Source organism: Paenibacillus sp. FSL W8-0919 (assembly GCF_038003785.1).
In the GTDB taxonomy this organism is placed as follows: Bacteria; Bacillota; Bacilli; order Paenibacillales; family Paenibacillaceae; genus Paenibacillus_AQ; species Paenibacillus_AQ lactis.
Genome location: NZ_JBBOPV010000001.1, coordinates 5,505,544 through 5,561,422, shown reverse-complemented (window position 1 = coordinate 5,561,422; position 55,879 = coordinate 5,505,544). Strand labels below are relative to the sequence as shown.

Genomic DNA, 55,879 nt, shown 5'->3' with positions numbered 1-55,879 from the left:
GCAAATTCCAAGGCGGCGGAGCTACCAACATCGTGTGCGATTACGTGGAGATCGACGCCGAAGCGAGAAGCATCGTGCAGGAGAAGGTGGATAAGCAAGTTGGCGATATGCGCGAAGCGCTTGAAACCACGGTTCGGGAGTACAATGCAAATTGCGAGTTTATTAGCGAAATTGTGTATCCCGCATATAGCTTTAATGAGCATGATGCAGTCGTGCAGCTTGCGCAGCGGGCGATCCGCGGGCTTGGCATGCAGGCGGATACCTTTACGTCCGGAGGAGGCAGTGATGCCAACATCTTCAACGGACTCGGCATTCCGACCGTAAATCTGGCGATCGGGTATCGCGACATTCATACAACCAAGGAACGGATTAAGGCCGAGGACTTGGAAAAAGCCGCACAGATTGTTGTGGCCATCGTGCAAGAAACAGTAAAATCCTAATACCAATAAAGTCCGCAGCGGGCATCACCCGCTGCGGACTTTTTATAATGCTCTCATCGACTCGACTCAAGGAGCGTGGAGCGTTTTTATATTTCAGAGCTTCTTTCGAGCGAAGGAAGTCTTTACATGAGCGCTAATTGACCAGCGAGCGTTCAGTCTCAAAGGGGTCGTTCCGTTGCTGTGCCGGGGACCAGGACGTGTGCCACCCCGTGCTCTCGACCACGTGCAGGGCCGCATTAATTTTGCCCAGATATGCCTCGATTTCTGTTCTGGCTTCAGCCGAAGCATACACTCTTTCCAGCCTTCCGGAGAGCGAGATCAGGGTGGACTGCAAATAACAGGCCGCTTCGCCGAATCTTGCCGCAGTATATGAGGGCCGATGGCTGCGAAGCTGCGCGAATAATTTCGCGGACTCTTCATAGGAGCCTTGGTCGTACAGACGCTCTGCCGCTACGAAAATCAGATCGGTGCTGTACAGGCCCGGGTCCTGCAGGGGCAGTTCTTCGAGCGCATGGATTTTTGCCGCTGCAAGCGACTTATATCCTTCCTGATATAACAGGCAAATCAGTGCATAATAAGCATGGTCGCCATATTCAGCCAGCAATTCCTCGGCCGCATCGATCATGCCGAGCGATACCGCGATGTCAGCCCATTCGATTCGCTCGGTCAAGCTGAGACTGGCTTCCAGCTGCGTATGCTTCAGCTTCCGTTCACAGAGAAGCTGAATGATCCGATGCTTGCTCTTCCGGTCCGTAAGCTCATTCAGCCCTTCCCCGTGACCCGCCTGGTTGCCTTGGTTCATAAGCTGCAGCGCTTCGGGGATCCGGTCGCTCCGGATCAGGCTGCATATGTACATATGCCATTGTTCATGGGTTAAACGGTCAAGGCGCGAGAGACATTCTGCGGCAATCGAATAGGAGCCGATATAATATAGCGCCTTGCCCAGCATTGCTTCCGAATTCGTGCAGCCTCCTGCTTCCCGCGCAAGGGAAGCGTAAATATCGGAATCTGCCGATCCCTGCGCATGGAGGAGGGCAGCCCACTGGTTCAAGGCCTCCTGTGCATATGCTCCCTTCTTCGAGAGAACGGTCCGAAATGCATTCTCCGCATCTTGGAAAGAACGAAGACGCATGCTTAATAGACCATACTCAAGCCAGATCAGATCCGAATCTTTCCATTCGGTCTGGGCCCCTTGGTCTCTATTCAATGGAGAGGATAGCGCCGCTTCCCTGAAGCTCACAAGCGCTTCCTCAAGATATCCGCGTCTTTCGTACCACTTCCCGCGTTCATAGATCGTTGAAGGCGGGCTTGTAATTGGTTCGGTTTCAATAAATGGTATATGTCGCATGTCGAAGCCTCCCAATGTAATAACACAGGTTCCGGTGTGAAAGTCATGGTCGAATTTCGAAAAAAAGAGAAAAAAGTCGAAAAAAGAGTCTAAAGTCCTAGTAATGCCGGGAGCTTGCGTGTTTATTCAATCTCTTGGCGGTAATAATATCCATGATGGTTGCCTCTGGCCCCCATTGATTCTGCCATTGCTTGAGCATAATGCGGATCTGCCAGGCTCGTCCCACCATATGAATCGAATGCTCCCCTTGATAGCTCTTCATCACGCGTTCCTTCTTTCTCGGAAATTTTGATATAATACACCTTATGCAATAGCATGGGCAGTCATGCCGTTTTTAAACTTAAGGAGGCTAAATCTATGAACGTGACCGGCAGCAGCAACCGCGAAGCTTCAAATAAAATGCTGGAAGAAACGACAATATCGACGCAGCCTGTATTCGACGGGAAGATCATTTCCCTTCAGGTGGATACCGTCCGCCTTCCGGACGGGCAGACAGCAACGCGGGAAGTCGTAAGGCATCCTGGTGCCGTAGCGGTCCTTGCGTTAAAAGGGGATAAAATGCTGGTCGTCGACCAGTTCAGGCAGCCGCTGGGGCGCTGCGAGGTGGAGATTCCCGCCGGCAAGCTGGAGCGCGGCGAGGATCCGATGGAAGCTGCAAAGCGGGAGCTGCAGGAGGAGACGGGCTATGCATGCGGTTCGATTCGCAAGCTGCACTCCTTTTACACGTCCCCGGGCTTTGCCGACGAAATCATTCATCTCTATCTGGCCGAAGATCTTGTGAGTGGAGCCATGAACCCGGATGAGGATGAATTTCTCCAATTGATGGAAGTCACGCTGGAGGAAGCCTATGATCTTATAAGAGAAGAAAGAATCAGCGATGCCAAAACGATTCTGGCGGTGTATGCATGGAAAATGTATACGATGACGGGAACGATCTGACATGAGTTCGGGTAAGAAGCTTGACTTCCAGCAGGTCCTGCACAGCTACTATTGCGATATGCATATTCATATCGGCCGAACGGACAGCGGACAAGCTGTCAAAATTAGCGCAAGCAACAACCTGACGTTCGAGAACATTGCGGCGGAAGCCTCCGAACGGAAAGGCATCCGGATGATCGGCATTATCGACTGCCACTCTCCTTCCGTGCAGGACGATATCACCCGCTGCCTGGACAGCGGAGTCATGGAAGAAATCGAGGGCGGGGGCATCGCCTACCGGGATACGGTCATTCTTCTCGGCAGCGAGATCGAAATACGCGAGCCGGGCCTGGGAGCGGCGCATGTGCTTGCGTATTTTCCGGATTTGGGCACCATGCGCGAGTTCACGGACTGGATGTCCCGCTATATGAAAAATGTCCAGCTGAGCTCGCAGCGAATCTATGTGTCTCCGCGGGAGCTGCAGCGGGAAATCATCGGCCGCGGCGGCCTGCTCATTCCCGCGCATGTATTTACGCCTCATAAAGGGCTGTACGGCAGCATGGCGGATCGGATGAGCGATGTGTTTGATCTTGAAGGGATTGCAGGCATCGAGCTTGGTCTCAGCGCCGATTCCTCGATGGCGGGATTGATCAGCGAGCTCGACCGCTACACCTTTCTGACCAATTCGGACGCGCATTCGCTGGGGAAGATCGGAAGGGAATACAACCGGATTGATATGGCCGGCCCATCGTTCGAGGAATTCAAAATGGCGCTTCAGATGAAGGAAGGGCGGAGGGTGTCGGCGAACTACGGCCTGAACCCGAAGCTGGGGAAATACCATCGGACCTATTGCGGCGGATGCGAGAGCATCCTCGATCAGGAGCACTTAGCTGCCGAATCCGGGCCGCCAAGATGCCCGTACTGCGGCAGCACCAAGCTCATCCAGGGCGTCCTTGACCGGATCCTTGATATTGCAGACCGGGAGGATCCGCGCATACCGCCGACCCGGCCGCCATACCATTATCAGGTTCCGCTTGAGTTCATCCCCGGCCTCGGCAAATCGGCTATGGGGAAGCTGCTGGCCGCCTTCGGGACCGAAATGGCGATTCTTCATCAAGCCACCGAAACGGAGCTTGCGGAGGTCGCCGGGGAGAAACTTGCAGCCAGCATTGTCAAGGCAAGAAACGGAACGCTGGCCCTGTCCTCGGGCGGTGGAGGCACCTATGGCAAGGTGATGAAGTAAGGACACGCCGGGGTCCGTCCCCGGAACCTTTCTTCCAGTCATAGAATTCGAGAGGGGATCATAGAGTAGAGTAGAGACAGGAAAGGAGACTCTATTCTATGCAATCATTCCGCCAGACGTTAAAGGATCAGACACCGCTCTATGTATTTGTTGCTGTCTTGTTTCTGGTCGGCGTGCTCTTCGGGGCGCTGATGGTCAATGCGCTGTCGTTGGAGCAGCAGCAGGACATGGCCAGGCACTTGAACCATTTTTTCATTAACGTGCAGGACAGCAGCGAAACCATGATGCAGTCCTCCTACTGGAGCATAGCGGGTCTTCATCTGAAATGGATCGGACTAATATGGATTTTAGGCTTGTCGGTGATCGGCCTGCCGGGCATTCTCATTTTGGATTTTTTGAAGGGAGTTCTGATCGGCTTTACCGTCGGATACTTGGTTGGGCAATACTCGTGGACCGGTCTGCTATTCGCACTGGTATCCATCGCGCCGCAAAACCTGGTCATTATCCCGATGCTGATGATGTGCAGCGTTGCAGCCATCTCGTTCTCCCTATATATCATCAGAAATCGATTTTTGATGCATCGCGGAGGCAGCATGGTACGGCCGCTGACATCCTATGCACTGATAACGCTCTGCATGGTGGTTCTGGCGCTGTGCATTTCGTCCTTTGAGACGTGGGTAACGCCGGCGATGATGCAGTGGGTAACCCCGATGCTGCTGTAATGCCGCGTGTTTTAGCGGAGAGTAAAAGCGTTTGACTTTGTTTGTCAAATCCCCCTATAATGAAGGAAGTGACAATGACGTGCAGTGATTTCCAAGGGGGAGGGAAACGATGGAAGCGCGGATCGACAAAATTAAGCAGCAGCTGCAATCCCAAGGTTACAAATTAACGCCCCAGCGGGAAGCCACGGTTAGCGTGTTGTTGGAGAATGAAGACGACCACCTTAGCGCAGAAGATGTATTTATGCTCGTGAAAGAGAAAGCTCCGGAGATCGGTCTGGCAACCGTATACCGTACCCTGGAGCTGCTGAGTGAGCTTCATGTCGTAGAGAAGATCAATTTCGGCGATGGTGTCGCAAGATACGACCTTCGAACAGATACTTCGAAACATCATCACCATCATCTAATATGCACTCAATGTGGAAGCATGGATGAAATACGCGAGGATTGGCTCGGTCCCTTAGAGGAACGACTGGAGCGCGAATTCAATTTCACCGTGCACGACCATCGGCTTGATTTCCACGGCATATGCTACCGTTGCAAGGAGAAGGGCAAGAACGACCCTGATAAATCTTAACTTATAACCAACATCATATGGCGTGGTGATTCATCACGGCAAAGCCCTCTTTAACGCATACAGCCGGGAGGGCTTTTCATTTGGGTAGGAAATGGACATGAGTACATACTCGATTCAGGCGGGAATCGTGCCGAATTGCGCTTTGCCCCTTATCGGATGCCGGTATATATGCCGGCCCGGTATCATAGTCTTAATGTGACGAGCTTTCGGGCTCAAGCGTACAAAGAACACAAGGGGGACGCATGATCATGATTATATCGATCCGCAAAATCGCCGCATGGATCCGCTTCATTTCCATGTTCGCCCTGTTAACGATGTTTTTCTATTATATCCTTGGATGGGTGGGAGACTGGTTAACCCCATCCGACCCTTACCGTACGCCGACCGGTCATGCCGTAAAGGCATTTCAGCCGGAGAGCACGTTAGATGCTAGATATTCGCCGATGGAACGTCTCCGTTTATATTACTGGTATGGCGAGTAGATGTTCCAAAGGGCATGCAGGGTCAGGTGGAAACGATGCTTCAATATGTAGATGAATACTTAGAATATTTGGAAGAGTCAAAACGATTGTCGCCGCGAACGATTGAGTCGTACCGGACGGACATCACCAGCTTTATCGCGTTTGCGGCCGAGAGGGACGTCACGGAACCAGGGGATGTTAATCGTGCGCTGCTCGGAATATACCTTGGCCGAATGCGCCAGCAGGGGAGGGCGGCTTCGACCCAGCTGCGCTGCATCGCGTCGCTCCGGTCTTTTTTTCAGTATTTGGTCCGCCGGGCCGTCATCATCCAGGATCCCACCTTGCTGCTGGAATCGCCCAAGCCGGAGCGCAGGCCTCCTAAGGCTCTTGAGGAGCAGCAGGTAGACAAGCTGCTGGCGGCTCCGGATTGCGATTCTCCGCAAGGGGCAAGGGACAAGGCGATGCTCGAGCTTCTATATGCCTCCGGAATTAAGGTTTCGGAGCTAGTGTCGCTGAGCCTGGCCGACGTGGATCTACGGATGCGATTTTTGCGCTGCGCGGCAGGTGAGGGTAAGGAACGGATCCTGCCGATCACAAGAACCGCTGCCCGGCATGTGGAGTTTTATGTCCATGAAATGAGGGACAAGCTGCTCAAGGATGATGGGGAAGACGGACTGTTCCTGAATACGCAGGGCAAACGGCTGTCGAGGCAGGGCTTTTGGAAAATTATCAAGAAATACGGCAAGTCGGCCGGTATCGAGGAAGAGATCACGCCTCACACGCTCCGGCATTCCTTTGCGGTCCATTTGCTGCAGAACGGAGCTGACCTGCGCTCGGTACAGGAAATGCTCGGGCATTCGGCACTTTCCACGACGGGCATGTACCAATCGGCCAAGAAGAGCATGAAGGAAGTGTACGACCACTTTCATCCCAGGGCTTGAATATAGACAGCTTTGCATATGAACTGCAAATCATAATCGATAACCACACAGTTAGGAGAGAACGAGATGAGTTCAGTAAATCAAGCAAGCATTAAAGAAGCGGCGGAATATATCCGCCGGCAGCATGACGTCAAGCCCGAGGTAGGTCTCATTCTGGGTTCGGGTCTTGGCGTCCTGGCGGATCTGATGGAGAATGCGGTATCGATCAACTATCAAGACATCCCGCATTTTCCGGTATCGACGGTTGAAGGTCATGAAGGCGAGCTGCTGCTGGGAACGATTCACGGCCGGAGCGTCGTGCTGATGAAGGGCCGGTTTCACATGTATGAGGGCTACGGCCCCGAGCTGACTGCCTTTCCTGTCCGGGTCATGAAGGAACTTGGGGTGCAGAGCCTGCTTGTCACCAATGCGGCCGGCGGCATCAACACGTCCTTCGAGCCGGGAGATCTCATGCTGATCTCGGATCATCTGAATATGACGGGAAAAAATCCGCTGATCGGACCTAATGATCCGGCGCTGGGCGTCCGGTTCCCGGATATGTCCGAGGCATACAGCCGCAGACTGCGGCAGCTGGCGAAGGAAATTGCCGTGAGCCAGAGCGTTGTCCTCAGAGAAGGGGTTTACGCCGGCTTGCTGGGTCCAACCTATGAAACGCCGGCCGAAATCCGGATGCTGCGTACCCTTGGCGCCGACGCGGTTGGCATGTCAACCGTTTCCGAAGTGATCGTAGCAAGACATGCCGGACTAGAGGTGCTTGGCATTTCCTGTATCAGTAACATGGCAGCGGGAATTTTGGATCAGCCGCTTTCCCATGACGAGGTAATGGAGACCGCGGAGAAGGTGCGGGAGAAGTTTCTCGGTTTGGTTATGGCGATTATCCCGAAAATGTAATCCATCTTACGGAAGAACAGAAGACCTGTACTTGCGAGAGCGAATAACGCTGTCGTCTAGTACGGGTCTTTTTTTGCATCCAGCCTAAATACTGGAATAATTTGTTTCCAACCTGACGACAATGGTTAGAGAGACCCGTATACGTACGGGATGCCATTACGAGTGTCAGGAGGGGACGGAATTGAAAAAAGCGTTAATCGCTGGACTGTTTGCTTTCGTTGTTGGATGGTCCAGTGCGGCAGTTCCAAGCTATGCCGAGGAAAACAGTAATACCGGCGGATCATCCCAAGGGGAGCTGGCGCCTAGTGCCCGTTCCGCCATCTTGCTTGATGCGGATACCGGAACCATCATTTACGAAAAAAACAGCCATGATAAGCTGCCTCCGGCCAGCATCACAAAAATTATGACGATGCTGCTGACGATGGAGGCGATCGACGAAGGACGTTTGAAGTTAACCGATAAGGTTCGCACCAGCGAGTATGCCGCTTCGATGGGGGGATCCCAAATCTTCCTCGAGCCCGGGGAAGAAATGACCGTCGAAGAAATGCTCAAGGGGATCGCTATGGCATCCGGCAACGACGCTTCCGTTGCGATGGCAGAGAAGATTGCAGGCACGGAGGAAGCCTTTGTCAAGCTGATGAACGAGAAAGCGGCGGAGCTCGGGATGAAGGATACGCATTTCGTCAATTGCAACGGATTGCCGGCAGACAATCATTATACTTCGGCGCATGACATCGCCCTGATGAGCCGCGAGCTGCTGAAATACGAGGGAATCACGAAGTATACCGGCGCTTATCAGGATTATTTGCGAAAGGATACGCCAAAGCCGTTCTGGCTGGTCAATACGAACAAGCTGGTCCGTTTTTACACGGGGGCGGACGGTTTGAAAACCGGCTATACCTCGGAGGCCAAATTTTGCTTGTCGGCAACGGCCAAGCGGGACGGATTGCGCACGATCGCGGTGGTGATGGGAGCTCCGGATACGAAGACGCGCAACAATGAAGTGTCCCGGTTATTCGATTATGCCTTCTCCCAATATGCGATGCATTCCATTTATAAGCCGGGTGAAGTGCTCGGGGTCCTGAAGGTACAGAAGGGCAGCGTGCCGGAGATTACCATTCAGGCCGACAAAGAGTACAACGTGCTGGTCAAAAAGAATGCGAAAACCGAGGATATCCGGCATGAGCTTCAATGGACCGAAGGTCTACGGGCTCCGGTTGCCGCCGGGCAAGTGATCGGAAAGCTGTCGGTTTACCAAGGGGACGCGCTGGTGAAGGAATTTGAACTGACGTCACCGGTCGAGGTGAAGAAAGCCGGATTCTGGAAGCTTTTTAAACGGACGACAGGCAAGTTGTTTCATGTAGATTGATAGGAGTTTTCTTCTAGTTTTGTCGGGGAGCAGGAAAGTCTTTTTCCATTGTAGAAATCTTTGTTCATGTCAGGGAGGAGAGTGAGCAAACATGAATCTGCATGTTGATATGGAGCATCACAGGCATGTGCTGATCGTTCGTTTGTCCGGGGAACTCGACCATCATACGGCCGATTCGGTTCGTCTTCAGCTGGATGAAGCCATCCAGCGGCGGCAAACGGAGCACTTGGTGCTGAGCTTGAAGGATCTGGAGTTTATGGACAGCTCGGGTCTTGGCGTCATTCTGGGACGCTATAAATTCATCAAGCAAAAAGGCGGCAAGATGGCGGTCTGCGACGTCAAACCGCAGGTTTATCGTCTGCTTGAAATGTCGGGCTTGTTCAAGATCATGCCGATCTATGAGAACGAGGGTACGGCGCTCTCGGGTTTGGAGGTAGTGTCATGAGTGAAGGTAAGTCGCAGCATAATTTTATGACTCTGCAGTTTGCCGCCAAGTCGGAAAACGAATCCTTTGCCCGTGTTGCCGTGGCAGCGTTCATATCCCAGCTGGATCCGACGATGGATGAGCTGAGCGACCTGAAGACGGTCGTATCCGAAGCGGTGACCAACTGCATCATTCACGGATATGACAGCAATCCGGAGGGGATCGTGAAGATCGAAGCTTCGATTGACGGAGATATCATCACCCTCTGTATTGAAGATGACGGCAGAGGCATCGAGGATCTGGAAATGGCCAAGCAGCCGCTGTACACGTCCAAGCCTGAGCTGGAGCGATCCGGGATGGGGTTCACGATTATGGAGAACTTCATGGATGAATTTGAAGTGGTCAGCCAGCCGGGCAGCGGCACCTCGATCAAAATGAAAAAGAGGATCGAATCTAAGAAAGCTTTATATAATTAGGGGTTGGACAAATGGATGCCGATGTGAAAAAAACTTCGCAGACTTATTTGGACGACGCGGAGGTCAAACGACTCATTGCACTCAGCCAAAACGGGGATCATGTTGCCCGGGATACGCTTGTCAATTGTAATATTCGGCTTGTCTGGTCTGTCGTTCAGCGGTTTATGAACCGGGGGTATGAGCCGGATGATCTTTTTCAAATCGGCTGTATCGGTCTCCTGAAGTCCGTGGACAAGTTCGATCTCAGTTATGACGTAAAGTTCTCTACCTATGCCGTGCCGATGATTATCGGGGAGATTCAGCGCTTCCTGCGGGATGACGGGACCTTGAAGGTCAGCCGCTCCCTCAAGGAAATGGCCAATAAAGTCAGGAAGAAGCGGGACGAGCTGTCCAAGCAGCTCGACCGTCTGCCGACGGTGAAGGAGGTTGCCGAGGAGCTGGGGGTAACGCCGGAGGACGTGGTGTTTGCCCAGGAAGCCAACAAGCCGCCGACCTCCATTCATGAAACGGTATTCGAGAATGACGGGGATCCGATTACGCTGATGGATCAGATAGCCGATGATTCGCAGGAGCGCTGGTTCGACAAGCTGGCTTTGAATGAAGCGATCGGAAGCTTGACCGAACGGGAACGCCTTATCGTTTATTTGCGGTATTACCGGGATCAGACGCAATCGGAAGTGGCCAGCCGGCTCGGGATTTCCCAGGTACAGGTGTCGAGGCTGGAGAAAAAAATACTGCAGAGCATTCGGAATGAAATCGCGCAGTAGCGCAATTGCCGATTCCGGTATGCTGTGTGCTCGATACGAGCGCCTCTTTCGAAATGGAGAGGCGCTTTTTCGTGCTCGCGAAGAGGTATAGGCTATGCTCCTTTCTTTGTGAATGCAGCATTATTGGATCATTTGAGGGCGCAGTCTTTTTGGAGAAATGGAGTAGAATCCACAGCGATTTCCCATACTAACGGTAATTTAGCAGTAAAGGAGTGTTTTTGGATGAAGGTCAATCCCACTCCGACGGTGTTTCTGCAGCTGCGAAGCCGCATACGTATTCCGAAAGACCAAACCGTCAAGCTTGGCGATGTCGCTTTCATCGTCTGCGATCCGGAATGGGAAGAACGGCTTGCCGCCCTTCCCCTCGTGCAGCCGAAGGACATGGACGGCAATCGGATGGTGATGGACTTGATCCAGATCATACCGAGGATCCGGCAGCTCATTCCGGACGTGCATATCGAGCCGATGGGCAACCACCATACGCTACTCGAGCTCACCGGACCGGAGAGCAGAAGCTCCAGGCTGTGGTTCCCGCTCGTTTGGCTGCTGCTGTTTTTTGGGTCGGCGCTTACGATTATGAATTTCCATGCGGACGTCAATATGCTCGAGGTGCAGATCCGAATAGTCGAGATGGTAACGGGAGAAAGGGATGAGCATCCTTACCTGTTCCAAATTGCCTATTCCCTTGGTCTTGGGTTCGGCATGACGGTATTCTTCAATCATTTGTTCAAGAAAAAGTGGAACGAGGAGCCGACACCGCTGGAAGTCGAAATGTATCTGTATCAGGAAAACCTGGACCAGTATGTCGTGGCCGAAGAGTATCGGAAAATGAATAAGGCGGCAGAAGGGCGCGGGAATGAATCATGATGACCTCGATGCTCCAGGGAATATTTACGTGCGTGCTTGGCGTGGCAGGGGGGATCGCGGTCGGAGGCGGAGTCATTGCCCTGATCATCGTGCTCGATATCATCCCGCGGCTGTCCCAGTTAACCTCGACCTATCACCGGGTCCATTGGTATGAGGGAGCGCTGATTTCCGGCTCCTTTATCGGCACGCTTGCGGACTTCTGGCATTGGTCGGTTCCGCTCGGGCCGGTTGTGAGCACGATCATCGGGCTGATGTGCGGCATCTTCATCGGCATGCTGGCAGCAGCACTGACGGAAGTATTGAATGTTCTGCCAATTTTGGCGAAGCGGCTTCGTTTAACCGGTTATTTATTCGGGCTGCTGATGGCGATGGTTGCCGGAAAGGTCGCCGGCTCGCTGTTCGATTGGCTTATATACAATCAATGATAGTTACTCGATCAGGAGGTATAGAATGGACGAGAATACAACCTATAACGAAGGCATAGAACCGGACATCCCGGTAATCCCGCCATCCGAAATCAAGGAGCTGGAGGAGGAGGCGCTTAAGGAAAAGAGAAATGCGGAAACCTCGGACAGCACGGAGGAATCGGTCATATACTGGCAAGGCGAGGATCGGGTGCCGGAGAAGATCAGCGTCCTGAAAGAGACGCTGAAGGAAGTGATGGGCTACGGCGTTTCCTTTGACGTCATCATCCGCGAGATGACCTTTGCGGGAAGGCCGGCAGCGCTCTTGTTCCTAAACGGCTTCACGAATGATGTCATCGTTTCCGAAATATTAACCCGTCTTACCTACCTGACGCCCGAGGATGTCAGGGACGGCCACGCGCTGAACGATATGATGAAGGCGTATATTCCTCATGTCCAGGTTGAACAGGTGTCGAAGCTGAGCAAGGTGATCAATGACGTGTTATGCGGAATTTGCGCGTTGTTCATCGAGGGCGCTAGCACCGCCATCCTGCTGGATACCCGGAAATATCCCGTGCGCGGGCTTGAAGAGCCGGCGGTTGAACGCGTCGTTCGTGGAGCTAGGGACGGGTTCACGGAGACGATCGTAACCAATATCAATCTCGTGCGGCGGCGGGTCCGCGACCCGGGGCTTCATGTGGAGACGATGAAGGTAGGAAGACGGACCAAGACGGATGTGAGCCTGCTCTTTATCGACGATATTGCCGATCGCGTGCAGGTAGAAGCGATTCGCCGGAAAATAAAGCAGCTTGATCTCGAAGGGCTGCCGCTCGGCGACAAGCAGCTGGAGGAAGCAATCGTGAATAAGGGCTGGCATCCGTACCCGCTCGTCCGATACTCGGAGCGGCCGGACGTGGTAGCCTCACACCTTCTGGAGGGACGGATCGTCGTCATGGTCGATACATCGCCCAGCGTAATGATTATGCCGACGACCTTCTTCGATTTATGCCAGCATGCCGAAGAGAACCGGCAAACCGCGTTTATGGGCACCTATTTAAGATGGATCCGCTTTGGCGGCATCTTCGCCTCGATGTTCCTGCTTCCGCTCTGGATGCTGCTTGTCGTCCATCCGGAGCTGAAGCCGCCGGCGCTGGATATCCTTGGGCCGCAGGAGAATGCCAAGATTCCGATTATCGGGCAATTTCTGATCGTCGAATTCGGCGTCGATCTGCTGCGTTTGGCGGCCGTTCATACGCCGACGCCGCTCGCCTCGGCCATGGGCTTGATCGCTGCGATTCTGATCGGCGATATTGCCGTCAAGACCGGGCTGTTCGTCAATGAGGTGGTGCTTTATATGGCCGTTGCAGCTATCGGCATGTTCGCCACGCCGAGCTACGAGCTCGGGCTCGCCAACCGGATGGTCCGGCTCGTCCTGCTCGTAGCGACGGCGCTGTTTGGTGTGAAAGGGTTCGTGATCGGCAGCACGCTGCTGATTCTATCCTTGACGACGCATCGCTCCTATAACTCGTCGTACTTATGGCCGTTTATACCATTTAGTGCAAAGGCCATGGGCGAGATTTTATTCCGTAAACCGCTGCTGACGTCAACGAGACGCCCGGCGCTCAACAAGACGAGGGATCACACCAAAATGGGGACTGAAATGAATTCCAAAGGAAGGCATTGATAATAACACAAATGATGTGTTGAAAAATCCATTTTGCTTACGTTTCGTTGTCTGCTATACTGTGAACAATTATTCGATTATCCTATTTTTGATAAAGCGATCGGAGGAATTGTAAGCATGTTTCTACACGGTACCAGCAAGATTAACGAACAGGGACGTTTGGAGATCGGCGGATGCGACACATCCGAATTGAAAGCCCAGTACGGTACGCCTCTATATATTGTGGACGAGCAAGCGGTCCGGAATCGCTGCCGGGAATATATTGAAGCCTTTAAGGCTTCCGGTTTGAAGTTTCAAGTCGCGTACGCCAGCAAAGCGTTCTGCGTGATGGCCATGTGCCAGCTCGCTGAGGAGGAAGGGATGTCGCTGGACGTCGTTTCCGACGGGGAGCTGTACACGGCGCTGCAAGCCGGCTTTCCGGTACAGCGGATCCATTTTCACGGCAACAACAAGACGCCTGAAGAAATCGAAATGGCCATTGATGCCGAAATCGGCTGCTTCGTCGTGGACAATGTAGTCGAGCTGCATATGCTGCAGGCGATCGCGGCCGAGAAGAACCGGAAGGTGAACATTCTCCTTCGTTTAACGCCGGGCGTTGAGGCGCATACCCATGAATATATCTCGACCGGCCAAACCGATTCCAAATTCGGATTCGATATCGGAAACGGCTCGGCGTTTGAAGCGGTGAAGCTGGCAGCGGCACAGAATAACATTCAATTGATCGGCATCCATTCCCATATCGGCTCGCAAATTTTCGAAGTCGAAGGATTCCAGATGGCCGTTGGGCGCGTTGCCGAATTTGCGGCGAAGGTCAAAGCAGATCTGGGCATTACCTTCAAGGTAGTCAATCTTGGCGGCGGATTCGGAATTCGCTATGTCGACGGAGATACCCCGCTGCATGTTTCCGACTACGTTAAAGCGATTACGGATGCGGTGAAGACCCATTTTGCCGGCATTGGCAGCGAGCTGCCTGAGATTTGGGTAGAGCCTGGCCGCAGTATCGTGGGTGAAGCAGGCACCACGCTGTATACGGTAGGGACCAGCAAGGACATTCCGGGCGTGCGGAAATACGTGGCCGTAGACGGCGGAATGACTGACAACCCGAGACCGGCCCTGTACGAATCGAAATATGAGGCCATTCTGGCCAACCGTGCAAACGAGAAGCCAGAGGAGACGGTTTCGATTGCCGGCAAGTGCTGCGAGAGCGGTGACATGCTGATCTGGGACCTGGATCTGCCTAAGGTTAACACGGGAGACCTGCTGGCCGTATCCTGCACAGGCGCTTATAACTATTCCATGGCAAGCAACTACAACCGCATCCGCAGACCTGCCGTCGTTTTTGTTAAGGATGGCCAGAGCCGGCTTGTCGTTCGCCGCGAGTCGCTCCAGGATATTATCAGCAATGACGTCGTTTCTGCCCGGATTGCCAAAGAAACCGTTACAAGCTAAGTTGTTTCGATCGGCAGAACCAACACCTTACAGGGTGTGAGCCAGGATTCGACGATTCCTTTAAAAGCCCGCCAGACCGCTTGATCGGTTTGGTTGGGCTTTTTTACAGACCACGGAGCCTTCGCGGACGATGGACGCTGAAAGCATCTAAGCGTGAAGCCCCCCTCAAGATGAGATTTCCCAGTATGTAAGACTAAAGATGCGGGTTCATTTTGCGTCCCAAGTTATTTCATAGTAAACTAGAACTTGCATGTTTTATGAAATGCGTATCTTAGGGAATGTACATCGAAAGGAGATATTCGATATGGCAAAAAAAGCGAGAATCACACTGGAAAACGGCAAAGAGGTACTGCTCGATCTGTTTGAGAAGGATGCGCCGAACACGGTTGCTAATTTTGAAAAGCTTGCGAATTCCGGCTTCTATAACGGTCTAGTATTCCACCGCGTCATTCCGGGCTTCGTCGCTCAAGGCGGCTGCCCGAACGGAACAGGTACAGGCGGACCGGGCTACACGATCGATTGCGAGATCAACCCGAACAAGCATGAGCGTGGAAGCCTGGCTATGGCGCATGCCGGACGCAACACGGGCGGAAGCCAGTTCTATGTATGCTATGAGCCGCAGCCTCACTTGGACGGACAGCATACCGTATTCGGCAAGGTCGTTGAAGGCATGGAGCATATCGATGCTTTTAAAGGCCGCGACAAGATGGAAAAAGTCGAAGTATTCGAAGCGTAACATGTAAGTGTTGGATGGACAGGCCACTCTTGTGGGGGCCTGTTTTTTTATGCGTGGGGTTCGGCCATGTATGGAACTTCCTGGCGGACAGCATGTGCGCGGCTGTCCAATACCTAGCCGTCGGTGATAGACTGCTCATGAGAGGTGCAAAGCCGGTGTACTAGGGTTACTGCAACACGGAGACACCCTTAAAAGGCAGAAATCAACGGAGCAGGCGGAATTCCTCAGAAGAAGCGAAGCGTGCCCCTATATTCCCGGATTTCGGCATTGGGAAGTCAATTCAACGAAATCCGGGAATAACAGGGATCGTAGGAGGGATCCGCATGCGGAATTTTGAGTTACCCAGAGGCCTTGAAGGGTTATCCGCAAGCATAGCCGCTAATTAGTTTACTCCAGATCAAGACGAAGCCGGTAGAAACAACGCCCGCAGTTCTTCCGGAACCGGTCGGCTCTTGCGGGTGCGGATATCGATCGTCACGATCGTTACAGCGGCATCGGCGCAAAGCTCCCCGTCCGTGTTATGGATCTGCTGAAGCAGCACAAAGCTGCTTAGTCCAAGCTTGTGAGACTCGGTTGAAATGTTCAGGCGCTCTCCCTGCCTGCATTCCTTCCTGTAATTAATATTAATGTTGACCGTGACAGTCTGCACACCCAATCCTTTCAGTACATCGTAGTGCAGATTCCCCGCCTCGTACCATTCTTCTCTTCCCCATTCCAGGTACTCCAGATATTTGGCGTTATTCACATGACCATTCACATCGATTTCCGTCGGTCTTACGATGATGTTAAGCGAGGTTTTCATTTACATGATCTCCTTTAACCTATACAATTCACGGTTTATCCTCCGCATTACTTGGTTCTCGTTGAGCGCACCGATTTCCTCCCGAACCTGCAACGGATATGAATTTATACAACCAAAAAGTTACTGACTAAATAAAAGTGAGTTAATTATCTTGCTTTTTTGCCTATGGAGTGTTAAGATTCATCGTAAGCAACAGCTAATTTCATATTGAATCCTTCGGGGCAGGGTGAAATTCCCTACCGGCGGTGATGATTGCAGCTCCGGCTGCGACTTAGTCCGTGACCCGGATACGTTATCGTATGCGGTGGACCTGGTGAAATTCCGGGACCGACAGTATAGTCTGGATGGGAGAAGGAACGAAAGTGGACTTGAGAGCATGTACAATAGCTATCTCTTGTCTTAGCTTTCTGATGTCATGCGTTATGTGAGGCTTTTCACATATGACGATTCTAGAGCGGGTGTGCTTTTTAAAGCGCCGCTTCTTTGGACGTTATATGAGAACCTCGGAACTAACGGTTATTTATGATGTCGTAAAGTGAACTGGTTTATTACGCCCTGTTTTGGATGAATCGCTTATCCTGAAACAGGGCTTTTTTATTCTGGAAAGGGGCTTGGGTAGCATGGAAGTCGTCAACGATGAATTTTATATGTCGCTTGCGCTGGATATGGCGGAACGCGCGCAAGGCCAGACCGGCATTAACCCCGTCGTCGGCTGTGTCGTCGTGAAGGACGGTGCTCTTGCGGGCGTCGGCGCCCATCTGGAGCGGGGAACGCCGCATGCTGAGGTCCATGCACTGAATATGGCCGGGAGCAAGGCGGCCGGAAGCACCGTGTATGTAACCCTTGAGCCCTGCAGCCATTACGGAGCGACTCCTCCATGCAGCGAGAGGCTCATAGCGGAAGGTGTTAAACGGGTCGTTGTCGCCTGCCAGGACCCCAATCCGCTGGTTGCCGGCCGTGGTCTGCAGATGCTGCGGGCAGCGGGCATTGAAGTGACGACAGGCGTCCTCGAAGAGCGGGCCGTCCGGTTGAACGAAGCCTTCAACAAATTTATTACGACCGGACTGCCGTTCGTCACCTTGAAGACAGCCAGTACGCTGGACGGGAAAATCGCCTCAAAGACCGGCGACAGCAAGTGGATATCCAATGAGGTGTCCCGGGAGCTGGTGCACACTCTCCGGCATCGACACCAGGGAATCATGGCAGGGGTTGCCACCGTTATTGCGGACGATCCGTCGCTGACGACGAGACTCCGCGTTGAAGGTCTTCAGCCCGTACGAATCATCGTGGATTCGCAGCTTCGCATCCCTTTGAATTGTCGTGTAGTCAGTGATGGCGCTGCCAAAACAGTCGTGCTGGCCACGGAGCTGGCCGACAAGGCGAAGCGGACCGCGCTGGAAGAACGGGGGGTGCAGATTCTGGTCTGCGGTCCCGGCCCGAGAGTCGACCTGCAGGCTGCGCTTATGGAGCTTGGTCGCATGGGCATCGCCTCCATCCTGGTTGAAGGAGGAGGAACCTTAAGCGGAAGCTTGCTGGAGAACAAACTGGTGGATCGCATCATCCAATTCATTGCCCCGAAGATTATTGGAGGGTTCGATGCACCGGGAAACTATATGTTCAGCGGGTATGAGCTGATGAGCGAAGCGATTGAGCTGACAGGACTCGAGACCCAAAGACTTGGCGACAATATTTATGTGACCGGCCAGCCGGTATGGAAGTCGTAAACGATTGAATGAAAGGAGGGATAGGATATGTTTACAGGGCTGATTGAAGAGATCGGCGAGATGAGACGAATCGGCCGCCAAGGCGAAGCGATGGTGCTCAGCATTTCGGCAAGCAAGGTCCTGGATGATCTAAAGCTAGGCGATAGTGTTGCTGTCAACGGGGTTTGCTTGACCGCGACAACGATCGATAAAGACAGCTTTACCGTCGATGTCATGCCGGAAACGTATCGAAACACCAATCTGAAGCAGCTACAACCGGGAAGCAAAGTCAATCTGGAACGGGCCATGGCAGCCGGAGGACGATTCGGCGGTCATATCGTACAGGGACATGTGGATGGGGTCGGCGTGATTCGAAGCGTGAGATCCGATCAGAATGCGGTCGTCTATGAAATTGCCCCGTCGAACGACGATGTGTTCAAATATATCCTTCCGAAAGGGTCCGTAACGCTGGACGGAATCAGTCTGACCGTCGTTCGAACGACGGATCATTCCTTCACCGTCTCCATCATTCCCCACACGCTTGCCGAAACGGTGCTGGCTTATAAGGGACCGGGGGATACGATTAACATCGAGTGCGATATTTTGGGCAAATACGTCGAGCATCTGCTGAATTACGGCAGTGAAGGAAACAGCTCCAGAAGAAGCAAAGCGGGGATCAGCCGGGATTATCTAGCCGAGCACGGATTTGCTTGATCGAAGCATCAGATTGACCCGAACGTTTAGACTTACGAGAAGGAGGAGTAGGAATGGAAGAGCGATTTTCTTTTCATACCATAGAAGAAGCTTTGCAGGATTTGAAGGAAGGGAAGATCGTTATCGTCGTTGACGATGAAGACCGCGAGAATGAAGGGGATTTTATCGCTCTAGCCGAAAAGGCAACCCCCGAGGTGATCAATTTCATGATTACGGAAGGGCGTGGATTGGTGTGTCTCCCGATGACGCCCTCGCGGGCTCAGGAGCTGGATCTGAAACCGATGGTTAGCCAAAATACGGACTATCATGGAACGGCCTTCACCGTTTCCATTGACCATAAAGATACGACAACCGGCATATCGGCCTATGAGCGCTCCGTAACGGTTCGCGGCATTATGGACCCGAATGCGACCGCAGCGGATTTCCGCAGACCGGGCCATATGTTCCCGCTGATTGCCAAAGAAGGGGGCGTCCTTCGCCGGGCAGGTCATACGGAGGCGGCTGTCGATCTTGCGAAGCTGTGCGGCTCTTACCCTGCCGGTGTCATCTGCGAAGTCATCAAGGAAGACGGAACCATGGCGCGTCTGCCGGATCTGATCGAAATATCGAAGAAGCACGGGATGAAGCTGATCAGCATCAAGGATCTGATTCATTACCGCAATGAGAAGGAGAAGCTGGTGCAGCGGGAAGTGGCGGTGCGGATGCCGACGGATTACGGGGTATTCCAGGCGGTGGCTTACACGAACGATGTCGACAACAAGGAGCATGTAGCGTTGGTCAAAGGCCAGATTAACGGCGATGAGCCGGTGCTGGTTCGCGTCCATTCGGAATGCCTGACCGGGGATGTCTTCCACTCCCACCGCTGCGACTGCGGCCCGCAGTTCGAGGCCGCACTGCGGCAGATCGAGGAGGCCGGCAACGGCGTGCTGCTGTACATGCGCCAAGAGGGACGCGGCATCGGCTTGATCAACAAGCTGAAGGCATATAAGCTGCAAGAGGAGGGCTTCGATACGGTCGATGCCAACCTGAAGCTGGGCTTCCCGGCGGATTTAAGAGATTACGGCATTGGAGCGCAGATACTAAAGGATCTCGGCATTCGGAAGATTCGGCTGCTTACCAACAACCCGCGGAAGATCAAGGGCCTGGAGGGATATGGGCTTGAAGTTGTGGAGCGGGTGCCGATCCAGATGCCGGAGAACGAGGACAATACCGGATACCTGCATACAAAGCAGGCTAAGCTTGGGCATATGCTGAAGTTCGACGATTTGGAGCAGAACGAGAGCGCTAATTCGTAAAGGGAAATGCCCCGGCGGAAACGATTTTCAAATAATCGCTCTCTGCTTCAATCGATGATGCCTCCGTCGCATCGGCCAAAAGTTCGAAGCAGCTGCCCGCGCCCCCATCGTTGAATGGACCCAGCGGAGCGGCGGGATGCAGCAGGAGAAGCGAAGCGTTCGCCTTTGCCTCCGGATTCCTACCTTGTGTGTGTAAGTCATCCAGGGAATCCGGTGGCAACAGCGATCGGAAGAGCATCCGGTGCGCAGCGGACAATTCGAAACGCGCCCACCAATTTAGGGTGGGCACGAATCTCCAACTCCGCAAGCGTAATGGTCCATGATGCATTCGCCAACGCCGACGAGCCTCGAAGCAGCAGCCCGCATTTGCTACAAGAATGGACCCAGCGGAGCGGCGGAATGCAGCAGGAGAAGCGAAGCGTTCGCCTTTGCCGTCGGATTCCTACCTTGTGTGTGAGTCATTCGGGGAATCCGGAGACAACAGCGATCGGAAGCTGCATCCGACGCGCAGCGGACAATTCGAAACGCGCCCACCAATTTAGGGTGGGCACGAATCCCCAACTCCGCAAGCGTAATGGTCCATGATGCATTCGCAAACGCCGACTAGCTCGAAGAGTCAGCCCGTATTTGCTACCTGAATGAACCCAGCGGAGCGGCGGAATGCAGCAGGAGAAGCGAAGCGTTCGCCTTTGCCGTCGGATTCCTACCTTGTGTGTGAGTCATTCAGGGAATCCGGTGGCAACAGCGATCGGAAGCAGCATCCGGTGCGCAGCGGACAATGCAAGAATCGCATCAACGAGCGCTCATCGAGCGCAAAGTGCAGCATGCATCGACAATAACAATACTCCCATTTGAAAGGATGACCATAACCATGGCAAACATTTTTGAAGGCAATTTAGTATCGGAAGGCTTGAAATACGGAATCGTAGTAGGCCGGTTTAATGAATTTATTACCAGCAAGCTGTTAAGCGGTGCGCTCGACGCGTTGAAGCGTCACGGCGTGCAGGATGATGAGGTGGATGTAGCATGGGTGCCGGGCGCATTCGAAATTCCGCTGATCGCCCAAAAAATGGCAGAAAGCGGCAAATACGACGCCATCATTACCTTGGGCACCGTCATTCGCGGATCGACAACCCACTACGATTACGTGTGCAATGAAGTGGCGAAGGGCGTGTCGGCGATCAACCTGAAGACCGGCGTGCCAACCATCTTCGGCGTCGTGACGACGGAGAACATCGAGCAGGCCGTTGAACGCGCCGGAACGAAGGCTGGCAACAAAGGCTGGGATTCCGCGATGGCGGCGATCGAAATGGCAAACTTGACGAAAAGCTTAAAATAGTGCTTATTTAATGTAGTGCTCTTTTTCATCAGAGCACTGCATTTTATTTTTATGGCGGGAGGATTCACCGTGAGCGTATTATATAAGCTGGAGACGTTTGAAGGACCGCTCGATCTGCTGCTTCACCTGATTGATAGAGCGGAAATCGACATCCAGGATATCCCCGTCAGCGAGATTACCGAACAATACATGGCCTATCTGCACAACATGCAGGAATTGGAGCTTGAAATTACAAGTGAATTTCTGGTGATGGCGGCGACGCTGCTGTCTATTAAATCGAAGCTGCTGCTTCCAAAGCCTCCGGTTATCGAGATGGACGAGTTTGATTTTTACGAAGAGGAAGATGTGGATCCGAGAGCGGAGCTCGTTCAGCGGCTGATCGAATATCGTAAATACAAGGGAATTGCTCAGCATCTCCATGAGAGAGAATGGGAGCGGAGCATGATTTACTCGAAAGAGGCGGAGGATTTAACGCCCTACATGCCGGAAGCCCAGGAAAACCCGGTCGAAGGGCTCCACGTTGCCGATTTGATCCGCGCATTCCAAAAAGCCTTAAGCAAAGCCGTAAGACGAACTTCATACGCACGGATACAGCGCGATGAAATATCGGTTAAGGATCGGATTCGCCAGGTGATCGATACGCTCGAGCAAGCGGGGCCGGGAGGAAGGGTGTTGTTCTCCAAGCTGCTTCATGAGGAGATGGAGCGGCATGAAATCGTGGTTACCTTCCTGGCGATTTTGGAATTGATGAAGATGAAGCAGATCGTTTGCTATCAGGAGCGGCTCTTCGAGGATATTGTGATGGAATGGAGAGGGGAAGAACGCATTGATGGATTATCCGAAGCTGAAATCGATTATTGAGGGACTGCTGTTCTTGGCGGGCGAGGAAGGCCTGTCGGTCAAGCAGGTCGCTGAAATTACGGAACAGTCCACGGGGCTGGTGGAAGAAGCGCTTGAGGATATGAAGGAGGAATGGGCGCGCCAGGAGCGGGGATTGCAGATCGTCCAAATCGCCGGCAGCTACAAAATGGCGACGCTTGCGGAGCATGCGCCATATTTCGAACGTCTGGCATACTCGCCTTCGCGCTCCTCCCTGTCCCAGGCGGCGCTCGAAACGCTATCCATTGTCGCTTACAGACAGCCGATCACGCGGGTTGACATCGAGGAGATCCGGGGTGTCAAATCCGAGCGGGCGATTCATACGCTGACCACCAAAGGCTTGATTGAAGAGGTGGGCCGTGCGGAAGCGATCGGCAGACCGATTTTGTATGGCACGACGAAATTATTCCTCGATTACTTCGGGCTCGCCAGCATTAAGGATTTGCCGGAGCCGTCCCAATTTGAGGATGCCGAGTCGCTCGAGGAAGAGACGCAAATGCTGTTTGATAAGCTGGATGGTCATCAGCTGACATTTGATGATGTGGAGAATTGATCGATAAACGGATGTTCTATACGAAAATTCGAATCCCGAGCGGAGGTTGGCTCGGGATTTTTTTGCGTTGCATAGGTTCCTTTCCAATTAGCACCCCGTTCGATCTGCTCCACCACCATCCTAGATTAATGGCTAAGGGAAGCACAATCCATTCATTATCCCCGGTGACAGGAGAGGACGAAGGTGAGCGGGTTCGCATTATTTACCTGGCGATTTGCCATACTAAGCCAAGCGGATGTATTATATCAAGCTCGTTGCTGGGGGTTACGTTGTGAGCATTTGGATTTATCTTGCGATCGGACTTGTAGTACTGCTCATTGTGCTGGCTGTCATCGTGTTGAACTCGGCCGTGACGGTCAGGCTGGATATGGTCATGCGAAAAAATGAATACAAGCTCCATGCCGAGGTAAAGATGGTCTATGGCATGATCAAGCGGATCTATGATCTGCCCTTTCATCTGGCGAACGGCGGCATTGAATTCAATCAAGAATCGGTCTTCAAGCAGGGGATGACATTTGGACAGGATGAACAGGCGGATCAGAGACAAAAAAGTCGTACCATTCGGTTTCGGCAGTATTCAACAGCTATAATGGCCACCAAAGGATTTAAGAAATGGCTGCGGCAGACGTTGGCAAACGTCCATCTCCGGGACATCCGGTGGTCGACGGAGGTGGCCCTTGAGCATGCCGCCGATACGGCCGTCGCTTCCGGGCTGCTGCACGCCGTTAAACATACCCTGCTCGGCTGGTTGTCCTATCGCCTGATTATGGAGGAAAAACCGGCCGTCGATGTCGTACCCCGCTTTAACGGACCGCCGCATTTTTCCACAGAGCTGAACTGCATAGCGAAAATCTCCTTCGGAAAAGCTATGGTTGCTGGACTGGTATTCATAGTTCGCGTGTTAAAGGTGAAAGGAGGAGTTAGATCATGGCAGAACACCCTATTCAAGGCTTGATGCAAACCGCGATGGAGAACATCAAGGGAATGGTGGACGTGAATACGATCGTTGGCGATCCCGTAAACACACCTGACGGCAGCGTAATTTTGCCAATCAGTAAAGTGGCGTTTGGCTTTGCGGCCGGCGGAAGCGACTACAACATTGAAGCCGGAGGCACCCGCCATCCCGCAGACGGGACGCATGGCCATTCATACACGCACCCGTTTGGCGGCGGAAGCGGCGGCGGCGTATCCATCAGACCGATTGCGTTCCTTGTCGTAGGCAAGGAGGGCGTCCACATCGTTCCGCTCGACAATCAGACGCATCTGTTCGAGCGCATTATCGATGCGACCCCGTATTTGCTGGAGCAGATCCAAGCGATGTTCCAATCAGGCAGCAACGCCAATGCCAACGGTGGCGGTAACGGGTCGACGTACTAAGCGCTGCATAGCAAATCCCCTCTCGCATGAAGCGATCTGGGGATTTTTGCATGTGGACATACTTTCTGGAGGGACAACATATACTTGTACAAGATTTCTGAACACCGGAGGATAAAATAATGAAAATGAAACGGACGAATTGCAAGTCCTTGTTATCCATATTGCTGGTGGTTTGTCTGATGGCCGCGGCCGGCCCTGCCTATGCGGATCATGAGAAGGGGCCGGCGAATCACGCCCAGGCGGCCGCGTTGATCGATGTTACATCGGGCAGGCTGTTGTACAGCAAAAATGGGGACGAGCGGCTGCGGATCGCCAGCCTTACCAAAATCATGACGGCGATTGTAGCCATCGAGCACGGCAAGCTGAACGACCGGGTCACGGTTTCGAAGAACGCATTTGCCAAGGAAGGCTCCTCCCTCTTCTTGAAGCTTGGCGAGGAGATGACCTTGGAAAACCTGCTCTATGGCTTAATGCTCCGTTCGGGCAATGACGCCGCCACCGCCATTGCGGAGCATGTGGGAGGGACGGAGGAAGGCTTCGTCCTGCTGATGAATCAGAAGGCCCAGGAGCTCGGGTTAACCAACACGCATTTTATGAATCCGCACGGGCTGGATCATGACGAGCACTATTCCTCCGCCAATGATGTTGCCAGGATGACCGCCTATGCGCTTCAGAACCCGACGTTCAAAGAAATCGTGAAGACACCGACCAAGCGGGCGCCGAACCCGAACGAGTCCTGGGATTACAAATGGGATAATAAAAATAAAATGCTGCGCCTCTACGAAGGAGCTGACGGCGTTAAAACCGGTTTTACGAAGAAAGCGTTCCGCTGCCTGGTCAGCTCGGCCACGCGGAACGGTCAGCAGATCGCTGCGGTTACGCTCAATGACGGCAATGATTGGAATGACCATGCCAATATGCTTGATTACGGCTTCAACCATTTTCCGCTGAAGCAGGTTATCGAGAAAGGGCAAAAAATACAAGGCTACTCGCTCGTTACCGGAAGCACGTTTAAGTATGCATTTACCCATGACGAGGAAACCCGGCTAGTCAAAAGGCTCGTTCTTCACAAGCAAGGCTCGCCGGATGTGTCCTTCGGACTCAGAGGACACATCGAGCTGCTGCTGAACGGTGTCAGCATCGGCAAAGTTCCTGTATACGAGCAAGGCGCCAGACTTCCTGAGCCGCCGTCCGCCTTGCAGAAGTCCAGGAGCGCCTCCGCGCAGGGAGCTGCCTTGTCGTTATGGCAATCGGCCGCCGAAGTGTTCAAGCATCTGGTGCGTGCCAATCATCATTAGATTTCGCTAAGAGGGGAACTCCTCTCGATACGGCGAGTCAAAGAACGGGGGCGTAGAAGAGCTATGATCAATATGATTTGGATGGGGATGATCCTGATCGGGTTTGGCTTTGCGGCGGTGAACGGAAATATCGACGCGGTGACCAAAGCCGTGTTTGATGGAGCTCAAACAGGCGTTACCGTGTCCTTCGGGCTGATCAGCATCCTGGTCTTTTGGCTTGGCATGATGCGGATTGCCGAGGATTCGGGGCTTCTGAAGAAGGTTGCCGTCATGCTTGGACCGGTCGTACGGTTTCTGTTCCCCGACGTGCCGAAGGACCATCCGGCGATAGGGTATATCTTATCGAATATGAGCGCGAATTTGTTCGGTCTCGGCAATGCGGCAACGCCGATGGGAATCAAAGCGATGCAGGAGCTGCAGAAGCTGAATCCGGATAAAGACACCGCGACACCGGCCATGTGCACGCTGCTGGCGCTTAACACAGCCAGTATTACGCTGATTCCGACAACGTTGATAGCCATCCGCTTGAATTACGAATCGGCAAATCCGGCCGAAATCGTAGGAACGACGCTGCTGGCTACGGCCATTGCGACAGCGGCAGCCATTCTCGCCGACAGATGGTATAGAAGGCGTACGATTCGGCGGAAGCAGCCGTCCGGAATCGGGGCTGGAAGGAATCCGGATATGAAAGGGTGATGAACATTGCTGTCATGGATTAGCGTCATCTCGGCCTGGTCTATTCCCATTATGGTCGCGTTCATCCCGCTTTATGCCTATACCCGCAAAGTACCGGTATATGAATCGTTTGTGGAAGGAGCCAAGGACGGCTTCTCCACTGCAATCGGCATCATCCCCCATTTGGTGGGGATGATGGTGGCGATCAGCGTCTTCCGATCATCCGGGGCGCTGGAGTTCTTTGTGGGATGGACGGGCCCGTTTCTGCAGTCCCTCGGGGTCCCGGGCGAAATTTTGCCGCTCGGCCTGCTTCGTCCGCTGACTGGGACGGGATCGCTCGCTTATACAACCGAGCTGATCCGCGCTTATGGGCCGGATTCGATGATCGGCCGGATCGCTTCCACGATCCAAGGAAGCACGGATACGACTTTGTACGTGCTGACTGTCTATTTCGGCGCGGTTGGCATCCGCAACGGCAGATATGCGCTAAAAGTCGGACTGTTTTCGGATCTGGTCGGGTTTATTGCCGCAATCGCCGTATGTCTGCTCGTATTTGGATAGTGACATTGCAATTATACCAGCTTCATTTCCCCTATTTCGTGCTTATGACTGCGCGGTAATCGGGGATTTTTTGTTTTGATAAGGGAACACGCGCCTATACCGCCGGGGCCGCAATGTCATATACTGCTGAATCAAATTTGTGCGGCAGAGGTGATGATGATATGGAATTCGAAGGCTTTGTAATCCATCATTCCGAATGCGAGCAGGAGCCGCGGGTGAGGTTCGATTTTACAATACATGCGGACGGATCGGTCACGTCTTCCCCGATGCTTCTGCATCATAAACTGATTCATATCTGTCTGGAAGGCAATTTCAACCGTCGCTACGAGCTCATGAGCCTTGAGCAGAAGAGCCAGCTGTTTACCGCCAGCAAAATCATTATGGAGCTCTCGAGACTGCATGATATTTCCCCGTTATATCTGTTTCCACATGCAGAGAGCTGCCCTGGAGCGGATTTTCCGTGGAACGCGCTTGTGATTTATCCTGTCGATGGTTATCATTAGGGATGAGGTGACCTATCGAACATGGAGAGATTACAGAAAATTATGGCACAGGCCGGAGTCGCATCCCGCCGAAAGTGCGAGGAACTGATTCTGGAGGGCAAGGTGCAGGTGAACGGGGAGACCGTTACCGAGCTCGGCACGAAGGCCGACCCCGACCAAGATATCATTACGGTTTCAGGGAAACCGATCAAGCATGAGAAAAAGGTCTATTTAATGTTGAATAAGCCAAAGGGAGTTATTACGAGCGCATCGGATCCGGAAGGCCGGAAGATCGTATCGGACTATCTCAAGGGCGTAAAGGAGCGCGTCTACCCGATCGGCCGTCTGGATTACGATACGGAAGGGCTGCTGCTGCTGACCAATGACGGCGAATTCGCCAATCTGCTCAGCCACCCCAAGTATCATGTGCCGAAAACCTACCTGGCAACGGTGAAAGGGGTGCCCCACGGAACCGAGCTGGACAAGCTGCGTCAGGGCATCATGCTGGAGGACGGAATGACCGCTCCGGCCGAAGTCGAATACCGCGACGTGGACCCGGACAACAAGCAGTCCGTCATCACCATTACGATTCACGAGGGACGCAACCGCCAGGTGCGGCGGATGTTCGAGGCGATCAATCATCCGGTCATCCGGCTTAAGCGGATCGCGTACGGCGATCTGCTGCTTCAGAATCTGAAGCGGGGCCTGTACCGTCACTTGACGCCAAGTGAAGTCAATGAGCTGCAGCAGATGGCCAAGGCGGCGAAACCAGGCGGTAAACCGAAGAAAAAACGGTAACCCGACACATAATATTCAAAATGGCGAGCGGCGTTTATGACGAATTTCGTTATAATTGTTCATAGGATGTTCACACCCGCCTGCACATTTATGATGAAAGTCATAGAAAGGAAGCTGCTGCACTATGGGCAAATCGAAGAAAAGCATTCAGATCGTTATCCTGCTTGCCATCGTTCTAATCGGCGTGTACGCCGTTGCAACCATTGTATTCGGCTCCGACGAGGTGCCTAAGGTCGGTGAGAAGGCGGCGAATTTCGAGCTTCTGGGCATGGATGGCAATGTACATACCATGAGCGAATACGAAGGCAAAGCCAGAGTTATCAATTTCTGGGGGACCTACTGCCCGCCTTGCGTCCGGGAGATGCCGGCGCTGCAGGCACAGTGGGAGAAGTGGAAGGATCAAGGGGTCGAAATCGTTGGGATCAATGTGGGCGAGAACAAAATGACGGTTGAAAATTTTGTGGCTCAAACCGGCGTGAAGTTCCCGATCCTGATGGATCCGGACCGGGATGCGGTGGCCAGCTACGGCGTTGGCCCAATGCCCACGACCTTCTTCGTGACGGCTTCCGGGAAGATTCACCATATTCGTATCGGCGAGCTGGATCTGGACACGCTGGATAAACAAATTGAACAGTTGGTGAAAGCAAAATGAGTGAAGGTTCCAAGCCTTTGATCCAAAACACGAAATGTGAATGCGGTCATCAGAATCCGCCCGGAACCGTCCTGTGCGAAGCCTGCGGGAAACCGCTGACAAAGGAAGCGGAAGCCCAGCAGATCCTGGAAATGCGTTACGACGGGGTGGCCCGCCGCTCGCAGAAAGCCAACCCCGGCTTCATCGACAAAGTCTGGAATTTCTTCTCCTCGGTGAAGGTTGCGATCTATTTGATCCTGCTGACGCTGATCGGCTCGTCGCTCGGAACCATCCTGCCGCAGGAGAGCACATTCCTTAACATTGACCCCTCTGTCTACTACAAAGAGGAGTACGGACAGCTGGGGCATATTTATTATCTGCTCGGGCTGTCCCATACATATACATCCTGGTGGTTCGTGCTTCTGCTGGTCATGATCGGCGCATCCTTGGTCATCTGCAGCCTGGACCGCGTCCTGCCGCTGTACAAGGCGCTAAGCAGACAGCGCATACCGAAGCATATGTCGTTTCTGACCCGCCAGCGGGTGGTGTACCAGGGGACGGTTGAACAAGACGGTGCCGAGTGGGTTGAGCGGGTGAAGCCGCTGATCAAGAAAAAAGGATACCGCGTCCGCACGGACGGGGGCACGCTGCTTGCGGAGAAGCAGCGGTTCAGCCGATGGGGGCCGTATGTGCTCCATATCGGCCTGATCATTTTTCTTTTAGCTGTCCTTGGACGGAATTTGCCGGGCCTTCATATGGACGAGCATATGGCATTTCCCGAAGGGGAGCCCGTGCACATCAAGAACACGAGTTATTATCTGATGAATGACGGATTCAAGGTAGAGTTCTATACGGAAGAGGATATGCCGAATGAATTCAAAGGCAAGGGCAAGGTGCTGCCTAAGAAATTCGAAACGGAGGCGATCCTGTATGTGTGCGAGTCCAATTGCAATACACCGGGCCAAGAGCCGCAGCTTAAGGAGGTCACCCGCCATAACATCGAGGTGAACCACCCGCTTAACTACAAGGGGCTGAAGGCGTATCAATTCGATTATGATTTGACTCCGATTCTCCGAACCGTATCCCCGATGTTGATTGACAGCAAAACCGGGGAACAATATGGAAAGATCGATCTGTCGATCAAGGATCCCGTAAGAGAGTACAAGGCAGGGGATTACACCTTGACGCTTACGCAGACGTTTACGGATTTCGGCCTCGGTGACGACGGGAAGCCGGTCAATCTGTCGCCGAACCCGAACGCACCCGCGTTCCTGTTCCTGATCAAGGGACCGAACCTGCCGGCGGACGGCATTCAATATTTCTACTTCCCGAAACAGGTCGACAAGGAGCGGTTCCAGCAGGATGCGATCAATGCGCAGCTTGCCGGAGGCGAGAATCTCGTAACGCTGGACGTACTGAGCATGGATGACGTCGACTTTGCGGAGTCAACGACGTATTTGAACATCCGCGTGGATAAGGCGATGCCTTTCATCTGGGTGGGCGCATTTATCGGCATGATCGGACTGGTTATGGGCTTCTATTTCCATCATCGCCGGATTTGGCTGCGGGTCGATGACGGAACGCTGACGCTCGGTGCCCACACGAACAAGAACTGGTTCGGTCTGCGCAGGGAAGTCGCCGCCATCCTGAATCAGATGAATATCGAGGTCGACGAAAAGTCGCTGGAGAATAACAGGGGGAGTCAAGCATGAATCTAATCGATTTTAGCGGTGATGCATTTGTTGTGTCCTTTTTGCTATATTGCGCATCGTTTATCATGTATGCCATTGCGGTGATGGGACGCCGCTTCCGGAAGCGGGAGCCCGAGGCCCATCTTGCCAAATGGGGCAAGATCGCATTCGTGACAGCATCGATCGGCCTGATCGGCCATCTGCTGTATTTCTTCACCAGATGGGCAGGCTCCGGGCATGTGCCGGTGAGCAACATGTACGAGTTTATGTCGTTCCTGTCCATGGCGATCATGATTGCATTTCTGGTGCTGTATTTTATTTACAAAAAATCGCTGCTCGGCCTGTTCGCGCTGCCGCTCGTCATTCTCATTATGGCGTATGCGGCCGTGTTCCCTCAGGAAGTGCAGCCGTTGATTCCTTCGCTGCAGTCGTATTGGCTCGGCATTCACGTCACACTAGCCGCGCTCGGCGATGCGTTCTTCGCCGTCGGCTTTATCGCTGGTCTGATGCACCTGCTGCGGACGGTCAACTTCACCGCTACGGATAAAGGCGCGCGGAGGGAGCAGCGCTGGCTCGAGCTCTGCATGTTCGCGATCGTCGTCCTGCTCGGCTTCATTTTGTCGGTCTACAGCTTCCGCACAGCCGGTTACGAAGCCGTGTTCAATCAGACGCAGATTGACCCTAAAACGGAAACCAGTAAAATAGTAAAAGTGGAGTACAATATGCCTCCGATTGTAGCCCCGTATCAGAGCGAGACGGAAAGCATGCAGTCATTCCTGGGCATGAAATCCCCGCTGTTCGAAGCTCCGTCATGGATGCATGGCGTGAACGCGGGGAGGAAGCTCAACACTGTGATCTGGTCGCTGGTGAGCGGCATCATCCTGTATGGATTGCTGCGGCTGTTCATCCGTAGACCGATCGCGAAGTTCATTCAGCCTGCGCTGAACAAGCTGAATCCGGATGACCTGGACGAAATCAGCTACCGTGCGATTGCGATCGGGTTCCCGGTATTTACGCTGGGCGGGCTCATCTTCGCCATGATTTGGGCGGAGATTGCATGGGGTCGCTTCTGGGGCTGGGATCCGAAGGAAGTATGGGCGCTGATAACGTGGCTCTTTTACAGCGTGTACCTGCATTTGCGGTTGTCCCGCGGATGGCAGGGCAAGTACTCGTCCTGGCTGTCGGTTATCGGATTTATCGTCGTGATGTTCACGCTGGTTGGCGTCAACCTGATCATTGCCGGTCTGCATTCCTATGCCGGAACGGATTAAGATGTAGTTTAATAGCAATGGATTAGAAAATCAGGAGGGCCCTTACGATGCGAGGGCCGTTCTGATTTTCCCCTATAACAATGAAGGAGCTGCTGTCAATGTCTGAGCATGGTAACCGCATACTCGTAGTCGATGATGAAGAGCGTATTCGGCGTTTGTTGAAGATGTACCTGGAGAAGGAAGGATATGAGATTGAAGAGGCTGAAGACGGGGAGACTGCCCTTCGCAAGGCAACCGGTGAGGATTACGGACTTGTCATATTGGATGTGATGCTGCCGGGTATGGACGGAGTCGAGGTATGTACGCGTCTTCGTCAGGTGAAGTCGACGCCGATTCTGATGCTGACTGCCAAGGGAGAAGAAATCAACCGTGTTCAAGGCTTCGAGGTCGGCGCGGACGATTATGTCGTCAAGCCGTTCAGCCCGCGGGAGGTCATCTATCGGGTCAAGGCGATTCTGCGCCGCTCTTCGGCAACGGCTTACCTTAGCAAAGAATCCAACCCGAGCAACAGCATTGTCTTCCCTCATCTTGTCATTGAGCACGACGCCCATCGGGTAACGGCGGGGGGACAGGAAATCAGCCTTACGCCGAAGGAGTATGAGCTGCTGCATTATTTGGCCTCGTCGCCGGATAAAGTCTTTTCCCGGGAAGAGCTCCTGAAGGATGTTTGGAATTATGAGTTTTTCGGTGATCTGCGCACCGTCGATACGCATGTGAAGCGGCTGCGGGAGAAGCTGAACAAGGTATCGGCGGAAGCTGCCGCGATGATCACAACCGTATGGGGAGTAGGCTACAAGCTGGAGGTTCCGAAGTAACGTGAACTTCTGGAGATCGCTTGTCGGCAAGCTGTGGATCACGATTACGTGCTTGGTTGCCTGCGTGCTGTTGACGCTAGGATTATTTTTGCTCCCCTACATTGATACGACCTTCACCAATTCCAGTGCAATCAAACGTTTGTTTACGTATGTGTCGATCATCGGATTCTCGATGACGACCTTTTTCGGGCTTTTCCTGTTAACGAAAATCACTCAGCCGATGCAGCAGCTGATCGAGGCTGCCAATGACATCCGCAAAGGCAAGTACGGAACCCGTCTCAATCTGGTGACGAGCGATGAAATCGGCGAGCTTGCGAATACGTTCAACCATATGGCCGCCGAGCTGGAGACGAATATCCGCAATCTTAATCACGAGAAGGAGCATTTGTCCAGCGTGCTTCGAAGCATGAGCGACGCCGTGATTACGTTTGACAACCACGGGCAGGTTATTCTCGTCAATCCCCCCGGACAGGAAATTATGAAGACCTGGAAGGGACTTGAATGGGATGATGATCTGCAAGGGGGCGGCTGGGCTGCGGACGTGATGCCTAAGCCGCTGAGCGAGCTGTTCTACAGCACGGTGAACGAAGGCCGGGATCAGAGCGCGGATCTGCATGTGAACCAGGGGATCTGGTCGGCCCACATGGCACCGCTCTATTCGGATGACGTGATACGGGGCGCTGTCGTCGTGCTCCGGGATATTACCGAACAGGTTAAGCTGGAGAAGATGCGGACCGATTTCATCGCCAACGTATCGCATGAAATTCGCACCCCGCTCTCGATGATGCAGGGATACAGCGAAGCGCTGCTCGACGGGATGGCTGCTTCGCCTGAAGAAGGCCGGGAGCTGATCCAGGTCATCCATGAGGAATCGCTGCGCATGGGCCGTCTGGTGAAGGACTTGCTGGATCTGACGCGAATGGAGGCGGGACACGCCGAGATGTCGCTGCGGCAGGTTGATGCAGGCGAACTGTGCGAGCGTGTCTACCGTAAGTTCTCCGTAAGAGCCAAGGAACAGGAGATTGATCTGCAGCTATCCCTGCATTCGGACCTCATCCTTGAATCTGCTGACGAGGATAAGCTCGAGCAGGTGCTGACCAACCTGTTGGACAACGCTTTCCGGCATACGCCGTCCGGCAAGCAGGTGAAGATCCAGGCACACCGGGTCAAAGCGCCGAAGGGCGATGCGCTGCAGGTGATCGTCTCCGACCAAGGCGTCGGCATACCTGCAGGGGATTTGCCATTTGTGTTTGAACGTTTCTATAAGGCCGATAAAGCCCGCGTCCGCGGCGAAACCGTCGGAACGGGGATCGGTCTGGCTATTGTCAAAAACATCGTGACTGCCCATCACGGCACGATTACAGCAGCTAGTGAGGTAGGGAAAGGCACCGTGTTTACGGTGACGATTCCTATCAATGCGGCAGAATCTTAGGAAAAGAACGCCTAAAAGACAAAACACGCTCCAATCGGAGCGTGTTTTTTGTTGAAATTCGTGGGCTAATCTTGTTCAACGTGGAACATAGGGATTAGCTGAGCACGATTTGTTGAGCTGTATTGAGTTCTGGAAGACCGGTCAGCTTCACGAGCACTTCCTTAGAGACGTCCTTGTCAACGGTCAGACACATGATGGCTTCGCCGCCGATGACCTTCCGGCCAACCTGCATCGAGGCGATATTCACGTCGTTCTCACCGAGCAGGGTGCCGACGCGCCCGATAATGCCTGGCTTATCGTTGTGCGAGATCAAGATCAGATGGCCTTCAGGCGCAACGTCGACCGGGAATTTGTCGAGACGCACGATCCGTTCGCCGTATCCGAGAAGCAGGGTGCCTGCAACGATGCGTTCCTGCCCGTTTTGCGTTTTTAGCGTTACGGTAACGAGGTTCGCAAAGTCCTTTGTTTTCGGAGTTTGAGAAACGACAACATGAAGATCGCGGCTCTTTGCCAAGTGCATCGAATTGACGATGTTCACTTCGCTGCCGAGATGACGCTCCAGCACGCCTTTTACAATGTAGCGGGTGAGTGCTTGGGTATCGACTTCCGCCAGCTCGCCTGCATAATCGACATGAATCTCTTTCACGGCATGAGCGGTAATTTGAGCCGCTACGCTGCCCAGCTTCTCGCCGAGAGAGAAGTATGGCTGCAGCTTGTTCATGACGCTAGCCGCGACAAGCGGGAAGTTGACGGCATTTTTGAACGGCTCGTTGCGCAAAATATGAAGGACCTGCTCCGATACGTCAATGGCCACGTTCTCTTGGGCTTCGATGGTGGATGCGCCAAGATGCGGAGTGACGATGACCTTCGGATGGCTAAGGAATGGATGGTCGCTTTCAGGCGGCTCATGCTCGAACACGTCAAACGCGGCTCCAGCCACAATGCCTTCGTCGATCGCTTCGACCAATGCGCGTTCGTCGATAATCCCCCCGCGCGCACAGTTCACGATGCGCATGCCGCGCTTCATGACCTCGAATTGCGGGCGGGCGATCATATGACGGGTTTCCGGAGTCAGCGGCGTATGAACCGTGATGAAATCGGCGCTGCGGATAATGCTGTCTACGGATGCGAGCTCAACGCCGAGCTTGTCGGCGCGTTCCTCGGTCAGGAACGGGTCGAATGCCATGATATTCATGCCGAATGCCTTCGCACGCTTTGCGACTTCGCTGCCGATCCGGCCCATCCCCATAACGCCCAAGGTTTTGTTGCGCAGCTCCACTCCGAGGAAGGATTTGCGGTCCCATACGCCGTTAATCGTCTTGGCATAGGCCTGCGGAATATGGCGGGCCAGAGCGATCATCATGGCAAACGTATGCTCAGCGGTCGTGATCGTGTTTCCGTCTGGAGCATTGATAACAACAATACCGCGCTTCGTGGCGGCTTCGAGGTCGATATTATCCACTCCGACTCCGGCGCGGCCAACCACTTTCAGCTTCGTTCCGGCACTCATAATACGCTCGGTTACGCGGGTCTGGCTCCGAACCAGAAGGCCGTCGTACTCTCCGATTATGGCAGTGAGCTCATCTTCGCTGAGCCCTGTCTTTTTGTCTACCTGCACATCGGCTGCATCCATCAATTGCTGGATCCCCAAATCGCTGATCGGATCCGATACCAAAACTTTAAACATGGTTTCACTTCCTCCTTAAATTCTCTATAAATAGTGCTGCAAATATTGAATAAGGAGCGCGCCGGTTAACGCGCATCCGTTATACCGTTGGTTTGGTAAGGCTTGGTTTCTTATAGCAATTGACGCGGTGTCGTAGCAAAGGACCGGGAAATATAAAAACTCCCGACTCCGCATACTACCTCCGTAGTAAGGGACGAGAGTTATTCGTGGTGCCACCCTTATTCGCTGTCCGTAAACTCGAACAGCCTCAAGCGGTCTTATCAGACCATGATTGGTAACGGAATCATCCGATTTGCGCCTACTATTGATTTCAGCGAAATATCTCAGGAACGCTCAAGAATAACCTTCCGCCGCCGATTCTCACCAACCATCGGCTCTCTGCAGGCGTAACAGCTTCTTATTTCCATCATCGGTTTTGTACGAGATTAATTTTTTCATAATGTATCATGGCTTTTACATTGTGTCAATAGGTGGCGATCATCGGTATAATAGGGCAATAAACGGTCTTATGCTTACGGCAGCCTTGAATGTCATGCCAAGAATTTGCTATGATGCATATGCCCGCCATATTTCGCATTAGCCCTGGATTTGTCGGATTTAGGGTGAAGAAGCATCGAACCGTTCAAATACAAAGATGAAAGACAGGCACAACTTCTATGAAAAAATTTAAAATAAGAGTGAAAAGAATCGAAGCTCACCAGCTAAACGACCGACTTCTTCTTATTAATTTGTACCTGACCCAAGCGCTCACGCTCATTGTCGGCCTGATCTGGATTTTGTTCCAGGGCCGGAACCCACTGGCGCTTCTCGCTGTGCCGAAGGAGCTGGAGTTTCTGTATTGGGGGCTGGGGCTCGCAGCGGCCATGCTTGTTGTGGATTTGATACTATCCCGCTTTGTGTCCGAGGACAGTATGGATGACGGGGGAATCAACGAGATGCTGTTCCGGAATCGGCCAGTATGGCATATTCTCGTTATAGCGATCGTCGTTTCCGTATGCGAGGAGCTTCTGTTTCGGGGAGCGATTCAGCATGCATTCGGGCCATATTGGACCAGCATTTTATTTGCATTGATCCATGTCAGGTATCTGAAGCATTGGCTTCCGACCGGCTGGGTATTCTTGAGCAGCTACGGTCTTGGTCTTGTCTATATTTATACGGGAACATTATGGGCACCGATCCTGTGCCATTTCCTGATCGATTTCATTTCGGGAATGCTGATTCGATTTCGGAGGAAAGAGGAGAATGAACGAACTTAGCAGAATGGAAAGACACCGGAGCCGAAACAAAGGCCGGAAGAACAAAGCATCTTCTGTCTCGCCTCCATCGCCGGCAGCAAAGCCGACAAGACAGGATGCTGGTGAATATACCGAATATACCGGGCTTAGCCGGTCCAAGCCGAGGATGGCCGAAGAGCGGCGGACATACACAGCCAGCGCGGAAGAAGGGCTATCACGGTCCCGCAGAAAGCAATCGGCCACCCAGGACAACATGGAGGAAGCCACAGCTCCGCGGCGAACGCATACATATTCTTCCTACCGTGTCCGGATGAGCAAATGGTTTGTGAACTCATTAATCGTCATATTTATTTTATTGATGGCCAGCTTGCTGTGGTGGGGGCTGATCGGGGCGCCGCCCGTAAGCGAGCTGATAAAGGAGTTATTATGAGCATATGGTTGTGGCTGTCGGGTGCTGCGGCAGCGGGAGTCGGTGTTCTAGGCTGGATGAGCGCCGAAGCGAAGGGCTACCGGGTCCGCGAGGAAGAAGTGGTGACGGAGCGAATCCCGGCGTCCTTCGACGGATTCAGAATTCTGTTCCTGACCGATATCCATCGGAGGGAGTTGTCGGAACGGAAGCTGATGGCTGCGCTGCAGCCTGTAGACTGCGTCCTGCTTGGCGGCGACATTACGGAGCGAGGTGTTCCCCTGGAGAGGCTGAGGCATAACATGGAGGTGCTCCGGCGGGTTGGACCCGTCTATGCGGTCCTCGGCAACCACGATTTGTACGCAGGCAAGGATGCGGTGAAGAAGGTGCTCAAGGAAACCGGCGTGACCCTGCTGAGCGATAAAACGGTCCGGATCACGGTTGGGAATGACTACGTCTCCCTTAGCGGCATTCGCCAGCCTAAGAGCAAGCGGCATCCTTATTCCCAATTCAAAGGCAGCCTGCACGGCGACGAATACCATATTTTGCTCGTGCATGATCCGGTTTGGCTTAAGGGCAGGGAAGAGGCGAATTGTGATCTGCTGCTTGCCGGCCATACGCACGGCGGACAAATCGTGCTTCCGCTTGCGGGCGCGGTCCGGCTCGAGCGTTTCTACAAATCCTTCAAGTCCGGCTGGTATTCGATTCCAAGGGCTGCAAGCGAGAAGCTTCCGGACACGCGCATGCTGATCAGCCGGGGCTTCGGAACCTCGCACATCCCTCTACGGCTGTTATGCCCGGCGGAGTACCATGTGCTGACTTTGCGTAAAATGTGAAAAAGCCTTCATTCTTCCTTCCAGATAAAGCAAGGAGAAGAAGGCTTTTTTGTGTTGTAATCAGCGGATCTGAGGCTCAATCGCCCGGGGATCCACGAAACCATAACCTTTGGCTTCCAGCTTGGTCAGCAAATCGTCGAGCGCTTCGACCGTCCAGGGAAGCTCATGCATCAAAATATTGCTGCCCGGATGGAGCTGCTCCAGCACGTTGTTGATGACCGCCTCGGGCTTGTTTTTATTTTTGCTCTCCCAGTCCAGCGAGCCGTTCGACCATGTCATGTACAGCAAGTCATTCTCTGAAGCGATATCCTTGACGGCATCTCCGCCCGACCCGAACGGAGGTCGGAAAAACGCAGGCTCCGTACCGATCGTATCCTTCACAATTTGCTGTACATCTTCAATTTGCTGACGGACCTTTGCTTGGCTCTCCTGCTTCAAGTCGATATGGTCCCAAGCGTGATTGCCGATGATTTGCCCCCGGTCATGGATGATGCTGAGCAGCTCGGGATTGGCTTTTACACGGTATCCGTTAACGAAGAAAATAGCCTTGGCCTGGTGCTTGTCCAGCGTGTCGATCAGTCGGTTGATCATGTCCGCATCCTTCGGTCCATCGTCGAAGGTGAGCAGCACGACCTTAGAAGGCACGGATTCGTCATTCGGGACGATGCGGTACACCTTATTCATGTGATACTTGAGTTCCGGCTTCTCATCAGCTGCCGGCTGCTCGCTGGCTTGTTCATCAGCAGTGCCGCGTACTTTCGTACCGCCGGCAGTTCCGCTCGACTCCTTATCGACGGCAGCAGGAGGGGCTTCTTGTTCCTGAGGCGTCACCGGCTCAGCCGTTTTCGTATCTGGCATAATCGGATTGCCTGAATCAGCGGGCACGCTATTATGGTTCTGGCCGTTTCCTTGGTTTCCGCAGGCGCTGAGCAGAATGCAGCAGGCCAGCAGGATGATCTTTGTTGTCGTTTTAACCATGATTCCATCTCTCTTTCCTGTATTTATGTAGCATGAGTTGCCTCCGGCGCGAGAACACTAACCCTGAGTTTAACATAGAAGGAGGTATCATTTGTGAAGACTTCGTCATTTCTGTACGGTGTAATCATCGGTGCGGTAGCAAGCCGTATGATATCCCGCAAAGGCAGTTTGTCGCTCGCCTCGATGATGAAAGACGTTAATGTTGGCCGTTTCGCCGACACCGCTTTAAGCAAGATTCAAAACGGAATCGGGAATAACAATGGCTCAAGCCAAGAAAGCGTGCGTCCCAGTTCAAGCCGACATGATTCCGCTAATCCCGTTGGAGCTGCAGGGGTATCGTCATCGTCTAATTCGAAGGCTGCCAACCTGAAGCAGCTGAAGGATTTTATCCGCAGCAATCCGGACGTGAAACAAGAGGTTGAGCAAATCTTGAAAGAAACGCATACCGTCTTACCGGGATTGTAAACGATGCAATTCTTTTTGAATCATTCCGTGGGGAAACCATCCTTCCATCCCTGTGAATGATTCTTTTTTCTTAAACTACATATTTACGTGCATTTACGGGTATTAAATGATAAAATCAATTATATAAAACCATTTTTATCACGTCATAATCCAGACATCATAATTTGTTATAAACTTTTGTATACGTTAGGAGGATCCTGTCATGAAAATAGAACGTTTGAGTCAAGATAAGATACGGATTTTCCTCACGTTTGACGATCTGAGTGAGCGTGGGATCCAGAAGGAAGAAATGTGGCAGGAAATACCTAAAGTTTATGACCTGTTTACAGAGATGATGGATCAGGCATACAGTGAGCTCGGATTTGATGCCACCGGACCGCTTGCCGTTGAGGTGTTTGCACTGCCTGCCCAGGGCATGGTGGTAATTGTGACGAGAGGGAAGTACGATCATCATTTCGGCGGCTTGTCCGAAGACGATATGCCGGACGAGATTTATGAAATGGAAGTAACGCTGGATGAAAGTGATAAAATCGTCTATGTGTTCCAGGATTTCGAAGTGCTCATTGAAGCTTCGCATATGCTGAAGGACCTCGTGGACGGAGCAGGTACGCTTTATCACTATATGGATAGATGGTTTTTGTATCTGGAGCCAGAGGAGCTTCAGAGCGACAAGTTGCCGGCGATCATTGCAGTTCTGGCAGAATTCGGCGAATCCTCCTCGGTAACGGAGGCTATGCTGGAGGAGTACGGGAAGAAGATCATGCCTCAGCAAGCGATTGAGGTTATTTGCAGTCACTTCCAGCGTCAGCATTAATACAATGTGGGCGTGAGTGCCGGACTAGAGGCTCGAAACTAACGGAGGGGAAATTTGGTGCTGGTGTTCTCGATCATAGCGTCGGCTTTGGCGCCGGGACTCGCGTTGCTCACGTATTTTTACCTGAAGGACAGGTATGATCAGGAACCTTTGCATATGGTCATCAAGGTATTTCTGCTTGGGGTTCTGATCGTGTTTCCTGTCATGATTCTGCAGCGGGGAATGATACTTTGGCTCGGCGATCATCCGGTTGTCCAATCATTGCTCGTATCTGCGGGCATTGAGGAGTTTTTGAAATGGTTTGTCATGTATCACATTATTTTCAACCATACGGAATTCGATGAGCCTTACGACGGGATTCTATATGCTGCGGCGATTTCGTTGGGCTTTGCTACAGTAGAAAATTTGCTGTACGCATGGTACAGCCAGGCTGCATTCGGTCCCATGTTCCTTCGAGCGCTGCTCCCGGTGTCCGGTCACGCCATGTTTGGCGTTATTATGGGCTACTATATCGGGCACGCCAGGTTTTCAGGGGAGAATCGGAAGAGGTTTTATCTGGCTCTTTCGTTCATCGTCCCTTGGATATGGCATGGACTGTATGATTTGATTTTAAACCTCTTGACGCATACGTGGATCTGGTTTATCGTTCCGCTGATGGTACTGTTGTGGTACGGAGGCATGGGGAAAATCTCCAGAGCAAACAATCGCTCGCCTTTTCGTTTCATCAACCGGGAGGAAGAGATTAACACGTAATCAAAAAGGACACACTGGGGCTATAGGCGCTTACGCTGACGGCATAAACGCCAATATAGCTCTGGAGGTGTCTTTTTTGCGTATCAAGGTGAAAATTTTGTGCAAGGATTGCGGCGAGCGCTTCATTCTTCGCGGAAAGAAGGAGCACGGCCGGATCGAGACCGGCTTTAAGCAATGCTTATGCAACAATCGTGATCATTTCGAGATTGAGGAAGATTTCTAAAACATGAAGTGATCGTACAGCGATGCATAAGACTTCTTTTTTCTAGTCAAACTAACGGCAGTGAGTAGAAGAAAGGAGACTAACGCATCATGTATAAACGACTTAGCGCGATTCTGTTCCCTGTCGCCACCGTTTTGTTGATCGGGGCTTTGGTGTGGGGATATCAGGAGAACAAAGAGAAGAACGCGATATTGATTAATGCAGAAAACCAGTATCAACGCGCCTTTCATGATTTGTCCTATCATATGGACCGGCTGCATGCCGAGTTAGGGAATACGCTCGCCGTCAGCTCCACTTCTCAGGGAATGCACCGGAAAGGCCTCATGAACGTTTGGCGCATTACGAGCGAAGCTCAAAATGAGATCAACCAGCTGCCACTGGGTCTGCTGCCGTTCAACAAGACGGAAGAATTCCTGTCCCGCATCTCTAATTTCGCCTATAAGACAGGCGTTCGTGATTTGACGAAGGAGCCGCTGAGCGAAAATGAAGTCAAGACGCTCAAAACACTCTACGCCAATTCCGGTGAAATTACGAAGGATCTTCAATCGGTGCAGAACAAGGTCATTGCCAGCGGGCTGCGCTGGATGGATGTCGAAACTGCGCTCGTGTCGAACAATACGCAGGACAACTCCATTATCGACGGCTTTAGAACCGTTGACAAAAAGGTCGAAGCTTATCCCGAGCTGGACTGGGGCCCTTCGGTCAGCAGCATTTACGACCGCAGGTCCGTGAAGCAATTGGCCGGCATGCCTGTCTCCGCAGAGGACGTCAAACGCAAAGCGCTGAAATTCTCGGATTCGGACGGGAACGCCAGGGTACGGGTAACCCAAAACGGGAAGGGGACCGATTGGTCATCCTATACCGTTCATGTGAATCAAAACCGGGGCCACAAGATCAGCATGGACTTCACCGAGAAGGGCGGCCAGCTGATCGCGTACACGAAGGAGCGCAATGTAGGCGCGAAGAAAGTTTCCGTGCAGGATGCCATCGATAAGGCACAGGATTTTCTTGCTAGAAAAGGCTATACCGATATGACGGCGGTGTCCGCAGACCAATATGACAATATGGCGAACTTCTCCTTCGTGCGTGAGGAGGACGGCGTTCTCATCTATCCGGAGAAGATCACGGTCCGTTCAGCCATGGACAACGGGGAGGTCCTCGGATTTCAAGCAAGCGATTTTGTGTACGAGCACCAGATCAAGCGTGAGATCCCGCAGCCTAAGCTGAAGCTCGCCCAAGCGAAGAAAACGCTGAACCCGGAGTACAAAATTCTGTACAACCGCAAGGCGTTAATCAAAAACGACCGCAACGAGGATGTGCTGTGCTATGAATTTGGAGGGCGCATCAACGGGTCGCAGTATCGGATCTATATCAATGCGGATACCGGACTGGAAGAGACGGTTGAAGTCGTAAAAGACGCGCAAGCCGGAATTCGATAAGATAACAAACGGACGTTTTGAGGGCGGGCCGCTCAAGCTTCATTGCTTGGGCGGCTTTTTGTATGATGGAGAAACATGGAAGGACAAGGCTCGACAGACCGCGCGAAATTCGTTCAAATTATCCCATAAAGACCGCCTGCCCGTGATATAATGGGAATTATTGATTATGAAGAAATAGTAGGTGAGCGCTTTGTATCCGAAGATCAATGAGGTCCTCTATATCCAGCTCGATACGGGGGATCAGAAGGAAGCCGAGGTCTTGTATAAATCCCGCATTTCCGACATGGACGGCGAATCGATTTATATGGAGGTTCCCCTTCAAGAAGGAACAGGAAGACTGAAGAAGCTTTATATCGGCGATGAGATATCCGCTTACTTTCTGACCGAAGGCGGTGTAAAGAATTATTTTAATTCCTATGTGCTGAGCCACCATGAGGACGTCATCAAGCTGGTGCGGATCAAGAAGCCGGAGTCCGACCAGATTACGAAGGTGCAGAGAAGAGGCTTCCTACGGGTACAATCCGAGCTGGAAGTAGCCGTGACGGCAAAGGACGGAGCCCGGTTTCTAACCAAGACCGAGGATGTCGGGGGCGGCGGCATCTCGCTTTATTTGGAGCCGGGCCAGTCGCTCAAAGAGGGGGATCTTCTGGATTGCTGGATTCTGGTTCCCTATAAGAACGGATCGGTTGAGCATATCCCATTCGAAGGTGAAGTCGTCCGGTTGAAAGAGCTTCCCGTGGGCCGGAGCATCGTTATGATGAAATTCACCCAGATTCTGGACATGGAACGTCAAAAACTGATCCGGTACTGCTTCGAGAGACAGTTTGATTTGCGAAATCGATAATCTCTGACCGCCTGGATGCATATATTCGTTCAGGCTGTGGCACACTACCGGAAATTTCATGATGGAAGGAATGTTGTGTCATAACCGAGGAGCAAAGCAAATCGATCAGGGGGCAGCGGGAAATAGAGCCCGGTGAAGCGCAAGATTCGATCGGACAAGCCCTGGAAGCGCTGGCCGGAAAGCTGCTCTTCCGCGTGCTGATCGGTCTCGCGGCAGCTTTGGTGATCATGCAGCTGCTGCTGCATTATGAGCCTGCCAGGCCCTATATTTCGCCGGTTCAGCAGATGGAGGGAGTCCCCGTAAACGAGCAAAATGTCAACGATTGGATGGGGGGAAACACCCCTTCTCTTTTGCATCACTCCAGCTAGTGTGGTATAATTTTCACGTCGCAGGCAGGCGCCTGCTTTTTTCTTGAAGGTTAAGAAGGTATGAGTCTAATCTTGCACTTTCTTATCTTATTTTCTCTAAAATCATCTGTCATTTGATCCGTTTCATGAAAAATGCTAGAAGCGACAGATGGGCTGGAGACGTACGTTTTGAGGAGGAATGCCCCGTTGGTTATGCAGGGGACAGGTTACCAGGACAGAATCAATATTGCCATCGACGGTCCTGCAGGGGCGGGTAAAAGCACAGTAGCACGTATGGTGGCCAGCAGGCTTCAATACATCTATGTGGATACCGGCGCCATGTACCGGGCGGTCACTTGGTTTATGCTGAATCAAGGAATTGATGCAGAAAATCACGAAAAAGTGCTTCAACATGCGCAAAATATGGTGATTGAATTAAAACCGCATGAAACAGGCCAAATGGTGTTGTTGAATGGGGAAGATGTCACACCGTATATCCGATTGCATCAGGTGAGTGCATCCGTTTCCAAGTATGCGCGGATCGAAGGCTTGCGGACCAAGCTTGTCCATCTGCAGCAGCAAATGGCGACACAGAAAGGCGTCGTCATGGACGGACGCGACATCGGCACTACGGTTCTACCGGACGCTGAACTCAAGATCTTCATGACGGCCAGCGTCAAGGAGCGAGCGCTCCGCCGGTTCAATGAGCTTCGCGACGAGAGCATTACGCTGGAACAGCTGGAACATGATATCGCAGAGCGCGACCGTCTCGATGCAGAGCGTGAAGTATCGCCGCTTCGATGTGCGGAGGACGCCATCGTTCTGGATACGACGCATATGGATATCAACCAGGTGGTCGAAGCGATTCTTTCATATTGCGAAACTGTATTGGATGGGGAGAGGAAGGCATGATTTACGTTTTTTGCAGAGCGGTAGTCCGCGGTTTGTTCGCTATTCTGTACCGGTTTGAATCTGTCGGCGTACATAATATCCCTTCCGAGGGCGGCGTACTGATCTGCAGCAATCATCTCAGCGTGCGCGACCCGATTTCGGTCGGCATTCACGTGAAGCGCCAGGTTAAATTTATGGCGAAAGCGGAGCTGTTCAAAATTCCGGTATTCGGATGGCTGATTGACAAGCTTGGCGCATTTCCGGTAAAGCGCGGCGGCGTCAGCAAGGAATCGATCAAGACCGCACTGACCATTCTGCGTCAGGGTGAAGTGATGGGGATTTTCCCGGAGGGCACCCGGAATTCGGATGCAACGGCAGCGAAGCGGGGGGCGGCAAGCTTTGCGCTCCGGAGCGGCGCGACGGTCATTCCGGCGGCGATCATCGGAGATTACAAGCTGTTTCGGAAGGTTAAGATCATTTACGGAGCACCCGTAGACTTATCCCGTTTCGAAGGCGACAAATCGCCGGAAGCGCTCGATGCCGCAACTGAAATCATTATGAGTAAAATCCATGAAATGCGGGCAACCGGTAAGCCGACCGTGAACGGATGAATCGGTTTGATGCATAAAAAGCGCCATTTTCATGGAAAGATACTACAGCAATTATGTTTTGAACTTCGCCTATGCGAGTTTAAATAAATGGGGTTTGAATTGAGGAGGTTATTTGACATGTCGGAAGAAACAAGAAATCAAGAGTCTGCTGAAATGCAAAGCCAGGAGCAGCTCGACCAAATCGTATCCTTGAAAAAAGGGGACACCGTGAAAGGGACGATCGTCAAATTGGAGGACAACCAGGCTTATGTAAGCATTGGATATAAATACGACGGCGTAATTCCTGTTCGCGAACTGTCTTCTGTACAGCTGGACAACGCATCCGATGCGGTTCAGGTTGGCCAAGAGGTTGAGTGCAAGGTTGTCAGCATTAACGACGACAAGGAAAGCCTTGTTCTGTCCAAGCGCGCAATCGACGCCGAGAACGCTTGGGATGAACTGGAGAAGCATTTCGAAGCACAAGACGTGTTCGAAGTGACTGTTGCAGACGTCGTTAAGGGCGGTCTTGTAGCAGACGTTGGCGCACGCGGCTTTATCCCTGCTTCCATGGTAGAGCGTCACTTTGTAGAGGATTTCAGCGACTACAAAGGCCGCACGCTTCGCGTAAAAGTGAAGGAGCTTGACCGTGAGAACAACAAGGTGATCCTTTCCCAGAAGGACGTTCTGGAAGAGGAATTCGAAGCCAACAAGCAAAAGGTGATGGCCGAGCTTAAAGAAGGTCAAGTGCTCGAGGGCACGGTGCAGCGTCTGACCCAATTCGGCGCATTCGTTGACGTAGGCGGCGTTGACGGACTGGTTCACGTATCCGAAATCGCATGGAACCACGTGGATAAGCCTTCCGACGTATTGTCCGAAGGAGATCAGGTTCGCGTGAAGGTGCTTAAGGTTGACCCTGAAAAAGGAAAAATCAGCCTCAGCATCAAGGCTGCCGGCCCAGGACCTTGGGAAACTGCAGGCGAGCAATTCCACACCGGCGACATCGTTACAGGCGTCGTTAAGCGTCTTGTAAGCTTTGGCGCATTCGTTGAATTGGCTCCTGGCGTAGAAGGCCTGGTTCATATTTCTCAAATCTCGCACAAGCACATCGGCACTCCGCAAGAGGTGCTGAAAGAAGGACAGGAAGTTCAAGTGAAAGTTCTTGACATCAATCCTTCCGAGCAGCGCGTAAGCTTGAGCATTAAAGAAACAGAGGAAGCGCCGGCACAAGCTCCTAGAGCAGAAAAACCGTCCAAAGGTCCTAAAATCGATCTGAAAGACAACCCGAACGTTTCTTTGAACAATCAGGGTATGAGCGTAACGCTTGGAGAGCGCTTTGGCGATAAGCTGAGCAAGTTCAAGTAAGCCCGAAAATTGTCATGTACGGTCTATTGACCTGTCATAACGAGTCGGCGAACCCACATTTCTGGGTTCGCCGTTTGTTTTTGTTAGGGACGAAAGCAAGCGGATGTTGTAACATGGGGAAGAGCATAATAGAAATGATATGAAAGGTTAGCCAATTGAAACGATTTTTGCTATGATGATAATCGTAAGAATTGACAGGAGGAGTGAATATGGCAAGACCCGTAGTGGCCATTGTCGGAAGGCCAAATGTTGGCAAATCAACGATTTTTAACAGGCTGATCGGCGATAGACTGGCCATTGTTGAAGATAAACCGGGCATAACCCGAGACCGGATATACGGAAGCGCCGAATGGAACGGCAAAGCGTTCAGCGTGATCGATACCGGAGGAATTGAGATCGACGGAGACGACATGATCTTGAAGTCGATCCGGATGCAGGCTGAGCTGGCAATCGAAGAAGCAGACGTCATTATTTTCATGTGCGATGCGAAGACCGGTGTGACGCAATCTGACGAGGAAGTGGCACAGATTCTGTTCCGGTCGGGCAAACCGGTCATTCTCGCGGTTAATAAAGTGGATAATTTGAAGCGCGCTGAAGATATTTATGAATTCTATTCCCTTGGCTTCGGCGATCCGGTAGGCATATCCGGAAGCCACGGCACCGGGATCGGAGATCTGCTGGATGTGGTCGTTGAGAACCTGCCGGATCTGGCGGACGACGACTATGATGAGGACGTGATCCGTGTCGCGCTGATCGGACGTCCGAACGTTGGGAAATCGTCGCTTGTCAACGCCATCCTAGGCGAAGAGCGGGTCATCGTCAGCGATATTGCCGGCACTACCCGCGATGCGATCGATACCCCATTCGAGAAGGACGGTCAGCGTTATGTGTTGATCGACACGGCCGGCATGCGAAAACGCGGCAAGGTGTACGAGACGACGGAGAAATACAGCGTCATGCGCGCCATGCGCGCCATTGAGCGGGCGGACGTTGTTCTGGTTCTGATTAACGGCGAAGAGGGCATTATCGAGCAGGACAAGCATATCGCCGGCTATGCGTACGAGGCCGGAAAAGCTTCCCTGTTCGTTGTCAACAAATGGGATGTCGTCGAGAAGGATGACAAGACGATGCAGCAGTTCGAGCGCAAGATCCGGGACCATTTCCTGTTCATGACCTATGCGCCGATCGTATTCCTGTCGGCCAAGACCAAACAGCGGCTGCATAAGCTGCTGCCGGTAGTCAAGCATGTGGCAGAGCAGCACTCGCTGCGCGTCCAGACGCATCTGCTGAATGACGTTATCTCCGATGCGATTGCGATCAACCCGCCTCCTACAGACAAAGGCAGAAGATTGCGCATTAACTATTCAACACAGGTAGCGGTCAAACCGCCGACGATGGTTGTATTCGTTAATGACCCGGAATTGATGCACTTCTCTTATGAACGATATCTGGAGAACAAGATCCGGGCCGCATTTGATTTTGAAGGTACACCCATCAGGATATTTACACGAAGAAAGTCTGATGAGAGTTAGGGGAGAATAGCTTGGTTCTGGAGATCGTAGCGATACTTGTATGTTATTTATTGGGTTCGGTGAGCTTTAGCGTGCTGTTTGCCAAGTTTCTCAAGGGAATCGACATACGGCAGCACGGCAGCGGCAACGCAGGGGCGACCAATACCCTTCGTGTCCTTGGAAAGGGACCTGCAATCCTGGTGCTTGCACTCGACGTTCTCAAAGGCATTGCAGCCGTATGGATTGGCCGGTGGCTGGGCGGAGACAATGAATGGCTGCCGGGTCTTTGCGGCATTGCAGCCATAATTGGCCATAATTGGCCGCTTTATTTCCGCTTTCGCGGGGGCAAAGGCATCGCGACGGCGATCGGCGTGCTTGCAACGCTCTGCTTCCTGCCTGCGCTCTATGCAGGCATCATCGCCATTTCGTCGATTGTATTTACCCGGTACGTTTCATTGGGGTCTCTTATTTTCGTTGTGCTTACACCGATATTTTTGCTGATTGCCGGGTATCCTTGGCCGGTATTTTGGACAAGTCTCATAATATGCATATTCGCCTTCTGGCGACACCGCAGCAACATTGTGAAGATCGTACAGGGCCGCGAGAACAAGCTCGGCTCCGGCGGTAAAGGCAAGGATAAAGGAGGAAAGCGCGTTGTCTGACAAAGTGGCCGTTCTCGTTGCTGGAAGCTGGGGAACAGCGCTGGCAAGCGTTCTCGCTTCCAACAACCGGGAAGTGTGGGTTTGGACCAGAACGGAGGAGCAGGCTCGGGAGATTAACGAATCACACACCAACAATCGGTATCTGCCGGGGATAACACTCCCCTCCAATATACAAGCGACTACCGATATGAAAGCAGCCGTTCAATCGGCAGCTGCCGTCGTGATCGTCGCTCCATCCTCAGCCATGCGTGAGGTTGCCGGGCAGCTTAAGGAGCACTGGAATGACGAGATGCTTGTCATCCATGCAACGAAGGGCTTCGAGCTCGATTCGTTAAAGCGGATGTCAACGGTAATTGCCGAAGAACTCGGCTGTGAGGAAGGACGGATCGTCGTGTTATCGGGGCCGAGCCACGCGGAAGAGGTGGTAAGACGGTGTCCGACGACCGTAGTCGTGGCTTCCGCGGATGCGAACGCGGCCGAAGCCGCTCAAGATTTATTCATGAATACCTATTTCAGGGTGTACACGAACCGGGATATGCTGGGCGTTGAGCTGGCAGGTGCCTTAAAGAACATTATCGCGCTCGGAGCGGGCATGTCCGATGGGCTCGGCTTTGGCGATAATGCGAAAGCGGCGCTGATTACGAGAGGCATTGCCGAGATGCTGCGCGTCGGCATGGAGATGGGGGCGAACCCGTTAACCTTTGCCGGCCTCGCGGGAATCGGCGATCTCGTCGTCACCGCGACGAGCCGACACAGCCGAAACTGGCGTGCAGGCTCCATGCTGGGACAGGGCAAGAGCCTGGATGAGGTGTTAAGCTCCATGGGGATGGTTGTGGAAGGCGTTCGGACGACCAAGGCAGCCTATACCATCTCTCAAAAGTACGGCGTCCAGATGCCGATTGCGGACCAGTTATATCACGTGCTGTTCGAAAACCGCGACCCTCGAAGCGCTGTGGAAGGGCTGATGGGACGCGGGCCGAAGACCGAGATGGAAATGATGCCGCTCGAAACTTGGGAGCAATGGCATACCTAGCTTATTCACCAATCCGAGGACTTCCTCATATATTAAGTTGAGGATGCCCGGAGGAGGGGTGGAAATGAGCAAAAGCTTTCACAAGGATGTTTTGAACGCGATTAACAAAAAAAGCGGCAAAAAAATTTCTGCAGGGGCTGTCAATAAGCTGGCTAGTACGGTAAAACCGTCTACCATGCAAAATGAAGCCCAGCTCCGTCAGCTGATCAAGCAGGTATCGTCCATGGCGAATATACCTGTCAGTGAAGATACGGTTCAGGAAATTATTGCAGCTGTTAAGAAGAGCGGGATGAATCCGAGCAATATGGAAGCCTTGATGAAAATGATGATGAACAAATAGGTTCGCATAAGCGTGTTTGGCGCCGAAGCCGCGCCCGTTCTCGGGTGGCGGCTTTTGCTTTTTGGGCAGCGCTTGGATGAGCGGATGCGGTTTTCATGGTATAATAGGTTGAATATTACATGAGAGAATGGAGAGTTTCGTGACATGGATCCGATGCAAAAGATGTGGCTGTCCCTTGTCGCATTGTTGATTATGGCTCTGTCCGTCATCGTCGTTACGCTTGCGCGAAGCAAGACCAAGGGGTTTATACGCGGTGGTTTGTCGTTCGTGGCCTTTATGATGATGATCGTGGGCTTCATCATTGGACTGGCTTCAATTATTTAACAACAGGAAAGGATCGCGTCAAGATGGTAAAAGGGGTGCCGAATGAAGCTGAGTGATCTGCCAGGGCTTGAGAGCCTGCTGTACGAGACTGTCTGCAAGCTGAACCTTACGGATCAGCCGTGGGTGCTTGGAGGAAGCTGCAGCTTGCTTCTTCAAGGCGTACAGCTGGACAAGCCGCCGAGAGATATCGATATTTATACGGATGCGGAAAGCGTCCATGAGCTGCATGCCTCGCTTGCCGATTGGGCGGAAGACGCGCCTCACCTGGATCAAGAAGGTATGTATGCCTCCATATTGAGCCACTATGGTCGGTACGGCGTATCTATCGAGCTGGTGGGTGGCTTTACCGTCATGACGGGGGGATCCGAATATCGTGTGGAAATCGGTCCGCTGCTGCATCATGCGGCGCCGGAGCATCGGATTCAGGGCACGGTTGTCCGTTTAATGCCGCTGTCGCATGAATTGGTATTCAATGTGCTGCGAGCCAGGCCGGACCGGTATGAAGCGATTGCCGCTGCCATCCTGCTCAACCCGAATGAGCATCTTCCGCTGCTCTCGAAGATCTTAACCCGGAACAGGCTCAACATGCAGCATCGTTCGACCTTGAGCGGTCTGCTTGACCATTTGATTTGAGTGCCGATGGTGCTCTGCACGGTCCCATACATACAAGGCAGGAGAGGAGTGCACTAGCCATTGGATTACGAGGTGCTGTTTCAGCCGGATGGCAAGAAGGCCAAGGTTCGTCCATTGACGAACGTGCTGGACGCCTCCCGCCGGGCCGGCGTGCGCATCCCTACCCGCTGCGGCGGCAAAGCCGGCTGTTTGATGTGCAAGGTGATCATCCCGGAGGGAGAGCGCGAGTCGTGCCTGCCCCCTGAGGACAAGGAGCGGAGGAAGCTGGGCTCCGCCCTGCTGGAGCAGGGCTACCGGCTGTCCTGCCAGACGAAGATCACTGGAGACTTACAGGTAAGCATTCCCGAGGATCCGCTGAAGGCGGCTATCCGCAAACAGCTGGAGGCCGCACGAAACCGGGATGCGGATGACTTTATTTAAGCGAAGGATGATGTTGATTTGAATAGGATCAATCGGATGATTCCTACTGCAGAAAGTGCAAAGCCCCTTTTTGCAGCCCTGGTCCTGGTGTTGTTCTCATTGCTGATGACCGGATGCTTGTATCCTGACGAGGGAGCGGGCGAGAATAAAGTTTCTTATAGAGAGAGTGTTAAGCGGATTCAATCCGCGGTTGATGATTACTTTAAGGAGCAAGGGGTGCTGCCTATCATTACGGCAGGGCCAGAGGTGCCGCGTTATGAGAAGTACCGGGTAGACCTTGAACTGCTGAAGAACCGCGGATATATCGATCAAATCCCGGCGACCGCCTTTGAAAAAGGAGGAACCGGCTATTTTCTGATCATTAATGAAGAAAGTGATCCGACCGTCAAGGTGATGGATTTGACAACCGTTCAAGCGGTCAACGATGTACAGCGTGCCGTCAATTTGTACAAAATGGGCAATGACGGAGCCCTGCCGGCCGGTGAGACGCTGTATCCCGGCTATAAGGCGGTGGACCTGTCAAAGACCGATGCCAAATCGTTGAAGCTGATGAGCGTATTCTCCGGCCAGGAGATGACCTTCATCATGGATGAGGCAGGCAAGGTGTATGCCGATTATGCCTTCGATATTATGCAGGCCGTCCAGAAGGATGGCTCTGAGCCCAAAGAAGGCGAGGACTTAAGGATTTTCCTGGAGAAGGAATCCTATTTCGTTCCGGTGAAATCCGTGCCGTATGCCTGGATGAATCAACAGCCGGTTGCGCAGCCGGCAACCTGAATAATTCGATAGAGCATTCCCTTCGTAGGTTAAACTACTGGGGAATGCTCTTTTTCTATCGATCAAAAAGTTTATCCATATTGCCAATCTAGTGGAATATCTATCAAGATCGCGACATACACATAATCTGAAAGAGTCGTGCGGGCATGATGCCGGTTGCCCATAGCATGATCGAGTTAAGAGAAGTATCTATCAAAGCAAAAAAAATGGACGGAGACATCGTGGGCAACCGTCATATTTTTAGACCCGGTACATAAGATGTTACTAGTCCAAATGCATGTACGAGTTACGCCGCTTTGCCGTTTCCATCCATAAACCCATGGAATCTACGGCGGCGGACTGCTGGCGACAAAGGTGAAAGCTGCTCATCTGTTGCAATGGCTTTGGCTATGAGTGGAACACGAAGCGGATGCTCTTAAAGCATTTTTCCTTCGGAGTAATTTGAGGAGGGGATCTCTTTTGGAAAAAGTGGACATTTTTAAGGACATTGCCGAACGGACCGGAGGGGACATTTATTTAGGTGTCGTCGGGGCCGTCCGTACGGGAAAATCAACCTTCATCAAGCGTTTTATGGAGACGGTTGTACTCCCGAACATTACGAACGAGGCGGATCGAGTAAGAGCTGTCGATGAGCTGCCTCAAAGCGCTGCAGGAAAAACGATCATGACCACCGAACCGAAATTTGTACCGAACAATGCGGTGCAGATCAAAGTAACGGAAGGATTAGAGGTCAACGTAAGACTGGTGGACTGCGTCGGGTATGCCGTGGAAGGGGCCAAAGGCTATGAGGATGAGAACGGTCCGCGAATGATTTCCACGCCATGGTTTGAGGAGCCGATTCCGTTCCAGGAGGCGGCTGAAATCGGAACCCGCAAGGTCATCCAAGAGCATTCCACGCTCGGCGTTGTCGTCACGACCGACGGAAGCATCGCGGAAATCCCGCGCAGCTCCTATGTCGAGGCGGAAGAGCGGGTCATTGAGGAGCTCAAGGAAGTTGGCAAGCCGTTCGTTGTCGTCATCAACTCCACCCGCCCTCGAAGCGAGGAGGCGCTGCAGCTCCGCAACGAGCTGGCCGAGAAATATGATATTCCGGTCATGACGCTCAGCGCGGCCACGATGACCGAGGATGATGTCACTGGGGTTCTCCGTGAAGTATTGTATGAATTCCCGGTTCATGAAGTGAATGTCAACCTGCCGAGCTGGGTCATGGTGCTGAACGAGAACCATTGGCTGCGCAGCAACTATGAGAACTCGGTAAGGGATACGGTGAAGGATATCCGCCGTCTGCGCGATGTCGACCGGGTCGTAAGCCAGTTCATGGAATATGACTTTATCGACCGGGCCGGACTTAGCGGCATGAATATGGGGCAGGGTGTGGCCGAGATTGACCTCTTCGCGCCGGACGAATTGTACGACCGCATTTTGATGGAGGTCGTCGGGGTAGAAATCCGCGGCAAAGACCACCTGCTGCAGCTGATGCAGGAATTCTCCCATGCGAAGCGCGAGTATGACCGATTCGCAGAGGCGCTTGAGATGGTCAAGACGACCGGATACGGCATTGCCGCACCTTCCCTTGCCGAAATGGCGCTGGATGAGCCTGAGCTGATCCGCCAAGGCACCCGCTTCGGGGTCAGACTGAAAGCGACCGCGCCGTCCATTCATATGATCCGCGTCGATGTCGAATCGGAGTTCTCGCCGATTATCGGCACCGAGAAGCAGAGCGAGGAGCTTGTCCGCTATCTGATGCAGGACTTCGAGAACGATCCGATCAAAATTTGGGAATCCGATATTTTCGGCCGGTCCCTCCATTCCATCGTCCGGGAAGGCATCCAGGGCAAAATCGCGATGATGCCGGACAATGCCAGATACAAGCTTCAGGAAACGCTGGGGCGGATTATTAACGAGGGCTCCGGCGGTCTGATCGCAATCATTCTGTAAGTGAGCGCCAATATGGTGGTGAAAACGCAGTCGCTAACGGGCCAAAAGTCCCGATTAGCGGCTGTTTTTCGTGTTTTCTCCGGTCCGCTAAAGCAAAACGCTTGAAATTATGAGATGGCTGTATTACTATAAATTTGTTCCGCGTCATGCATTCGAAACGCGAAATAGGGGAAAATACCCGATTGCACGTATAATTTGCGGTAAAACGGAAACAGTGTATAGCAAGTGGAGCACATTCCTAGTTAGGGAGGTGAAAGAATGAATAAATCGGATCTGATTACTCAAGTAGCTGAATCTGCTGAGCTTTCCAAGAAAGATGCGACTAAAGCGGTTGATGCCGTTTTCGATGCAATTTCCGAAGCACTGCAAAACGGGGATAAAGTCCAATTGGTTGGTTTCGGCAACTTCGAGGTTCGCGAGCGTTCCGCACGGAAAGGCCGCAACCCGCAAACAGGTGAAGAAATCGAAATCCCTGCGAGCAAAATTCCTGCATTTAAACCTGGTAAAGCGCTCAAAGACGGAATCAAATAAAGATTTCTACATATTACCTAAGAGCACAGGTCGTGAATTCGTTCACGGCCTTTTCTTTTAGATTTACGGCGAGGAGGTCTGGGGAATGGAGAACGTTCAAAACGGCGATTATTTCGTTGTCAAGGCGCTGGATCACGGCGTACAGGTGATCGGCCTTACGCGCGGGCAGGACACACGGTTTCATCATACCGAGAAGCTGGACAAAGGCGAAGTCATCATCGCCCAATTTACGGATCATACATCGGCGGTGAAAATCCGCGGCAAAGCTGAAATCATCACGAAGCACGGCAAGATCGAATCCGGCAGCTGATTTTTAGGGCAGATTATTCGAGAACGCTATGACCGATGAGGGCTTAAGGCAAGATCATCGAACATTCATCTATTGTTTTCTTTTGCAGCAGGCATAGCCTGCTTTTTTTCTTTATACAATGAGGTATGGACTTAAGAGGAGCGGAAGAAACTAAGGCTAGGGGGTATTCGACATGAGGCAATGGCAAATTGTACGGGCTGTGCTTGTACCGGCCGCGATCGCATTCATGATGCTCGTCATCCTGCTGGAGTTAAAGTCGCATGCGCGCCAAAAAATCGAGACGGTCACCGCTGCGGTCCCTTATCACAGCCGTGAGCTGACGGATGCCGGCTTGGTCGACTCGCTGATGAATCTTCCGCTTCATCTTAAAATAAGCCGGGCGGATTATGATGACGGCTCACTGACGATGGATATCAAGCTGAGTGATCCCGGGGAGGACGTCGGCGACGTGTATGAGGATATCGCCGGCATTATGTCCTTCGCGTTCGAAGGAACGGATA

General features: G+C 52.6%; 67 protein-coding genes, 1 riboswitch and 1 other annotated feature (2 of these 69 running past the window's edge). Of the genes, 60 read left to right on the top strand and 7 right to left on the bottom strand.

What is annotated here, in order from left to right; translation table 11 throughout:
- Positions 1 to 440, top strand: partial view of a tripeptidase T gene (locus NST44_RS25255; RefSeq protein WP_007129752.1) — the 3' end only. 688 nt of this gene lie to the left of the window's left edge; 440 of the gene's 1,128 nt are visible here — the last part of the coding sequence; its start codon lies off the left edge, out of view; the stop codon is at positions 438 to 440.
- 133 nt (positions 441 to 573) lie between these two features.
- Here the strand turns inward: NST44_RS25255 and NST44_RS25250 are convergent, their stop codons facing one another.
- Positions 574 to 1,788 carry a tetratricopeptide repeat protein gene (locus NST44_RS25250; RefSeq protein WP_340900942.1) on the bottom strand — a complete coding sequence of 405 codons (1,215 nt, stop codon included), beginning with the start codon at positions 1,786 to 1,788 and terminating at the stop codon, positions 574 to 576.
- Between the two features lie 97 nt (positions 1,789 to 1,885).
- Entirely contained in the window at positions 1,886 to 2,050 is a 165-nt protein-coding gene (gene mciZ, locus NST44_RS25245) for a Z-ring formation inhibitor MciZ (protein ID WP_007129754.1), read from the bottom strand.
- A gap of 95 nt (positions 2,051 to 2,145) precedes the next feature.
- On the opposite strand from mciZ, the gene NST44_RS25240 reads away from it, so the two are divergent.
- The 16 genes from NST44_RS25240 to NST44_RS25165 all read left to right on the top strand — a co-directional run bounded on the left by NST44_RS25240 (position 2,146) and on the right by NST44_RS25165 (position 15,714).
- Positions 2,146 to 2,727 carry an NUDIX hydrolase gene (locus NST44_RS25240; protein WP_007129755.1) on the top strand — a complete coding sequence of 194 codons (582 nt, stop codon included), beginning with the start codon at positions 2,146 to 2,148 and terminating at the stop codon, positions 2,725 to 2,727.
- Position 2,728: 1 nt separating this feature from the next.
- Positions 2,729 to 3,949, top strand: coding sequence for an endonuclease Q family protein (locus NST44_RS25235; RefSeq protein WP_340900939.1), 1,221 nt, complete (start codon positions 2,729 to 2,731; stop codon positions 3,947 to 3,949).
- A 98-nt stretch (positions 3,950 to 4,047) separates the two neighbouring features.
- A complete protein-coding gene (gene spoIIM / locus NST44_RS25230; protein ID WP_007129757.1) occupies positions 4,048 to 4,671 on the top strand; it encodes a stage II sporulation protein M in 624 nt (207 codons plus the stop codon).
- A gap of 109 nt (positions 4,672 to 4,780) precedes the next feature.
- Positions 4,781 to 5,245: a ferric iron uptake transcriptional regulator gene (fur, locus tag NST44_RS25225; RefSeq protein ID WP_007129758.1), complete on the top strand. Its 465-nt coding sequence runs from the start codon at positions 4,781 to 4,783 to the stop codon at positions 5,243 to 5,245.
- A gap of 248 nt (positions 5,246 to 5,493) precedes the next feature.
- On the top strand, positions 5,494 to 5,727 hold the full coding sequence (locus NST44_RS25220) for a YqzK family protein (RefSeq protein WP_007129759.1): 234 nt from the start codon (positions 5,494 to 5,496) through the stop codon (positions 5,725 to 5,727).
- Between the two features lie 35 nt (positions 5,728 to 5,762).
- Positions 5,763 to 6,647, top strand: coding sequence for a site-specific tyrosine recombinase (locus NST44_RS25215; protein WP_340900937.1), 885 nt, complete (start codon positions 5,763 to 5,765; stop codon positions 6,645 to 6,647).
- A 66-nt stretch (positions 6,648 to 6,713) separates the two neighbouring features.
- Complete coding sequence (locus tag NST44_RS25210) at positions 6,714 to 7,538, top strand: purine-nucleoside phosphorylase (RefSeq protein WP_007129761.1); 825 nt, start codon at positions 6,714 to 6,716, stop codon at positions 7,536 to 7,538.
- 181 nt (positions 7,539 to 7,719) lie between these two features.
- Positions 7,720 to 8,907, top strand: coding sequence for a D-alanyl-D-alanine carboxypeptidase family protein (locus NST44_RS25205; protein WP_340900936.1), 1,188 nt, complete (start codon positions 7,720 to 7,722; stop codon positions 8,905 to 8,907).
- Between the two features lie 91 nt (positions 8,908 to 8,998).
- Positions 8,999 to 9,352: an anti-sigma F factor antagonist gene (spoIIAA, locus tag NST44_RS25200; protein WP_007129763.1), complete on the top strand. Its 354-nt coding sequence runs from the start codon at positions 8,999 to 9,001 to the stop codon at positions 9,350 to 9,352.
- Positions 9,349 to 9,807: an anti-sigma F factor gene (gene spoIIAB / locus NST44_RS25195; protein ID WP_007129764.1), complete on the top strand. Its 459-nt coding sequence runs from the start codon at positions 9,349 to 9,351 to the stop codon at positions 9,805 to 9,807. Before spoIIAA ends, spoIIAB begins: the two co-directional genes overlap by 4 nt.
- Before the next feature lie 11 nt (positions 9,808 to 9,818).
- Positions 9,819 to 10,574 (top strand): RNA polymerase sporulation sigma factor SigF, encoded by a 756-nt coding sequence (gene sigF, locus NST44_RS25190; RefSeq protein ID WP_007129765.1) that lies wholly within the window; start codon positions 9,819 to 9,821, stop codon positions 10,572 to 10,574.
- A gap of 222 nt (positions 10,575 to 10,796) precedes the next feature.
- Entirely contained in the window at positions 10,797 to 11,441 is a 645-nt protein-coding gene (locus NST44_RS25185) for a stage V sporulation protein AA (protein ID WP_007129766.1), read from the top strand.
- Positions 11,438 to 11,866 (top strand): stage V sporulation protein AB, encoded by a 429-nt coding sequence (locus NST44_RS25180; protein ID WP_007129767.1) that lies wholly within the window; start codon positions 11,438 to 11,440, stop codon positions 11,864 to 11,866. The genes NST44_RS25185 and NST44_RS25180 overlap by 4 nt, the downstream gene beginning before the upstream one ends.
- Before the next feature lie 25 nt (positions 11,867 to 11,891).
- Entirely contained in the window at positions 11,892 to 13,529 is a 1,638-nt protein-coding gene (locus NST44_RS25175) for a spore germination protein (protein WP_007129768.1), read from the top strand.
- 117 nt (positions 13,530 to 13,646) lie between these two features.
- Entirely contained in the window at positions 13,647 to 14,978 is a 1,332-nt protein-coding gene (gene lysA, locus NST44_RS25170) for a diaminopimelate decarboxylase (RefSeq protein WP_007129769.1), read from the top strand.
- A gap of 304 nt (positions 14,979 to 15,282) precedes the next feature.
- Positions 15,283 to 15,714 carry a peptidylprolyl isomerase gene (locus NST44_RS25165; protein ID WP_007129770.1) on the top strand — a complete coding sequence of 144 codons (432 nt, stop codon included), beginning with the start codon at positions 15,283 to 15,285 and terminating at the stop codon, positions 15,712 to 15,714.
- Positions 15,715 to 16,111: 397 nt separating this feature from the next.
- Here the strand turns inward: NST44_RS25165 and NST44_RS25160 are convergent, their stop codons facing one another.
- Entirely contained in the window at positions 16,112 to 16,516 is a 405-nt protein-coding gene (locus NST44_RS25160) for an acyl-CoA thioesterase (protein WP_007129771.1), read from the bottom strand.
- Positions 16,517 to 16,724: 208 nt separating this feature from the next.
- Positions 16,725 to 16,876: riboswitch (FMN riboswitch) on the top strand.
- A 260-nt stretch (positions 16,877 to 17,136) separates the two neighbouring features.
- Here NST44_RS25160 and ribD point away from each other — a divergent pair.
- Genes ribD through NST44_RS25145 form a run of 3 tightly spaced genes read left to right on the top strand, consistent with a single transcriptional unit; the run spans position 17,137 to position 20,228 of the window.
- On the top strand, positions 17,137 to 18,240 hold the full coding sequence (gene ribD, locus NST44_RS25155) for a bifunctional diaminohydroxyphosphoribosylaminopyrimidine deaminase/5-amino-6-(5-phosphoribosylamino)uracil reductase RibD (RefSeq protein WP_007129773.1): 1,104 nt from the start codon (positions 17,137 to 17,139) through the stop codon (positions 18,238 to 18,240).
- A gap of 27 nt (positions 18,241 to 18,267) precedes the next feature.
- Positions 18,268 to 18,933, top strand: a complete 666-nt coding sequence (gene ribE / locus NST44_RS25150; protein WP_007129774.1) for a riboflavin synthase — start codon at positions 18,268 to 18,270, stop codon at positions 18,931 to 18,933.
- 53 nt (positions 18,934 to 18,986) lie between these two features.
- A complete protein-coding gene (locus NST44_RS25145) occupies positions 18,987 to 20,228 on the top strand; it encodes a bifunctional 3,4-dihydroxy-2-butanone-4-phosphate synthase/GTP cyclohydrolase II (RefSeq protein ID WP_007129775.1) in 1,242 nt (413 codons plus the stop codon).
- On the opposite strand, the gene NST44_RS25140 is transcribed toward NST44_RS25145, so the two are convergent.
- Positions 20,218 to 20,517 carry a hypothetical protein gene (locus NST44_RS25140; RefSeq protein WP_144866776.1) on the bottom strand — a complete coding sequence of 100 codons (300 nt, stop codon included), beginning with the start codon at positions 20,515 to 20,517 and terminating at the stop codon, positions 20,218 to 20,220. The genes NST44_RS25145 and NST44_RS25140 overlap by 11 nt on opposite strands.
- A gap of 582 nt (positions 20,518 to 21,099) precedes the next feature.
- Here NST44_RS25140 and ribH point away from each other — a divergent pair.
- The 15 genes from ribH (at position 21,100) to NST44_RS25065 (ending at position 34,030) form a co-directional block, all read left to right on the top strand.
- Complete coding sequence (gene ribH, locus NST44_RS25135) at positions 21,100 to 21,567, top strand: 6,7-dimethyl-8-ribityllumazine synthase (RefSeq protein ID WP_007129777.1); 468 nt, start codon at positions 21,100 to 21,102, stop codon at positions 21,565 to 21,567.
- A gap of 51 nt (positions 21,568 to 21,618) precedes the next feature.
- Positions 21,619 to 22,428, top strand: coding sequence for a segregation and condensation protein A (locus NST44_RS25130; RefSeq protein WP_186311073.1), 810 nt, complete (start codon positions 21,619 to 21,621; stop codon positions 22,426 to 22,428).
- The gene (gene scpB, locus NST44_RS25125) at positions 22,397 to 22,999 is read left to right on the top strand and encodes an SMC-Scp complex subunit ScpB (RefSeq protein WP_007129779.1); all 603 of its coding nucleotides are present in this window, start codon (positions 22,397 to 22,399) and stop codon (positions 22,997 to 22,999) included. The genes NST44_RS25130 and scpB overlap by 32 nt, the downstream gene beginning before the upstream one ends.
- A gap of 271 nt (positions 23,000 to 23,270) precedes the next feature.
- Positions 23,271 to 23,954: a DUF2953 domain-containing protein gene (locus NST44_RS25120; RefSeq protein WP_210094618.1), complete on the top strand. Its 684-nt coding sequence runs from the start codon at positions 23,271 to 23,273 to the stop codon at positions 23,952 to 23,954.
- Positions 23,927 to 24,376 carry a GerW family sporulation protein gene (gene ytfJ / locus NST44_RS25115; RefSeq protein ID WP_007129781.1) on the top strand — a complete coding sequence of 150 codons (450 nt, stop codon included), beginning with the start codon at positions 23,927 to 23,929 and terminating at the stop codon, positions 24,374 to 24,376. The genes NST44_RS25120 and ytfJ overlap by 28 nt, the downstream gene beginning before the upstream one ends.
- A gap of 119 nt (positions 24,377 to 24,495) precedes the next feature.
- Positions 24,496 to 25,674, top strand: a complete 1,179-nt coding sequence (locus NST44_RS25110) for a D-alanyl-D-alanine carboxypeptidase family protein (protein ID WP_007129782.1) — start codon at positions 24,496 to 24,498, stop codon at positions 25,672 to 25,674.
- 63 nt (positions 25,675 to 25,737) lie between these two features.
- On the top strand, positions 25,738 to 26,370 hold the full coding sequence (locus tag NST44_RS25105) for a nucleoside recognition domain-containing protein (RefSeq protein ID WP_007129783.1): 633 nt from the start codon (positions 25,738 to 25,740) through the stop codon (positions 26,368 to 26,370).
- Between the two features lie 6 nt (positions 26,371 to 26,376).
- On the top strand, positions 26,377 to 26,910 hold the full coding sequence (locus NST44_RS25100) for a spore maturation protein (RefSeq protein WP_007129784.1): 534 nt from the start codon (positions 26,377 to 26,379) through the stop codon (positions 26,908 to 26,910).
- Positions 26,911 to 27,071: 161 nt separating this feature from the next.
- Positions 27,072 to 27,413 (top strand): hypothetical protein, encoded by a 342-nt coding sequence (locus tag NST44_RS25095; protein ID WP_007129785.1) that lies wholly within the window; start codon positions 27,072 to 27,074, stop codon positions 27,411 to 27,413.
- Positions 27,414 to 27,434: 21 nt separating this feature from the next.
- On the top strand, positions 27,435 to 28,190 hold the full coding sequence (locus NST44_RS25090) for a pseudouridine synthase (protein ID WP_007129786.1): 756 nt from the start codon (positions 27,435 to 27,437) through the stop codon (positions 28,188 to 28,190).
- Positions 28,191 to 28,314: 124 nt separating this feature from the next.
- Entirely contained in the window at positions 28,315 to 28,842 is a 528-nt protein-coding gene (locus NST44_RS25085) for a redoxin domain-containing protein (protein WP_340900926.1), read from the top strand.
- Positions 28,839 to 30,533, top strand: a complete 1,695-nt coding sequence (locus NST44_RS25080) for a cytochrome c biogenesis protein ResB (RefSeq protein ID WP_007129788.1) — start codon at positions 28,839 to 28,841, stop codon at positions 30,531 to 30,533. The genes NST44_RS25085 and NST44_RS25080 overlap by 4 nt, the downstream gene beginning before the upstream one ends.
- Entirely contained in the window at positions 30,530 to 31,783 is a 1,254-nt protein-coding gene (ccsB, locus tag NST44_RS25075) for a c-type cytochrome biogenesis protein CcsB (protein ID WP_007129789.1), read from the top strand. Before NST44_RS25080 ends, ccsB begins: the two co-directional genes overlap by 4 nt.
- 98 nt (positions 31,784 to 31,881) lie before the next feature.
- Positions 31,882 to 32,598: a response regulator transcription factor gene (locus NST44_RS25070; protein ID WP_007129790.1), complete on the top strand. Its 717-nt coding sequence runs from the start codon at positions 31,882 to 31,884 to the stop codon at positions 32,596 to 32,598.
- Between the two features lies 1 nt (position 32,599).
- Positions 32,600 to 34,030, top strand: a complete 1,431-nt coding sequence (locus tag NST44_RS25065) for a HAMP domain-containing sensor histidine kinase (protein ID WP_007129791.1) — start codon at positions 32,600 to 32,602, stop codon at positions 34,028 to 34,030.
- Between the two features lie 94 nt (positions 34,031 to 34,124).
- Here the strand turns inward: NST44_RS25065 and serA are convergent, their stop codons facing one another.
- Positions 34,125 to 35,717 (bottom strand): phosphoglycerate dehydrogenase, encoded by a 1,593-nt coding sequence (serA, locus tag NST44_RS25060; protein ID WP_007129792.1) that lies wholly within the window; start codon positions 35,715 to 35,717, stop codon positions 34,125 to 34,127.
- 186 nt (positions 35,718 to 35,903) lie between these two features.
- Positions 35,904 to 36,136, bottom strand: a binding site (T-box leader).
- Positions 36,137 to 36,373: 237 nt separating this feature from the next.
- Here serA and NST44_RS25055 point away from each other — a divergent pair.
- The 3 genes from NST44_RS25055 to NST44_RS25045 are packed head-to-tail and all read left to right on the top strand — an operon-like array spanning position 36,374 to position 38,194.
- Positions 36,374 to 36,973 (top strand): CPBP family intramembrane glutamic endopeptidase, encoded by a 600-nt coding sequence (locus NST44_RS25055; protein WP_007129793.1) that lies wholly within the window; start codon positions 36,374 to 36,376, stop codon positions 36,971 to 36,973.
- Entirely contained in the window at positions 36,960 to 37,382 is a 423-nt protein-coding gene (locus tag NST44_RS25050; protein WP_007129794.1) for a hypothetical protein, read from the top strand. The genes NST44_RS25055 and NST44_RS25050 overlap by 14 nt, the downstream gene beginning before the upstream one ends.
- Positions 37,379 to 38,194 (top strand): metallophosphoesterase, encoded by an 816-nt coding sequence (locus NST44_RS25045; protein WP_007129795.1) that lies wholly within the window; start codon positions 37,379 to 37,381, stop codon positions 38,192 to 38,194. The genes NST44_RS25050 and NST44_RS25045 overlap by 4 nt, the downstream gene beginning before the upstream one ends.
- Before the next feature lie 60 nt (positions 38,195 to 38,254).
- On the opposite strand, the gene NST44_RS25040 is transcribed toward NST44_RS25045, so the two are convergent.
- On the bottom strand, positions 38,255 to 39,172 hold the full coding sequence (locus tag NST44_RS25040) for a polysaccharide deacetylase family protein (RefSeq protein ID WP_007129796.1): 918 nt from the start codon (positions 39,170 to 39,172) through the stop codon (positions 38,255 to 38,257).
- A gap of 93 nt (positions 39,173 to 39,265) precedes the next feature.
- Here NST44_RS25040 and NST44_RS25035 point away from each other — a divergent pair, with 93 nt between their 5' ends.
- The 6 genes from NST44_RS25035 to NST44_RS25010 all read left to right on the top strand — a co-directional run bounded on the left by NST44_RS25035 (position 39,266) and on the right by NST44_RS25010 (position 43,710).
- Entirely contained in the window at positions 39,266 to 39,637 is a 372-nt protein-coding gene (locus NST44_RS25035; RefSeq protein WP_007129797.1) for a hypothetical protein, read from the top strand.
- 202 nt (positions 39,638 to 39,839) lie between these two features.
- Positions 39,840 to 40,451, top strand: a complete 612-nt coding sequence (locus NST44_RS25030) for a genetic competence negative regulator (protein WP_007129798.1) — start codon at positions 39,840 to 39,842, stop codon at positions 40,449 to 40,451.
- Positions 40,452 to 40,508: 57 nt separating this feature from the next.
- Entirely contained in the window at positions 40,509 to 41,204 is a 696-nt protein-coding gene (gene prsW / locus NST44_RS25025; RefSeq protein WP_007129799.1) for a glutamic-type intramembrane protease PrsW, read from the top strand.
- Between the two features lie 76 nt (positions 41,205 to 41,280).
- Positions 41,281 to 41,427 (top strand): hypothetical protein, encoded by a 147-nt coding sequence (locus NST44_RS25020; RefSeq protein ID WP_007129800.1) that lies wholly within the window; start codon positions 41,281 to 41,283, stop codon positions 41,425 to 41,427.
- Positions 41,428 to 41,516: 89 nt separating this feature from the next.
- Entirely contained in the window at positions 41,517 to 42,866 is a 1,350-nt protein-coding gene (gene ypeB, locus NST44_RS25015; protein ID WP_007129801.1) for a germination protein YpeB, read from the top strand.
- A 181-nt stretch (positions 42,867 to 43,047) separates the two neighbouring features.
- Positions 43,048 to 43,710 (top strand): flagellar brake protein, encoded by a 663-nt coding sequence (locus NST44_RS25010; protein WP_040738555.1) that lies wholly within the window; start codon positions 43,048 to 43,050, stop codon positions 43,708 to 43,710.
- A gap of 56 nt (positions 43,711 to 43,766) precedes the next feature.
- Here the strand turns inward: NST44_RS25010 and NST44_RS25005 are convergent, their stop codons facing one another.
- Complete coding sequence (locus NST44_RS25005; protein WP_040738557.1) at positions 43,767 to 43,955, bottom strand: hypothetical protein; 189 nt, start codon at positions 43,953 to 43,955, stop codon at positions 43,767 to 43,769.
- On the opposite strand from NST44_RS25005, the gene NST44_RS25000 reads away from it, so the two are divergent.
- The 16 genes from NST44_RS25000 to NST44_RS24925 form a co-directional block, all read left to right on the top strand.
- Positions 43,938 to 44,078: a YpfB family protein gene (locus NST44_RS25000; RefSeq protein WP_245255945.1), complete on the top strand. Its 141-nt coding sequence runs from the start codon at positions 43,938 to 43,940 to the stop codon at positions 44,076 to 44,078. The genes NST44_RS25005 and NST44_RS25000 overlap by 18 nt on opposite strands.
- A gap of 186 nt (positions 44,079 to 44,264) precedes the next feature.
- Entirely contained in the window at positions 44,265 to 44,969 is a 705-nt protein-coding gene (gene cmk, locus NST44_RS24995) for a (d)CMP kinase (RefSeq protein WP_007129803.1), read from the top strand.
- Positions 44,966 to 45,559, top strand: a complete 594-nt coding sequence (locus tag NST44_RS24990; protein WP_007129804.1) for a lysophospholipid acyltransferase family protein — start codon at positions 44,966 to 44,968, stop codon at positions 45,557 to 45,559. Before cmk ends, NST44_RS24990 begins: the two co-directional genes overlap by 4 nt.
- Positions 45,560 to 45,676: 117 nt before the next feature.
- Entirely contained in the window at positions 45,677 to 46,900 is a 1,224-nt protein-coding gene (gene rpsA, locus NST44_RS24985; protein ID WP_007129805.1) for a 30S ribosomal protein S1, read from the top strand.
- Positions 46,901 to 47,109: 209 nt separating this feature from the next.
- On the top strand, positions 47,110 to 48,432 hold the full coding sequence (der, locus tag NST44_RS24980; protein ID WP_007129806.1) for a ribosome biogenesis GTPase Der: 1,323 nt from the start codon (positions 47,110 to 47,112) through the stop codon (positions 48,430 to 48,432).
- An 11-nt stretch (positions 48,433 to 48,443) separates the two neighbouring features.
- Positions 48,444 to 49,073, top strand: a complete 630-nt coding sequence (plsY, locus tag NST44_RS24975; RefSeq protein ID WP_007129807.1) for a glycerol-3-phosphate 1-O-acyltransferase PlsY — start codon at positions 48,444 to 48,446, stop codon at positions 49,071 to 49,073.
- Positions 49,066 to 50,106, top strand: a complete 1,041-nt coding sequence (locus NST44_RS24970; RefSeq protein WP_007129808.1) for an NAD(P)H-dependent glycerol-3-phosphate dehydrogenase — start codon at positions 49,066 to 49,068, stop codon at positions 50,104 to 50,106. The genes plsY and NST44_RS24970 overlap by 8 nt, the downstream gene beginning before the upstream one ends.
- A gap of 64 nt (positions 50,107 to 50,170) precedes the next feature.
- Positions 50,171 to 50,446: a stage VI sporulation protein F gene (locus tag NST44_RS24965; protein WP_007129809.1), complete on the top strand. Its 276-nt coding sequence runs from the start codon at positions 50,171 to 50,173 to the stop codon at positions 50,444 to 50,446.
- A 144-nt stretch (positions 50,447 to 50,590) separates the two neighbouring features.
- Entirely contained in the window at positions 50,591 to 50,770 is a 180-nt protein-coding gene (locus NST44_RS24960) for a DUF2768 family protein (RefSeq protein WP_007129810.1), read from the top strand.
- A gap of 42 nt (positions 50,771 to 50,812) precedes the next feature.
- On the top strand, positions 50,813 to 51,403 hold the full coding sequence (locus NST44_RS24955) for a hypothetical protein (protein ID WP_007129811.1): 591 nt from the start codon (positions 50,813 to 50,815) through the stop codon (positions 51,401 to 51,403).
- Positions 51,404 to 51,463: 60 nt separating this feature from the next.
- The gene (locus NST44_RS24950; RefSeq protein WP_007129812.1) at positions 51,464 to 51,823 is read left to right on the top strand and encodes a 2Fe-2S iron-sulfur cluster-binding protein; all 360 of its coding nucleotides are present in this window, start codon (positions 51,464 to 51,466) and stop codon (positions 51,821 to 51,823) included.
- Between the two features lie 18 nt (positions 51,824 to 51,841).
- Positions 51,842 to 52,600 (top strand): hypothetical protein, encoded by a 759-nt coding sequence (locus NST44_RS24945; RefSeq protein ID WP_312889585.1) that lies wholly within the window; start codon positions 51,842 to 51,844, stop codon positions 52,598 to 52,600.
- A 459-nt stretch (positions 52,601 to 53,059) separates the two neighbouring features.
- Positions 53,060 to 54,538, top strand: a complete 1,479-nt coding sequence (gene spoIVA / locus NST44_RS24940) for a stage IV sporulation protein A (protein WP_007129814.1) — start codon at positions 53,060 to 53,062, stop codon at positions 54,536 to 54,538.
- Positions 54,539 to 54,796: 258 nt separating this feature from the next.
- Positions 54,797 to 55,069 (top strand): HU family DNA-binding protein, encoded by a 273-nt coding sequence (locus NST44_RS24935; RefSeq protein ID WP_007129815.1) that lies wholly within the window; start codon positions 54,797 to 54,799, stop codon positions 55,067 to 55,069.
- A gap of 85 nt (positions 55,070 to 55,154) precedes the next feature.
- Positions 55,155 to 55,379: a trp RNA-binding attenuation protein MtrB gene (gene mtrB, locus NST44_RS24930; protein ID WP_007129816.1), complete on the top strand. Its 225-nt coding sequence runs from the start codon at positions 55,155 to 55,157 to the stop codon at positions 55,377 to 55,379.
- 172 nt (positions 55,380 to 55,551) lie between these two features.
- Positions 55,552 to 55,879, top strand: the 5' portion of a protein-coding gene (locus NST44_RS24925; RefSeq protein WP_007129817.1) for a hypothetical protein. 215 nt of this gene lie beyond the right edge of the window; only the first 328 of its 543 coding nucleotides appear in the window; it begins with the start codon at positions 55,552 to 55,554; the stop codon falls past the right edge of the window.

Coding starts and splice junctions, on each gene's coding strand:
- NST44_RS25045 (WP_007129795.1), top strand. CDS start 37,379: ATGAGCATATGGTTGTGGCTGTCGGGTGCTGCGGCAGCGGGAGTCGGT.
- NST44_RS25210 (WP_007129761.1), top strand. CDS start 6,714: ATGAGTTCAGTAAATCAAGCAAGCATTAAAGAAGCGGCGGAATATATC.
- lysA (WP_007129769.1), top strand. CDS start 13,647: ATGTTTCTACACGGTACCAGCAAGATTAACGAACAGGGACGTTTGGAG.
- NST44_RS25000 (WP_245255945.1), top strand. CDS start 43,938: ATGCAGCTGCTGCTGCATTATGAGCCTGCCAGGCCCTATATTTCGCCG.
- NST44_RS24955 (WP_007129811.1), top strand. CDS start 50,813: ATGAAGCTGAGTGATCTGCCAGGGCTTGAGAGCCTGCTGTACGAGACT.
- NST44_RS25215 (WP_340900937.1), top strand. CDS start 5,763: ATGCTTCAATATGTAGATGAATACTTAGAATATTTGGAAGAGTCAAAA.
- NST44_RS24935 (WP_007129815.1), top strand. CDS start 54,797: ATGAATAAATCGGATCTGATTACTCAAGTAGCTGAATCTGCTGAGCTT.
- NST44_RS25165 (WP_007129770.1), top strand. CDS start 15,283: ATGGCAAAAAAAGCGAGAATCACACTGGAAAACGGCAAAGAGGTACTG.
- scpB (WP_007129779.1), top strand. CDS start 22,397: ATGGATTATCCGAAGCTGAAATCGATTATTGAGGGACTGCTGTTCTTG.
- NST44_RS24960 (WP_007129810.1), top strand. CDS start 50,591: ATGGATCCGATGCAAAAGATGTGGCTGTCCCTTGTCGCATTGTTGATT.
- ypeB (WP_007129801.1), top strand. CDS start 41,517: ATGTATAAACGACTTAGCGCGATTCTGTTCCCTGTCGCCACCGTTTTG.
- NST44_RS25005 (WP_040738557.1), bottom strand. CDS start 43,955: ATGCAGCAGCAGCTGCATGATCACCAAAGCTGCCGCGAGACCGATCAG.
- NST44_RS25040 (WP_007129796.1), bottom strand. CDS start 39,172: ATGGTTAAAACGACAACAAAGATCATCCTGCTGGCCTGCTGCATTCTG.
- mciZ (WP_007129754.1), bottom strand. CDS start 2,050: ATGAAGAGCTATCAAGGGGAGCATTCGATTCATATGGTGGGACGAGCC.
- spoIIAA (WP_007129763.1), top strand. CDS start 8,999: ATGAATCTGCATGTTGATATGGAGCATCACAGGCATGTGCTGATCGTT.
- fur (WP_007129758.1), top strand. CDS start 4,781: ATGGAAGCGCGGATCGACAAAATTAAGCAGCAGCTGCAATCCCAAGGT.
- mtrB (WP_007129816.1), top strand. CDS start 55,155: ATGGAGAACGTTCAAAACGGCGATTATTTCGTTGTCAAGGCGCTGGAT.
- NST44_RS24990 (WP_007129804.1), top strand. CDS start 44,966: ATGATTTACGTTTTTTGCAGAGCGGTAGTCCGCGGTTTGTTCGCTATT.
- NST44_RS25050 (WP_007129794.1), top strand. CDS start 36,960: ATGAACGAACTTAGCAGAATGGAAAGACACCGGAGCCGAAACAAAGGC.
- NST44_RS25175 (WP_007129768.1), top strand. CDS start 11,892: ATGGACGAGAATACAACCTATAACGAAGGCATAGAACCGGACATCCCG.
- ribE (WP_007129774.1), top strand. CDS start 18,268: ATGTTTACAGGGCTGATTGAAGAGATCGGCGAGATGAGACGAATCGGC.
- NST44_RS25220 (WP_007129759.1), top strand. CDS start 5,494: ATGATTATATCGATCCGCAAAATCGCCGCATGGATCCGCTTCATTTCC.
- serA (WP_007129792.1), bottom strand. CDS start 35,717: ATGTTTAAAGTTTTGGTATCGGATCCGATCAGCGATTTGGGGATCCAG.
- NST44_RS25185 (WP_007129766.1), top strand. CDS start 10,797: ATGAAGGTCAATCCCACTCCGACGGTGTTTCTGCAGCTGCGAAGCCGC.
- NST44_RS25250 (WP_340900942.1), bottom strand. CDS start 1,788: ATGCGACATATACCATTTATTGAAACCGAACCAATTACAAGCCCGCCT.
- NST44_RS25095 (WP_007129785.1), top strand. CDS start 27,072: ATGGAATTCGAAGGCTTTGTAATCCATCATTCCGAATGCGAGCAGGAG.
- NST44_RS25085 (WP_340900926.1), top strand. CDS start 28,315: ATGGGCAAATCGAAGAAAAGCATTCAGATCGTTATCCTGCTTGCCATC.
- NST44_RS24965 (WP_007129809.1), top strand. CDS start 50,171: ATGAGCAAAAGCTTTCACAAGGATGTTTTGAACGCGATTAACAAAAAA.
- NST44_RS25180 (WP_007129767.1), top strand. CDS start 11,438: ATGATGACCTCGATGCTCCAGGGAATATTTACGTGCGTGCTTGGCGTG.
- NST44_RS25130 (WP_186311073.1), top strand. CDS start 21,619: ATGGCGGGAGGATTCACCGTGAGCGTATTATATAAGCTGGAGACGTTT.
- NST44_RS25235 (WP_340900939.1), top strand. CDS start 2,729: ATGAGTTCGGGTAAGAAGCTTGACTTCCAGCAGGTCCTGCACAGCTAC.
- NST44_RS25240 (WP_007129755.1), top strand. CDS start 2,146: ATGAACGTGACCGGCAGCAGCAACCGCGAAGCTTCAAATAAAATGCTG.
- NST44_RS25110 (WP_007129782.1), top strand. CDS start 24,496: ATGAAAATGAAACGGACGAATTGCAAGTCCTTGTTATCCATATTGCTG.
- ribD (WP_007129773.1), top strand. CDS start 17,137: ATGGAAGTCGTCAACGATGAATTTTATATGTCGCTTGCGCTGGATATG.
- NST44_RS25080 (WP_007129788.1), top strand. CDS start 28,839: ATGAGTGAAGGTTCCAAGCCTTTGATCCAAAACACGAAATGTGAATGC.
- sigF (WP_007129765.1), top strand. CDS start 9,819: ATGGATGCCGATGTGAAAAAAACTTCGCAGACTTATTTGGACGACGCG.
- NST44_RS25145 (WP_007129775.1), top strand. CDS start 18,987: ATGGAAGAGCGATTTTCTTTTCATACCATAGAAGAAGCTTTGCAGGAT.
- rpsA (WP_007129805.1), top strand. CDS start 45,677: ATGTCGGAAGAAACAAGAAATCAAGAGTCTGCTGAAATGCAAAGCCAG.
- ytfJ (WP_007129781.1), top strand. CDS start 23,927: ATGGCAGAACACCCTATTCAAGGCTTGATGCAAACCGCGATGGAGAAC.
- der (WP_007129806.1), top strand. CDS start 47,110: ATGGCAAGACCCGTAGTGGCCATTGTCGGAAGGCCAAATGTTGGCAAA.
- NST44_RS25105 (WP_007129783.1), top strand. CDS start 25,738: ATGATCAATATGATTTGGATGGGGATGATCCTGATCGGGTTTGGCTTT.
- NST44_RS25055 (WP_007129793.1), top strand. CDS start 36,374: ATGAAAAAATTTAAAATAAGAGTGAAAAGAATCGAAGCTCACCAGCTA.
- ccsB (WP_007129789.1), top strand. CDS start 30,530: ATGAATCTAATCGATTTTAGCGGTGATGCATTTGTTGTGTCCTTTTTG.
- NST44_RS25090 (WP_007129786.1), top strand. CDS start 27,435: ATGGAGAGATTACAGAAAATTATGGCACAGGCCGGAGTCGCATCCCGC.
- NST44_RS25070 (WP_007129790.1), top strand. CDS start 31,882: ATGTCTGAGCATGGTAACCGCATACTCGTAGTCGATGATGAAGAGCGT.
- NST44_RS25160 (WP_007129771.1), bottom strand. CDS start 16,516: ATGAAAACCTCGCTTAACATCATCGTAAGACCGACGGAAATCGATGTG.
- ribH (WP_007129777.1), top strand. CDS start 21,100: ATGGCAAACATTTTTGAAGGCAATTTAGTATCGGAAGGCTTGAAATAC.
- NST44_RS25030 (WP_007129798.1), top strand. CDS start 39,840: ATGAAAATAGAACGTTTGAGTCAAGATAAGATACGGATTTTCCTCACG.
- spoIIAB (WP_007129764.1), top strand. CDS start 9,349: ATGAGTGAAGGTAAGTCGCAGCATAATTTTATGACTCTGCAGTTTGCC.
- spoIIM (WP_007129757.1), top strand. CDS start 4,048: ATGCAATCATTCCGCCAGACGTTAAAGGATCAGACACCGCTCTATGTA.